Below are 56,362 nucleotides of genomic sequence, written 5' to 3'. Positions count from 1 at the left end.
CGCATCCTGGCCGCCGACGCGGTCCAGAAGGTGGGTAACGGCCACCCCGGCACGGCGATGAGTCTGGCCCCCGCCGCGTACACCCTCTTCCAGAAGGTGATGCGGCACGACCCGGCGGACCCCGAGTGGGTCGGCCGGGACCGTTTCGTGCTTTCCGCGGGGCACTCGTCCCTCACTCTTTACACCCAGCTCTACCTCGGCGGCTTCGGCCTGGAGCTCGCCGACCTCGAAGCCTTCCGCACCTGGGGCTCCAAGACCCCCGGCCACCCGGAGTACGGCCACACGGCCGGCGTCGAGACCACCACCGGCCCGCTGGGCCAGGGCGTCGCCAACGCGGTGGGCATGGCCATGGCCGCCCGCTACGAGCGCGGCCTGTTCGACCCCGAGGCCCCCCAGGGCGCCTCTCCGTTCGACCACATGGTCTACGCGATCGCGGGCGACGGCTGCCTCCAGGAGGGCATCTCCCACGAGGCCTCCGCCCTGGCCGGCCACCAGAAGCTCGGCAACCTGGTGCTGCTGTGGGACGACAACCACATCTCCATCGAGGGCGACACCGAGACCGCCGTCTCCGAGGACACCCTGGGGCGCTACGAGGCGTACGGCTGGCACGTCCAGCGCGTCGAGCAGCAGCCGAACGGCGACCTCGACCCGAAGGCGCTGTTCGCCGCCCTGGCCGCGGCCAAGGCCGAGACCGAGCGCCCGTCCTTCATCGCGATGCGCTCGATCATCGCCTGGCCGGCCCCGCACGCCCAGGGCACCGAGGCCGCGCACGGCTCGGCCCTCGGTGACGACGAGGTCGCCGCCACCAAGCGCGTCCTCGGCTTCGACCCGGAGAAGAGCTTCGACGTCTCCGACGAGGTCCTCGCGCACACCCGCAAGGCACTGGACCGCGGCCGCGAGGCCAAGGCCGCCTGGGAGAAGGACTTCTCCGCCTGGCGCACCGCCAACCCGGAGCGCGCCGCCGAGTTCGACCGCATCAACGCCAACGAGCTGCCCGCCGGCTGGGAGGAGAAGCTCCCCGCCTTCGAGACCGGCAAGGGCGTCGCCACCCGCGCGGCCTCCGGCAAGGTCCTCGAAGCGCTCGGCTCGGTCATCCCGGAGCTGTGGGGCGGCTCGGCCGACCTGGCCGGCTCCAACAACACCACGATCGACAAGCACTCGTCCTTCCTCCCGAAGGGCAACCCGCTGCCCGAAGCGGACCCGTACGGCCGTACGGTCCACTTCGGCATCCGCGAGCACGCCATGGCCGCGACCATGAACGGCATCACGCTGCACGGCCACACCCGCGTCTACGGCGGCACCTTCCTGGTGTTCTCCGACTACATGCGCAACGCCGTCCGCCTGTCCGCGCTGATGCACCTGCCGGTGACGTACGTGTGGACGCATGACTCCATCGGCCTCGGTGAGGACGGCCCGACGCACCAGCCGGTCGAGCACCTCGCCTCGCTGCGCGCCATCCCGGGCCTGAACGTGGTCCGCCCGGCCGACGCGAACGAGACCGTCACCGCCTGGCGCGAGATCCTTCGCCGCCACACCAAGGTGTACGGCAAGGGCGCCCCCCACGGTCTGGCGCTGACCCGCCAGGGCGTGCCGACCTACGAGCGCAACGAGGACGCCGCCAAGGGCGGGTACGTGCTCTTCGAGGCGACGGGCCCCGAGGGGCAGAGCGCAGCGCCCCAGGTCCTCCTGATCGGCACCGGTTCCGAGGTCCAGCTCGCCGTCGCCGCGCGCGAGGCGCTCCAGGCCGAGGGCATCCCGGCCCGCGTGGTCTCGATGCCGTCCGTCGAGTGGTTCGAGGAGCAGGACCAGGCGTACAAGGACAGCGTCCTGCCGCCGTCCGTCAAGGCGCGCGTCGCGGTCGAGGCCGGCATCGGCCTGACCTGGCACCGCTACGTCGGCGACGCCGGCCGGATCGTGTCGCTGGAGCACTTCGGTGCCTCCGCCGACGCCAAGGTGCTGTTCCGCGAGTTCGGGTTCACCCCCGAGGCCGTCGCCGCCGCCGCCAAGGAATCCCTCACCGCCGCCGCGCGCTGACACCGGTACACGAACCAGTAGGAGATGCAATTCCCATGACAGACGCACTCAAGCGCCTCTCCGACGAGGGCGTGGCGATCTGGCTGGACGACCTGTCCCGCAAGCGCATCACGTCCGGCAACCTGGCCGAGCTCATCGACCAGTCCCACGTGGTCGGTGTCACCACCAACCCGTCGATCTTCCAGAAGGCGATCAGCAGCGGCGACGGCTACGAGCAGCAGCTCGCCGACCTCGCCGTCCGCAAGGTCACCGTCGACGAGGCCATCCGCATGATCACGACGGCGGACGTCCGCGACGCCGCCGACATCCTGCGCCCGGTCTTCGACCGCACCGACGGTCAGGACGGCCGGGTCTCCATCGAAGTCGACCCGCGCCTGGCCCACAACACCGCGGCGACGGTCGCCGAGGCCAAGCAGCTCGCCTGGCTGGTGGACCGCCCGAACACGCTCATCAAGATCCCGGCGACCAAGGCCGGCCTGCCGGCGATCACCGAGGTCATCGGCAAGGGCATCAGCGTCAACGTCACGCTGATCTTCTCGCTGGAGCGCTACCGCGAGGTCATGGACGCGTACCTGGCGGGTCTGGAGAAGGCCAAGGCCTCGGGCCTGGACCTCTCGCTGATCCACTCGGTCGCCTCCTTCTTCGTGTCCCGCGTGGACTCGGAGATCGACAAGCGCCTGGACGCGATCGGCACCGACGAGGCGAAGGCCCTCAAGGGCAAGGCGGCCCTCGCCAACGCCCGTCTGGCATACGAGGCCTACGAAGAGGTGTTCTCCTCCGACCGGTGGAACGCCCTGGAGAAGCACGGCGCCAACAAGCAGCGTCCGCTGTGGGCCTCGACGGGCGTCAAGGACCCGGCGTACAAGGACACCCTGTACGTGGTCGACCTGGTCGCCCCGAACACCGTGAACACCATGCCGGAGGCCACCCTGGAGGCCACCGCCGACCACGGCGAGATCACGGGTGACACCGTGCGCGGCACGTACGACCAGGCCCGCGCCGAGCTCGACGCGGTCGCGAAGCTGGGCATCTCGTACGACGATGTGGTGCAGCTGCTCGAGGACGAAGGCGTCGAGAAGTTCGAGGCGTCCTGGAACGACCTGCTGAAGTCCACCGAGGCGGAGCTCCAGCGCCTCGCCCCCACGGAGGCCTGAACACTTTGTCTGTGATCGGAGCGAACCCGCTTCGTGACGCACAGGACCGACGGCTCCCGCGCATCGCGGGGCCGTCCGGCCTGGTCATTTTCGGCGTTACGGGTGACCTGTCGCGCAAGAAGCTGATGCCCGCCATCTACGACCTGGCCAACCGGGGGCTGCTGCCGCCGGGGTTCTCGCTGATCGGCTTCGCCCGCCGTGAATGGGAGCACGAGGACTTCGCCCAGGTGGTGTACGAGGCCGTCAAGGAGCACTCGCGCACTCCCTTCCGGGAGGAGGTCTGGCAGCAGCTGGTGCAGGGCTGCCGCTTCGTGCAGGGCGATTTCGACGACGACGCCGCCTTCGAGACCCTCAAGTCCACGATCGACGACCTGGACAAGGCGCAGGGCACGGGAGGCAACTTCGCCTTCTACCTGTCGGTGCCTCCGAAGTTCTTCCCCAAGGTGGTCCAGCAGCTCAAGAACCACGGGCTGGCGCAGAAGGAGGGCTCCTGGCGGCGTGCCGTCATCGAGAAGCCCTTCGGACACGACCTGAAGAGCGCCGAGGAGCTCAACAAGGTCGTGCACGAGGTCTTCCCGCGGGACGAGGTCTTCCGGATCGACCACTACCTCGGCAAGGAGACCGTCCAGAACATCCTGGCGCTCCGCTTCGCCAACACGATGTTCGAGCCGATCTGGAACCGGTCGTACGTCGACCACGTGCAGATCACCATGGCCGAGGACATCGGCATCGGCGGCCGGGCCGGGTACTACGACGGCATCGGCGCGGCCCGTGACGTCATCCAGAACCACCTGCTCCAGCTGCTCGCGCTGACGGCGATGGAGGAGCCCGGCTCCTTCCACCCCAAGGCGCTGGTGGCGGAGAAGCTCAAGGTCCTCACGGCCGTCGAGCTCCCCGAGGACCTGGGCAAGCACACCGTGCGCGGCCAGTACTCGGCGGCGTGGCAGGGTGGCGAGAAGGTCGTCGGGTACCTCGAAGAGGACGGCATCGACCCCAAGTCGAAGACCGACACCTACGCGGCCATCCGCCTGGAGATCAACAACCGCCGCTGGGCGGGCGTCCCGTTCTACCTGCGCACGGGCAAGCGCCTGGGCCGCCGGGTGACCGAGATCGCCGTCGTCTTCAAGCGGGCCCCGTACCTGCCGTTCGAGTCGGGCGCGACCGAGGAGCTGGGGCAGAACGCCCTGGTCATCCGGGTCCAGCCGGACGAGGGCATCACGGTGCGCTTCGGCTCCAAGGTTCCGGGCACCTCCATGGAGGTGCGGGACGTCACGATGGACTTCGCGTACGGCGAGTCCTTCACGGAGTCGAGCCCCGAGGCGTACGAGCGGCTGATCCTCGACGTCCTGCTGGGTGACGCGAACCTCTTCCCGCGCCACCAGGAGGTCGAGCTGTCCTGGAACATCCTCGACCCGATCGAGGAGTACTGGGACAAGCACGGCAGGCCCGCGCAGTACCCGGCGGGGACCTGGGGGCCGGTCGAGGCGGACGAGATGCTCGCACGAGACGGACGGAGCTGGCGCCGGCCATGAAGATCGACCTCACGGAGACCACCTCCAGCAAGATCAACGCCGCATTGGTGCAGGCGCGCCGGGACATCGGCACGCCGGCCATCGGCATGGTCCTCACGCTGGTGATCGTGACCGACGAGGAGAACGCGTACGACGCGCTCAAGTCGGCGAACGACGCGGCCCACGAACACCCTTCGCGGATCCTCGTCGTCATCAAGCGGGTCAGCCGCTCGCCGCGCAGCCGCCGCGACGCCCGCCTCGACGCGGAAGTCCGCGTCGGGGCGGACGCCGGCAGCGGCGAGACGGTGGTGCTCCGCCTCCACGGTGAACTGGTCAACCACGCCCAGTCGGTGGTCCTCCCGCTCCTCCTGCCGGACGCGCCCGTCGTGGTCTGGTGGCCGGACGACGCCCCGCCGGACGTGGCGCGCGATCCGCTGGGTGCCCTCGGGCAGCGCCGGATCACGGACACGTACGCGAGCGAGAACCCGCAGGACGCCCTCACGCAGCGGGCCGCGGCCTACGCCCCGGGTGACACGGACCTGTCCTGGACCCGGATCACGCCGTGGCGCTCGATGCTGGCCGCCGCGCTGGACCAGCAGCCCGTCAAGGTCAGCTCGGTGGCCGTCGAGGGCGAGGCCGAGAACCCGAGCTGCGAGCTGCTGGCCATGTGGCTGGCGGACCGCCTCCAGGTGCCCGTCCGGCGCATGTCCTCGGACGGTCCGGGCCTGACCTCGGTCCGGCTGGAGACCAAGGACGGGGACATCGTCCTGGACCGGGCGGACGGCTCGCTGGCGACGCTGTGCATGCCGGGGCAGCCCGACCGTGCCGTGGCGCTCAAGCGCCGGGACACGGCCGAGCTCTTGGCGGAGGAGCTGCGCCGGCTCGATCCGGACAACATCTTCGAGGCCGCGCTGAAGTTCGGCGTGTCCAAGCTGGGGGCGGAGTCCCCGGCCGCCGCTCCGGCCAAGGCCGAGGCCAAGGCCGCGCCCGCGGACTCCCCGGAGACGGTGACCGGCCCCAAGGCCGACTCCGCGCCCGCGAAGCCCGCGGCGAAGCCGGCCAAGAAGGCCCCGGCCAAGTAGCACGCACCGGGCCCTGCCCCGGATCCCGGTCGCGGGATCCGGGGCAGGGCTCCGGCCAACCCACAAACGATAAGGCGGCAGCCATGGGCATGACGACTCCCCAGGTCGTCGTCCACCGGGACAAGGAGCTGATGGCCCAGGCCGCGGCGGCCCGGCTCATCACCAAGATCGTCGACGCGCAGGCCGCCCGCGGCAGTGCCTCCGTCGTCCTCACCGGCGGCCGCAACGGCAACGGCCTCCTGGCCGCGCTGGCCGCGGCCCCGGCCCGGGACGCCGTCGACTGGTCGCGGATCGACCTCTGGTGGGGCGACGAGCGCTACGTCCCCGCAGACGACCCCGAGCGCAACCACACCCAGGCCCGTGCGGCCCTCCTGGACTCCGTCCCGGTCGACCCGGCCCGCGTGCACGCGATGCCCGCCTCCGACGGCCCGTACGGGGCGGACGCGGACGCCGCGGCCGCCGCCTACGCGGCCGAGCTGGCCAAGGCCGCCGGCCCCGAGGACCACGGTCCGGTCCCCACCTTCGACGTCCTGATGCTGGGCGTCGGCCCCGACACCCACATCGCCTCGCTCTTCCCCGAGCACCCGGCCTCCCGCGAGACCGACCGCACGGTGGTCGGCGTGCACGGCGCGCCCAAGCCGCCGCCCACCCGGATCTCCCTGACCCTGCCGGCCATCCGGGCGGCCCGCGAGGTGTGGCTGCTCGCGGCGGGTGAGGACAAGGCCGGGGCGGTGGCCATCGCCCTCGGTGGCGCCGGCGGGGTCCAGGCCCCCGCCGCGCAGGCGTACGGCCGCTCCCGCACCCTGTGGCTGCTGGACCGCACGGCCGCGGCGAAGCTCCCGGCCGGGCTGTACCCGCCGCCCGCCTCCTGATCCCCGTACGGCCGAAGGGCCCGCCCCCCGAACGGGGGCGGGCCCTTCGTCATGCCGCGGCGCCGTGCCGTCAGCCGCGCCCGCGCAGCTTGCGGTACTCCGTCACGAGAGCCTTCGACGAGGCGTCCAGCCCCGGTACGTCCGCGCCCTCCGTCAGCGCCGGCTCGACCCGCTTCGCCAGGACCTTGCCGAGCTCCACGCCCCACTGGTCGAAGGAGTCGATGTTCCACACCGCGCCCTGGACGAACACCTTGTGCTCGTACAGCGCGATCAGCTGGCCCAGCACCGCCGGGGTGAGGTCCTGCGCCAGGATCGTCGTGGTCGGGTGGTTCCCCTGGAAGGTCTTGTGCGGGACCAGCGGCTCCGGCACGCCCTCCGCGCGGACCTCCTCGGCCGTCTTGCCGAAGGCCAGCGCCTGGGTCTGGGCGAAGAAGTTGGCCATGAGCAGGTCGTGCTGGCCCGCCAGCTTCGGCTCCAGCTCGCCGACCGGCCGGGCGAAGCCGATGAAGTCCGCCGGGATCAGCTTCGTGCCCTGGTGGATCAACTGGTAGTACGCGTGCTGCCCGTTGGTGCCGGGCGTGCCCCACACCACCGGACCGGTCTGCCAGTCCACCGGATTGCCGTCCCGGTCGACGGACTTGCCGTTGGACTCCATGTCCAGCTGCTGGAGGTACGCGGTGAAGCGGGAGAGGTAGTGGCTGTACGGGAGGACGGCGTGCGACTGCGCGTCGAAGAAGTCCCCGTACCAGATCCCCAACAGGCCCATCAGGAGCGGCACGTTCTGCTCGGGCGGGGCCGTGCGGAAATGCTCGTCCACCGTCCGGAATCCGCCCAGCATCTCCCGGAAGGCGTCCGGACCGATCGCGATCATCAGCGAGAGCCCGATCGCCGAGTCGAAGGAGTAGCGCCCGCCGACCCAGTCCCAGAACTCGAACATGTTGGCCGGATCGATGCCGAACGCGGTGACCTTCTCCTCGTTGGTCGACAGCGCCACGAAGTGCCGTGCCACGGCCGCCGTGTCACCGCCCAGACCCGCCAGCAGCCACTCCCGCGCCGACTCGGCGTTGGTGATGGTCTCGATGGTGGTGAAGGTCTTGGAGGCGATGATGAACAGCGTCTCGGCCGGGTCCAGGTCCCGTACGGCCTCGTGCAGGTCGGCGCCGTCCACGTTGGACACGAACCGCACCGTCAGGCCGCGGTCGGTGAAGGCGCGCAGCGCCTCGTACGCCATCGCCGGGCCCAGGTCGGAGCCGCCGATGCCGATGTTGACCACGTTCTTGATGCGCTTGCCGGTGAAGCCGGTCCACTCCCCCGACCGGACCTGCCCGGAGAAGGCGGCCATCTTGTCGAGGACCGCGTGCACCGCGGGCACCACGTTCTCGCCGTCCACCTCGATCACCGCGTCCCGCGGCGCGCGCAGGGCGGTGTGCAGGACCGCCCGGTCCTCCGTCGTGTTGATCTTCTCGCCGCGGAACATCGCCTCGCGCAGCTCGGCCACGCCCGTCGCCGCCGCCAGCTCGCGCAGCAGCTCCAGCGTCTCGTCGGTCACGAGGTGCTTCGAGTAGTCGACGTACAGGTCCCCGACCCGCAGCGCGTAGTCCGTTCCCCGGTTCGGATCCGCCGCGAACAGCTCGCGCAGGTGCTTGTGCCCCAGCTCTTCACGGTGCTTGCCGAGCGCCAGCCACTCGGGCATCCGGTTGAGCCTCATCCGTCCCGCCCGTCGCCCGCCACCACCATCGTTCGACGCGCTCCGCGCGGCGGCCTGGTTTGCGTTCATCTCGGACATCAACCCGTTTCTTCCTGTCCTGTCGTGCCCCGCCGATCACCAACTTAAGGGATCGAAGGGGGGTATGCCGGACAGCGCCTTCGGCGCGGGGGTACGCAAAGGGGCCCGGCCCGCTGGAGAAGACTCCTGCGGGCCGGGCCCGATGTCACACCGTCGCTCTCGCGTCCGTCAGATCTCGCCGCGCAGCTTGGCGAGCGCCTCGGCGAGGATCGCCTCGCCGTCGGCGTCCGACCGCCGCTCGCGCACGTACGCCAGGTGGGTCTTGTAGGGCTCGGTGCGCGGCGGAGCGGGCGGGTTGTCCCGGTCCTGGCCGGCCGGGAACCCGCAGCGCGGGCAGTCCCAGGTGTCCGGCACCTGCGCGTCGCTGGCGAAGCTCGGCTGCGTCTCGTGCCCGTTCGAGCACCAGAAGGAGATGCGCAGGCGGGGCGCGGACTCGCCGCGCTCGGCCTCACCCATCGGCCCCGCTCCGACCCGACTGCCACGGATCGCGTTGCCACTTGCCACGGTCGTAACTCCCTGCGTGATGGTGCCGCGGAGCGTGAGTGGAATTCCGCTGCGGGCGCCCCAGTCTACGTAAGGCCCAACGCACGTCCCTCACATGGAGTTACTCACTCCAGGGCGGGGACGCCGTCCTCATGATAGGCCGGGAGAAGGCGACCGGTCCGGCGGAATGGCCAGAACCGTTGGTTCCGCTACTTCAGCAGGATCCCGAGCGCCATGATGCAGGCGAACCAGAGCAGGCCGATCACGACGGTGATGCGGTCCAGGTTGCGCTCCGCGACCGAGGAGCCGCCGACGGAGGACTGCATGCCGCCGCCGAACATGTCGGAAAGGCCGCCGCCCTTGCCCTTGTGCATCAGCACGAGCAGCATCAGCAGGGCGCTGAAGACGATCAGGGCGATCGAGAACCCCATAATCACGGCTGATTCCTACTTTCTGGCTTTTCTGGCTGTCCGGCTCTGCTTGACGTGCGCGGGGGCCAGTGGCTGGTGGTCCAGCCTCCTGGCCCCCGCAAGGGTACGACGGATCCGCCCTACCGCATACTCACTGCGACGATCACGCAGGTCACTGGTCGCGGAAGCGGACGATCTTCACGAACTCCTCCGCGTCCAGCGCCGCGCCGCCGACCAGGGCGCCGTCGACGTCGGGCTGGGCCATGATCGCCGCGATGTTGCCGGACTTGACCGAGCCGCCGTACTGGATGCGGACCTTGTCGGCCAGCTCCTGCGAGTAGAGCTCGGCGAGGCGGGTGCGGATCGCCCCGCAGACCTCCTGCGCGTCCTCGGGGGTGGCGACCTCGCCGGTACCGATCGCCCAGACGGGCTCGTACGCGATCACGATGGACTCGGCCTGCTCGGCCGGGAGGTCCTTCAGGCCGCCCTCGACCTGGGCGAGGGTGTGCGGGACCTGCTGTCCGGCCTTGCGGACGTCCAGGCCCTCGCCGACGCAGAGGATCGGGGTGATCCCGTGGCGGTAGGCGGCCTTGACCTTGGCGTTGCAGAGCTCGTCGCTCTCGTTGTGGTACTGGCGGCGCTCGCTGTGGCCGACGGCCACGTACGTGCACTTCAGCTTCGCGAGCATCGAACCGGAGATCTCGCCGGTGTAGGCGCCGGAGTCGTGGGCCGAGACGTCCTGGGCGCCGTACTTGATCTTCAGCTTGTCGCCGTCGACCAGGGTCTGGACCGAGCGCAGGTCGACGAAGGGCGGCAGGACCGCGACCTCGACGGCGTCGTAGTCCTTGTCGGCGAGCGCGAAGGCGAGCTTCTGGACGTGGGCGATGGCCTCGAGGTGGTTGAGGTTCATCTTCCAGTTGCCCGCCATCAGCGGGGTACGCGTGGTCATACGGGTTCAGACCTCCAGTGCGGCGAGGCCGGGGAGCGTCTTGCCCTCGAGGTATTCGAGGGAGGCGCCGCCACCGGTCGAGATGTGGCCGAATGCGTTCTCGTCGAAGCCGAGCGTGCGCACGGCGGCGGCGGAGTCGCCGCCGCCGACCACGGTGAACGCGTTGCTGTCGACGAGGGCCTGCGCGATGGCGCGGGTGCCTCCGGCGTAGTCGGGGTGCTCGAAGACGCCCACGGGACCGTTCCAGAAGACGGTCTCCGCGTCGGCGATCTTCGACGCGTACAGCTCACGGGTCTTGGGACCGATGTCCAGACCCTCCTTGTCGGCGGGGATCTTGTCCGCGTCGACGGTCTCGAAGTCGGCCGGGGCCTTGGTCTTCAGGTCCGGGAACTCGGCGGAGACCAGCACGTCGACGGGGAGGACCAGCTCGACGCCGGTCTTCTCGGCGCGCGCCATGTACTCCTTGACGACGTCCACCTGGTCCTTCTGGAGCAGGGAGATGCCGACCTCGTGGCCCTTGGCGTAGAGGAAGGTGTACGCCATGCCGCCGCCGATGAGGATGCGGTCGGCCTTGCCGAGCAGTTCGTCGATGACGGCCAGCTTGTCGGAGACCTTGGCGCCGCCGAGGACGACCACGTACGGGCGCTTGACCTCGGCGGTGAGCTTCTTCAGCACGCCGACCTCGGTGGCGATCAGGTAGCCGGCCGCGTGCGGGAGGCGCGCGGGCAGGTCGAAGACCGAGGCGTGCTTGCGGTGGACGGCGCCGAAGCCGTCGCCGACGTAGACGTCGGCGAGCTCGGCGAGCTGGTCCGCGAAGGCGCCGCGCTCGGCGTCGTCCTTCGAGGTCTCACCGGCGTTGAAGCGCAGGTTCTCGATGACGGCGACCTGGCCGTCGGCGAGGGCGGCGACGGTCTCCTTGGCGGAGGAGCCGACGGTGTCGGTGGCGAACGCGACGTCCGCACCGAGCAGTTCACCGAGTCGCTTGGCGGCCGGAGCGAGTGAGAAGGCCGGGTCCGGGGCGCCCTTGGGGCGGCCCAGGTGCGAGGCGACGATCACGCGGGCGCCGGCTTCGGCGAGCTTCGCGATGGTCGGCTGCACGGCGCGGATGCGGCCGTCGTCGGTGATCGTGTCGCCCGAGAGCGGCACGTTGAGGTCGGCGCGGACGAAGACCCGCTTGCCGGTCACGCCGTCGGCGAGCAGTTCGTCGATCGTCTTCATGTGTTCCTACTCCTTATCCCCATACACGGGTTCTGCCGGTGCGGGGCCGGTCGGTGGAGGCAGACGACAGGGCCCGTGCAGCGCTCCATCGCGCTGACCGGACCCTGTCCTCACATCTTGGTGCCTGGCCCTGCTACCTGAGACTTAGAGCTGACCGCCGACGAAGACGGTCAGGTCGACGAGGCGGTTGGAGTAGCCCCACTCGTTGTCGTACCAGCCGACGACCTTGACCTGCGTACCGTCCTGAACCATGGTCAGGGAGGAGTCGAAGGTGCAGGAAGCCGGCCAGTTCACGATGTCGGAGGAGACGATCGCGTCCTCGGTGTAGTCGAGGATGCCCTTGAGCTGGCCCTCGGCGGCCTTCTGGAAGGCCGCGTTGATCTCTTCCTTGGTGGTCTCGCGGGAGAGCTCCAGGACGAGGTCGGTGACCGAGCCGGTCGGGACCGGGACGCGCATGGCGATGCCGTCCAGCTTGCCCTTGAGCTGCGGGAGGACCAGAGCGGTGGCCTTGGCGGCGCCCGTCGAGGTCGGGATGATGTTCTCGGCGGCGGCGCGGGCGCGGCGCAGGTCCGAGTGCGGGAAGTCCAGGATGCGCTGGTCGTTCGTGTACGCGTGGACCGTGGTCATCATGCCCTTGACGATGCCGAAGTTCTCGTCGAGGACCTTGGCCATCGGCGCCACGCAGTTGGTGGTGCAGGAGGCGTTGGAGATGACGTGGTGGTTGGCCGCGTCGTACTTGTCCTGGTTGACGCCCATCACGATCGTGATGTCCTCGTCCTTGGCCGGAGCCGAGATGAGGACCTTCTTGGCGCCCGCGGCGATGTGCTTGGCGGCGTCGGCCTTCTTCGTGAAGATGCCGGTCGACTCGATGACGATGTCCGCGCCGAGCTCGCCCCACGGCAGGTTCGCGGGGTCGCGCTCGGCGAACGTCTTGAAGGTGTTGCCGCCGACGGTGATGGTGTCGTCGGTGTGGGAGACCTCGGCCTTGAGGCGGCCCAGGATGGTGTCGTACTTGAGCAGGTGCACCAGGGTCGCGTTGTCAGTCAGGTCGTTGACACCGACGATCTCGATGTCCGCTCCCTGCTCAAGGAGCGCCCGGAAGTAGTTGCGGCCAATTCGGCCAAAACCATTGATGCCTACGCGGATCGTCACGAACCGATCTCCTCGTTGGTGCGCCGGCCTGTCCCGCCGGCGAGCTGTATGGGATGTCCCCGACCGCTTACGACCCTACCTCTCCGTGAGCTTGTGAGTGACATCGGCCGGGACCTGACACTCCCCCTGCCCCACGGGAGACCGCCTCCGGGGCCCGTACCTGGGCTCGGCACGGGACCCGGAGGACCTTGGCCCCCGTCACGCAGAGTGAGCGAAGGGGGCTCGAATGATCAGCGGTGCAGCGACTTGAGCGCCTTACCGACGAGTACGGCTCGGTCCGCCGCCGCCGGCAGGTGTTCGAGGCCGAAGCCGAGGAGCACCGTGTCACGCGTAGTGACCGAGGCGTAGGACTTGAACAGCTCGCCGGACCGGACCCACTCGCCCGGGATCACGGGACTTCCGGCAGGCGCTCCCTGGGCGGTCCAGGCACCCAGGGAGGTCTCGAACCCCTCCACGGCCTGGTCGGCTCCGCCGAGGGAGACGCGTGCGTCGTCGGCGAAGAGGCCGCGGCCCCCGGAGCCGCCGTCCGAGACGTAGGAGAGGGAGACCTCGACGGTCTTGCCCGCGTAGGCGCTGAGGTCGAAGGCGACCTGCTTCCAGCCGTCGGAGGACCCGGTGAAGCTGTTCCACCGGCCGCTGGTGCCACTGGCGGTGCAGGCGCCGCTGCCGACGGTCAGGTAGTGCTTCAGGAACGGGTGGCCGTTGACGTAGAACCCGGCTTCGCACTCCGTCGGGACGGTGGCGGAGGTCAGGCCGCCCGCCTCGGGCAGGGTGGTCCAGTCCTCGGCGCCCGTGGTGTGGGCCTCCAGGATCGCGTGGTCGTAGCCCGGCTCGGTGTTCCAGTTGAGGGCCGCCTTCAGTTGCGGGCGGTCGGCGGCCGTGACCTTGGTCAGGTCGATGGTGCGGGTCAGCCGCTTCCACTCGTCGTCGGCGTGGGTGGCCGCGGCCATGCCCGTTCCCGAGTAGGGGGCGTACGGATTCACGACCCCGGCGTACGAACCCGCCTGCGCGCTCTTGAACTGCGGGAACTGCGCCGCCGGCAGGGAGTCCGAGGTGACGGCGTAGGAGCCGGGAGCGTCGAACGGGTTGCCCGCCGCGTCGCCCAGGCCGCCCTTGGCTCCGGCGAGGGCACCCGCACCGGTGAACCCGGTCGCGCCGCCGGCACTCGTACGGGCGTAGGCGCCGAGGTAGTACTGGCTGAAGTCGTCCGTCACGGCGCGGCCCACCCGGGCGTTTCCGCCCGCGAGCTCGCCGGCCTCGATCAGCTTGCCGCCCTCGTTGAGGAAGTCCCGCACGGCGAGCTGCGTGTCGCCGCCGGGGGTCTTGGCGCCGGTGTAGTGGACGGCCGTACGGAAGTGGGAGAGCACGCCCAGGTGGTGCGGGGCGCCCTGTACGGCCACGTCCCAGACCGCCGCGGACCTGCCGTTGGCGCGCAGGGCGTCCACGTACTCCTGCGCGTGCTGCGCCTTGGCGCCCTCCTCGGCGATCACCAGCACGTCCGCGCGCGGCCGCGCGGCCACGGTGTACGTGAAGTGCTCGCTGGAGACCTGCTTGCCCGCGCCGTCGCGGCCGGTGAACCAGACCTCGACCTTGTCGCCCGGCTTGGCGCCGTCCACCGTGGCCCGGTACTCGTCGAACCAGTTGTTGTCCTCGCCGCCGTAGACCTCGCCGCCCTTCCAGGCGCGCAGCCCGTCGTCGTGCGTACGGCCGCCGTTGATGCGGAACTTGAGCTGCTTGTCCTTCAGCGCCTTGCGGGCGGTGACGGAGACCGTCTGGTCCTCGCCCTTGGCCGCGTAGGAGGTGGTGAAGGGGTCCGGGGTGAAGTCCGCGGCGCTCAGGCCCACGGAGGACTTCGGCTGGTCCGGGTGCGCGGCGCTCTCGCCGACGGCGAGGGCGAACGGGACGTTCTTCGCGAACTCCGCCTGGATGAGCTTCTCGTCGTCCGGGAAGTTGAAGCCGGACCGGCAGTCCTCCGGCCTCCACCGGTCGTTCGGGTCGCTCGCGGAGGCCGTCTGGCAGGTGGTCATCTCCGGGGTGAACATCATGACGCCGTTGACGTTCGCGGCGTGCCCGTCGGCCTCGCCGTTGGTGGTGTAGAGCTCGGAGGAGACCTGCGGGTAATAGCCCGGGATCGCGGAGTTCTCCGGGGTGCCGGCGAGCGCCTTGTAGGCGACGTCGTCGGGGGTGGGGGTGGCCACCTGCCAGCCCACGCCGTAGAGCAGCAGCTCGGCGGCGGAGTGGTAGTTGACGGCGTACTTGAAGCCGACGCGCTTCTCGAACCTGTCGAGGGCGACGGTCTCCGGCTCCGAGGAGGGCTTGGGACCGCGGTAGGTCTCGCTGGACTGGTTCGGTGAGGAACCCTCGTTGTCGTAGCCCCACTTGTAGGCGAAGTTCCGGTTGAGGTCGACGCCGTCGCCGGTGGTGATCTTTCCGTCGCCGTTGTTGTCGTGCAGGTTCTTGCGCCACAGCCGGTCGCCGTCGGGCGCGTGCGTGTAGTCGTACCCGTCCGGGTTGGCGGAGAGCAGGAACCACAGCTCGGTGGAGTCCACCAGCTTGGTGATCCGCTGGTCCTTGCCGTAGTTGTCGAGGGTGTGGTGCATCAGGCGCCGGGTCATCTCCGGGGTGATCCACTCACGGGCGTGCTGGTTCGACATGTAGAGCACGGACGGCTTGCCGCCGTCCTTGGTGGTGCGGGCGTTCTTGGTGACCTTCAGGGCCAGGATGTCCTTGCCCTGGACGGTCTTGCCGATGGAGACCACCTTGGCGAGCCCGGGGTTGGCCTGGGCCGTCTTGAGGATCTCCTCCTGGAGCCCGCCCTTGCCGCTGTACGGGCGGAAGACCCCGTCGCCGGCGGCCTGGGAACGGGCCGCGTCCGCCGGGACCCGGTGCTCGGCGAGCTTGACGCCCCGGCCGGCGAGCTCCTTGGCCTGGGCGGCGGTGAGGAACAGCTCCACCTTGGCGGTCCCGGTCTCCGGGGCGCGTTCGGTGAGCTCGTGGGCGTCCTGTCCCGCGGCGAGGAGCAGCGGTACCTGCTCCTTGGTGACGTCCGCGTCGTAGACCCGGACCTCGTCGGCGCCGGGTGCGGCGTCCGCGGCGGGGCGGGCGTGGGCCGCCGGGACGGCGGCCAGTGTGGTTCCGAAGACGAGTGCGCTTGCGGCGAGGATCGATCTCGCGCGGTGCCTCATGTGCCCCCCTGGGCGTCGTCTGCCACGAAAGCGTTCGGACGACAGGCTCACGATCAAGCGATGCTCATGTCAATGGGGCGTGTCTCAAAGGGGCCCGCACGTGTGATGTGCGGGCCCCTTTGAGACGTACGGCGCGAGGCGTACGGGGGACTCGGCCCGGCCGGGGGACGGGCGCGGCTAGCCGGCCATGTTGTCGGCCAGGTCCTCGCTCAGATTGGACTCGGTGCCCGGGATGCCCAGGTCCTGGGCCCGCTTGTCGGCCATCGCGAGCAGGCGGCGGATGCGGCCCGCGACCGCGTCCTTCGTCAGCGGCGGGTCGGCGAGCGCGCCCAGCTCCTCCAGGGAGGCCTGCTTGTGCTCCATGCGCAGCCGGCCGGCCGCCGCGAGGTGCTCGGGCACCTCCTCGCCGAGGATCTCCAGCGCGCGCTGGACCCGGGCTCCGGCGGCCACCGCGGCCCGCGCCGAGCGGCGCAGGTTGGCGTCGTCGAAGTTGGCGAGGCGGTTGGCGGTGGCACGCACCTCGCGCCGCATCCGCCGCTCCTCCCAGGCCAGTACCGACTCGTGCGCGCCGAGGCGGGTCAGCAGGGCGCCGATCGCGTCGCCGTCGCGGACCACGACGCGGTCCACCCCGCGCACCTCGCGCGCCTTGGCGGCGATGGAGAGCCTGCGGGCGGCGCCCACCAGGGCCAGGGCGGCCTCCGGACCGGGGCAGGTCACCTCCAGGGAGGAGGACCGGCCCGGCTCGGTGAGCGAGCCGTGGGCCAGGAAGGCGCCGCGCCAGGCCGCCTCGGCGTCGCAGGTGGCCCCGGAGACCACCTGCGGGGGAAGTCCCCGGATGGGGCGGCCGCGGCCGTCCACGAGGCCGGTCTGGCGCGCCAGCTGGTCACCGCCGGCCACGACCCGGACGACGTACCGGCTGCCGCGGCGCAGCCCGCCGGGGGCCATGACCACCAGGTCCGAGGAATGGCCGAAGATCTCCAGGATGTCCTTGCGCAGGCGCCGGGCCGCGATTCCGGTGTCCAGCTCCGCCTCGATCACGATCCGCCCGCTCACCAGGTGCAGCCCGCCCGCGAACCGAAGAATCGCCGAGACCTCCGCCTTCCTGCAGCAGGTCCGGGTGACGGGGAGCCGGGAGATCTCATCCTTCACCGCTGGCGTCATCGCCATGGGCCGATCCTTCCATGCATCCGAAAAATACGGTCGTACGCGGCGGCGAGCAGCTCCGGGTCATGCTTCGGAGAGCCGTCCTGTCTGGCCACCGGCGCCAGCTCGACCGCGGCACCGAACCGTTTTGCGGCATCGGCGAGGGACTCGCGGTCGGGCACGGCGGCCTCGTCGGCCAGCACCACGTCCAGGGCGAGTTTAGGGGCGTGTCGGGCCAAAACCTCCAAATGACGCTGCGGAGAGAAGCCCTCTGTTTCACCGGGCTGCGGCGCGAGGTTCAGCGAGAGGACCCTGCGGGCCTTGGTCTCGATCAGCGCGTCGAGCAGTTCCGGCACCAGCAGGTGCGGGATCACCGAGGAGAACCAGGACCCCGGACCGAGCACCACCCAGTCCGCGTCCAGGACCGCCGCGACGGCCTCGGGCACGGCCGGCGGGTCTCCGGGCACCACCTGTACGGAGAGCACCTCGCCGGGGGTGGTGGCCACCGTGGCCTGCCCCCGGACGGTGTCGACCTCGCCCGGGCGGGCCGGGTCGTGGCCGCGTACCAGCGCCTGGAGCTCCAGCGGCACCGCCGACATCGGCAGCACCCGGCCCTGCGCCCCCAGCAGCTTCCCGACCAGGTCGAGGGCCTGGACGGGGTCGCCGAGCTGCTCCCACAGCGCGACGATCAGCAGGTTGCCGACGGCGTGCTCATGCAGGGCGCCGGCCGACTGGAAGCGGTGCTGGATGACGCGGGCCCAGGTCTGGCCCCAGTCGTCGTCGCCGCACAGCGCGGCCAGGGCCTTGCGCAGGTCGCCGGGCGGCAGCACGCCGAGCTCCTCGCGGAGCCGGCCGCTGGAGCCGCCGTCGTCGGCGACGGTGACGACGGCGGTGAGCTCGCCGGTGATCCGGCGCAGGGCCGCCAGGGAGGCCGACAGGCCCATGCCGCCGCCGAGCGCGACGACCTTGGGGGCGACCACCTTGGGGGCCGCGCCGCGGCGCAGCCCGGTGCGGCCCGCGCCGTCCTCGTCCCGCCCCGAGGTGAGGCGGCGCAGGCGGCGCAGCCGCAGGGTCCGTCCGGTCACTCGCGCCCCATGTCCCTGTGGACCACGACGGTCTCGACTCCCTCGGAGGCGAGGCGGGCAGCGAGCTTCTCGGACATGGCCACGCTGCGGTGCTTGCCGCCGGTGCAGCCGACCGCGATGGTCACGTACCGCTTGCCCTCGCGGCGGTAGCCGGTGGCGATGAGCTGGAGCAGCTCGGTGTAGCGGTCGAGGAACTCCTTGGCGCCGGGCTGGCTGAAGACGTAGCCCGACACCTCCGGGTTGAGGCCGGTGAAGGGGCGCAGCTCGGGCACCCAGTGCGGGTTCGGGATGAAGCGGCAGTCGACGACGAGGTCGGCGTCGACGGGGAGGCCGTACTTGTAGCCGAAGGACATGACGGTCGCCCGCAGCTCGGGCTCCTCGTCGCCCGCGAACTGGGCGTCCATCTTCGCGCGCAGCTCGTGCACGTTCAGGCTGGAGGTGTCGATGACCAGGTCTGCGTCGCCGCGCAGCTCGCGCAGCAGGTCGCGCTCGGCGGCGATGCCGTCGGTGATGCGGCCGTCGCCCTGGAGGGGGTGGGGGCGGCGGACCGACTCGAAGCGGCGGACCAGCGCGTCGTCGGAGGACTCCAGGAAGACGATGCGCCGGGTGACGCCCTTGCTGTCGAGGTCCGAGAGGGACTCGCGCAGCGCGTCGAAGAACTGGCGGCCGCGCACGTCGACGACGACGGCGATGCGCGCCACGTTGCCCTGCGAGCGGGCGCCCAGCTCCACCATGGTGGGGATCAGTGCGGGCGGGAGGTTGTCGACGACGAACCAGCCGAGGTCCTCCAGACACTTGGCCGCGGTACTGCGGCCGGCCCCGGACATGCCGGAGATGATCACCAGCTCGGGGATGGCCGCCTCGGCGGTATCTCCGGGCTCCACTGTCGTGCCCGTACTCACCTGTGCTCCGTCTCGGTCGTGCTCGGTCGTGCGGTCGGTCATCTGCTCGGCGCCCTCGTGCTCGGTGCTCTCGCCGCTCGTCTGGCCGGTCTCGCGCTCGGTCATTGCTCGGTCCCCCGTTCGGACGATGTCCCCCGGCTGCCGCCGGGAGGTGCCCCCACCCGCGGGGGCGGGGTCTCATCCTCAATGATCTCTCCTGTCGCCGTGTTGACGGCAGGACCGGCGGGAACGGACCGGGCGAGCGCCGCGGCCACGGTCTCGGCCGTCTTGCGGCCTATGCCCGGGACCTCGCAGATCTGGTCGATTGTCGCCTGTCTCAGCTTCTTCACCGAACCGAAGTGCTTGACCAGGGCCTGCCTGCGGCTCTCGCCGAGACCGGGCACCTCGTCGAGCGGGCCCGCCTTGAGCCGCTTCCCGCGCTTGTTCCGCTGGTACTGGATCGCGAACCGGTGGGCTTCGTCACGCACGCGCTGGAGCAGGTAGAGCCCCTCGCTGCTACGGGGCAGCACGACGGGGTCGTCCTCGCCGGGCAGCCACACCTCCTCCAGCCGCTTCGCCAGACCGCAGACGGCGACGTCGTCGATGCCGAGCGCGTCCAGGGCCCGCTTCGCGGCGGCCACCTGGGGCTGCCCGCCGTCGACCACGACGAGCTGCGGCGGGTACGCGAAGCGCTTCGGCCGCCCGTCGTCCTCGGCGAGCGGGTTCTCCCCCTCCTCCCCGTCCTCCGGGGACCACTCGCCGGTCTTCAGCTTCTCCTGGAGGTAGCGGCGGAAGCGCCGCGAGACCACCTCGTGCATGGACCGGACGTCGTCCTGCCCCTCGAACGTCTTGATCTGGAAGCGCCGGTACTCGCTCTTCCTGGCCAGCCCGTCCTCGAAGACGACCATCGAGGCCACGACGTCCTCGCCCTGGAGGTGCGAGATGTCGAAGCACTCGATGCGCAGCGGCGCGCCGTCCAGGCCGAGGGCCTCGGAGATCTCCTCCAGGGCCCGGGAGCGGGTGGTGAGGTCGCTGGCGCGCTTGGTCTTGTGCAGGGCCAGGGACTGCTGCGCGTTGCGGTGGACGGTCTCCATCAGGGCCTTCTTGTCACCCCGCTGCGGGATGCGCAGGCTGACGCCCGACCCGCGCCGCCCGGCGAGCCACTCGCCCAGGGCGGCCGCGTCCTCCGGCAGCGCCGGTACCAGCACCTCCTTGGGGACGGCCTCGCCGCTCTCCTCCCCGTAGAGCTGCTGGAGGGCGTGCTCGACGAGCCCCGCGGTGTCGACGGCCTCGACCTTGTCGGTGACCCAGCCGCGCTGGCCGCGCACGCGGCCGCCGCGGACGTGGAAGATCTGCACGGCCGCTTCGAGCTCGTCCTCGGCGACGGCGATGAGGTCCGCGTCGGTGGCGTCGGTGAAGACGACGGCGTTCTTCTCCATGGCCCGGCGGAGCGCCCCGATGTCGTCGCGCAGCCGGGCGGCCTTCTCGTACTCCATCTCCTCGGCGGCCTCGTGCATCTGCTGTTCGAGACGGGAGAGGTAGGCGCCGGTCCGCCCGGCCATGAAGTCGCAGAAGTCCTCGGCGAGTTCGCGGTGCTCCTCGGGGGTGACCCGGCCGACGCAGGGCGCGGAGCACTTGCCGATGTAGCCGAGCAGGCAGGGCCGGCCGATCTGGGCGGAGCGCTTGAAGACCCCGGCGGAGCAGGTCCGCACGGGGAACACCCGCAGCATGAGGTCGACGGTCTCGCGGATGGCCCAGGCGTGCCCGTACGGTCCGAAGTACCGCACGCCCTTCTTCTTGGGCCCGCGCATGACCTGGACCCTCGGATACTCCTCGTTCATCGTCACGGCGAGGGAGGGGTAGCTCTTGTCGTCGCGGTACTTGACGTTGAACCGGGGGTCGTACTCCTTGATCCAGGAGTATTCGAGCTGGAGCGCCTCGACCTCGGTGGAGACGACGGTCCACTCGACGGAGGCGGCCGTGGTCACCATGGTGGCGGTACGCGGATGCAGCCCCGCGAGGTCCTGGAAGTAGCTGGCCAGGCGCTGGCGCAGGCTCTTGGCCTTCCCGACGTAGATCACCCGGCGGTGCTCGTCGCGGAATCGGTAGACCCCCGGGGAGTCGGGAATCTGCCCCGGCGCGGGACGGTAGCTGGAAGGGTCGGCCATGCCAACACCCTACTGGCGGGTGCCGACACCGTGCCCGTGCCACCGCCCGCGCCAGGGGCCGGGGCCCGGGGCCGGGGCCCGGGGCGAGCGCCCGGCTCCCGGCCCCGGCCCGGCCGGTCAGGCGGTGGCGCGGCGGCGCCGGGACCTGCGCGCCGCGACCAGGCCGGCCGCGCCGAGCGCGAGCCCGCCCGCCACGCCCCCGGCGACCGGGGCCGCCGCGGGTCCGGCGGGAGCGGGCTGAGCGGCGGGCCCGGCCCCGTACCCGCCGGCCTTGCCCGCCTTCGCGTACGCCGACCCCGGCAGCTTGTCCCCGTACGCCCGGGTCACGCGCGCCCGGTAGGCGGCGAGGCTGGTGCCCTGCGCCCCGACGGCCCGCTCCGCGTCCTCGTCCAGCGGCAGTACCCGGCCCCCTTCGGCCACGTACCACGCGTCGATCTGCGGTTCCCGGAAGACCGTGCCGCCCGGCAGCTTCGCGGCGCCCAGCTGCGCGTAGCGGAACTCGTCGTCGCCGGTGGCGATGTTCACGACCTGCCAGCCGGCCTCGGTCCGGGCGGTCCACAGGGCGGCCTGCTGCCCGTCGGAGGAGACGGCCCTGCTGGCGAGGAACTCCAGCCGGGCCACGGGCGCCCCCGCCTTGCCCGCCACGAAGTCCGGGGAGAGGTAGCTGACCGGTATCGCCTCGCCCTCGACCCGTGGGCGGGCCGCGTCCACGGCGACCTTCCCCTCCCGGGCGAAGAACCGCGACAGCGTGGTCAGCGTCTCGGGGGCGGCCGCGGCCCGCGCGGCGGCCGCCTTCGTCTCCGCGGTGACGGACTGCGGCTGCGGCACGGGCGCCGCCGAGGCCTGCGCGGCCGGTACGAGTACGGCGGAGGCCGCGAGGAGCACGGCGCAGAGGTGCTTCGGCGTCGAGGTCATGGCGCTCACGCCCCGATCCGGTAGAGGGAGTGGGTCCAGGAGAAGGTGCTGTTGTCCACGTACCAGGCGTGCGAGGCCCAGTTGTAGCGGTCGCTGGAGGGCCACGGATCGCCCCAGTAGACCCAGCTCTGGGACGTGTCGTAGCCGTAGACGACGTGCATGTGGCCGCCGCCGTTGGACCACTGGATCCGCGTCTCGACCGGCCGGTTGGCGTCGATCTCGCTCTGCACGGTGGTGTAGCGGAGCCAGCCGGTCACGTAAGAGCCCGAGTTGATGCCGGCCCAGTTCAGGGCGGTCTGGACGTTGCCGAGCGTGGCCTGGTTGTTGGGGCACTCGTAGCCCTGCTGGCGGTTGAAGGCGGCGTTGCAGAACTGGTTCTGCGTGTAGTTCCGGCCGAACCAGGTGGCGATGGTGTTGCCGCTCGCGGCCCAGCACCAGTTGCTCTTCGCTTGCGCTTGCATGGTGATGTTCAGGCGCTTGGACGCCAGGGCGGATCCGGCGCCGGCATCGCTCGTGGGGGCGGCGGTGGCGGCGGTGGTGGGCAGGGTGAAGAGCACGGCGGTGAGGACGGCGGCCAGGGACAGCCGCCGCTTGGGGTTGCGCATCGCGTTCCTCCCGTGTGGGGATCTCCCCGGTGGGGCCGGGGAGGGTGGGGGTTGGAGGAGCGCGTCCGGACGCTGCTGAGGAGCATCAGGGAGTTGTCGCGATCAGGTCAACAGGCTTCAATACGCCTTGACATTGCAGTGTGAACGGCGGGACCGCAGTGTGAACGGCTGCCTCCCTTCACCTGGTGCCCGGGTGCCACCGGCGAGCTCTCCCGCCCCACCGCGCGTGAATGTTCACAGGAGGAGCCGCCATGCGGTCGACCGGGGAAAGCACGCGGGAAAGCGCGCGGGAAGACACGCGGGAAGACACCCGGGAGTTCTTGCGGGAGAGCAGACGGACGAGCGCGCAGGAGCTGGGGCAGCTGCTGCGCGCCGGCCCCTTCCACCTCGCCCTGCGCGCCGCCCTCACCGCCCGCGGTCTGCCCCTGCACCGCGTGCAGCACCACCTCGCCGCCCGTGGCATCAAGCTCGGCGTGACCAGCCTCAGCTACTGGCAGCAGGGCGCCCGCCGGCCGCGCCGCCCCGAGTCGCTGAAGGCCGTTGGGGCCCTGGAGGAGATCCTGGAACTGCCCGAGGGGACCCTGCTGCGGCTGCTGGCCGCCCCGGAGGGCGCCGGTGCCGGGGCGGCCCGGCCGCCGGCCCGCTCCTACCGGGCGCTGATCAGCGTGGGCGCGGCCGTGGAGGGGCTGCTGGCCGGCATGGAGCTGCCCGCCGACGGCGGCCTGCACACCGTCGGCCACCACGAGCGGGTACGGATCGGGGCCGCCGGCGAGCTGCTGGGCCGCGAGTCGCAGCACGTCGTACGGGCCCACCGCGACGGCGTCGACCGCTACCTCGCCGTCCACCACGGCGACCCCGGCTGCGACCCCGCCCGGGTCCGGGTACGGGCGGACGAGAACTGCCGGACCGGACGCGTCCGCTGGCACCCGGAAGCCGGGGTCCTGGTCGCCGAGCTGCTCTTCGACGCCCGGCTGCGCGCCGGGGACACGTACGTCTTCGGCTACGGCTTCGAGGACGGGACCGGCGGCCGCGCCGCCGAGTACGTGCGCGGGTTCAGCTACAGCGGCGGGCAGTACGTGCTCCAGGTCCGCTTCGACGAGGCGGCGCTGCCGGTGCGCTGCCGGCGGTTCAGCCGGTCCGGGCCGGGGGCGCCGCGCAGCGGGCTGGCGGACCTGACGCCGAGCGGGCGCCACCGTGCCGTGCACCTGGTGGAGCCGGGTGTACGGCGCGGGCTGCTGGGCATCGCCTGGGACTGGGCGTAGGGCCCGTCGCAGGGGCGGGTCAGCCGGCGATGAGCTTGCCGCCCTCGGCCTTGACCGGGACGGCGGGCAGCGGGTCGGTGGCCGGGCCGCGCAGCACCTTGCCGGTGGTCACGTCGAAGCGGCTGCCGTGGCAGGGGCAGTTGCCCTGGCCGTCGTCGATCTTGTCCAGGACGCAGCCGGCGTGGGTGCACCGGGCGCTGAACGCCTTGTACTGGCCCTCCGCCGGGCAGCTGACGACCAGCCTCTCCTCCCGGAACAGCTTCGACCCGCCGACCGGGACCTCGGACGCGGCGCCGAGCTCCACGGGGCCCGCCGGGACGGCCGCGGAGCCGGAGCCGCCGTCGCCCCCGGTGGAGCAGGCGGTGAGCACCGCCCCGGCACCGACCGCCCCGGCGATCGCGGCTGCGCCCTTGAGCACGGTACGGCGGGCGGCGGGCTGCGACGCGGACATGCGGATCTCCTGGCCTGGGGGTGGGTGCGGGCGGTTCGGACGGGTCCGCCGGGCCCCCCGACGATACCGCCGCCCGCTCGCGCCGCCCGATGGGATACCTTCCCCCGCGTGATCGTCGTCGGTGGAGAAGCCCTGATCGACCTCGTGCCCGTGGCGCAGCCGCCGGGCGCGCTCGTGCCGCGGCCGGGCGGGGGGCCGTACAACACCGCGCTGGCGCTGGGCCGCCTCGGTGCGCGGGCCGCCTTCTGCTCCCGCGTCTCCACGGACGGCTTCGGCGAGGGCCTGCTCGCCGGACTGCGCGCGGCCGGGGTGGACCTCTCGCTGGTGCAGCGCGGGCCGGAGCCCACCACCCTCGCCGTGCCCTCGCTGGCCCCGGACGGCTCGGCGGCGTACGGGTTCTACGTGGAGGGCACGGCCGACCGGCTGTTCACGCTGCCGCGGGCGCTCCCTGAGGGCGCCCGGGCCCTGGCGCTCGGCACCTGCTCCCTCGCCCTGGAGCCGGGCGCGAGCGCGTACGAGGCCCTGCTGCGCCGGGAGTCCGGGCGCGGGCTGCTGACGCTGCTGGACCCCAACATCCGCCCGGCGCTGATCGCGGACCCGGCCGCGTACCGGGCCCGGTTCCTGGGCTGGCTCCCGTACGTGTCCGTCCTCAAGCTGTCGGAGGAGGACGCCCGGTGGCTGGGCGGGAGCGTCTCGGACTGGCTGGCGGCCGGGCCCTCGGCGGTGGTGCTCACCCGCGGCGGGCGGGGGCTGGCGGCCTGGACCCGGGAGGGCGCGGAGTACGAGGTACCGGCCCGCCGGGTCGCTGTGGCGGACACCATCGGGGCGGGCGACACGGTCAACGCCGCCCTGCTGCACCGCCTGTCGGGTCAGGCGGCCGGCGGCCTGGTGGACGCGGACTGGCCGGGGGTCCTGGCGTACGCGGCCCACGCGGCGGCGCTGACCTGCACGCGGGCGGGCGCGGAGCCGCCGTACGCCGCCGAGCTCAGCGGATAGCCGCCCACAGCGTCCGGGCCACGGCGGGGGCGAACTCCTCGACCGGCTGGACCACGTGCGGGCCGGAGAAGTGCAGGAAGAAGGCCCGCTGGAAGCAGGCGCCGAGCAGCAGGGCGGCGGCCGCCCCGGGGTCGGCGTCGGGGCGCAGCCGCCCCCGCTCCAGCTCGCGGCGGAGCCGGCCGGTGAGCGCGTCGCGTACGACGTGGGGGCCGGTGCCGATCTCCTGGACGCCCTCCCGGTGGCGGGTCAGCAGGGCGGGCTCCGCGAAGAGCGAGGCGGCCATGGGCACGGCGTCGGCGTAGAAGAGCGAGGCGTGGCGGGCGATGGCGGCGAGGCCCTCCTCGACGGAGCGCTCGGCGTGGTCGCGGTCGAGCTCGGCCATGAGCGGCTCGGCGTTGGGGGTGCGCTCCATGAGGACGCGCACGAAGAGCTCCTCCTTGTTGGCGTAGTGCTTGTAGAGCGCCGCCTCGGAGCAGCCGGCCTCGCGGGCGATGGCCTTGGTGGTGGTGTTCGCGAGGCCGATGGTGCGCATGAGCTTCTCGGCGGCGTCGAGGAGCCGCTCGGGAGTGGGCCGGCTTGACTTCGGGGTGAGCATTCACTCACCCTAGCGGAAGCAGGGGTGAGTAAATACTCACCCACCCTTGGACGGGAGCCGGCGATGAAACTGACGGTGTTCGGAGCCACGGGCGGCGTCGGCCGCGAAGTGGTACGGCAGGCCCTCGCCGCGGGCCACGAGGTGACGGCGGTGGTGCGCGACCCCGCCCGGCTGGACCACGCGCCGCACGAGCGGCTGGAGGTGGCCGTCGTCCGCGACCTGACGGACGAGGACGCCCTGGTGCCGCTCCTGACCGGCCGGGCCGCCGCGATCTCGGCGCTGGGCGCGGCGAGCAACAAGCAGGCCCGGCTCGCACCGGTCACCGGACCGGCGCTGCGGGCCATCGTCTCGGCGATGGACCGGGCGGGCGTGGGGCGCCTGGCGGCGGTGAGCGCCGCCCCGGTCGGACCGGACGTGGCCACCGACGGGTTCGTGGCCCGCAGGGTCTTCCTCCCCCTGCTGCGCCGGGCCCTGCGCGACCTGTACGCGGACCTCGCGGTGATGGAGGCGACGATCCGCGCGAGCGGCACCGAGTGGACGGTGATCCGCCCGCCGCGCCTGCTGAACGGGCCGCGCACCGGCACCTACCGCCGGGTCGTCGGCGCGGGCGTCCCGAACGCCCGCACGATCTCCCGCGCCGACGTGGCCGACGCCCTCCTGACCTCCCTGACGGACCCCTCGACGGCCCGCCGGGCGGTGGGAGTGGCGGCCTGAGCCGCCGGGCCCTGCCGTGGTGCGGCCCCCACGGGGGTGGCGCCGCACCACGGCGGGAGGGCCCCGGCAGCCCATGGCTGCCGGGGCCCTCCCGGTACGGCTCCGCGCGCTCAGGCCTTGCGGGCGCGCGCCGTCTTCTTCGCGGCCGCGGCGGTCTTCTTCACGGCCGCGGTCTTCTTCGCCGGGGCCGCCGCCTTCTTCGCCGCCGTCCGCTTGGCCGCGGCCTTCTTGGCCGGGGCCGGGCCGGAGCCGAGCGCAGCGTCGGAGACCCGCTCCGCCCCCAGGATGTCCCGCAGGAACTTGCCGGTGTGGCTCGCGCCGACCGAGGCGACCTGCTCGGGCGTGCCCTCGGCCACCACCAGGCCGCCGCCGTAACCGCCTTCGGGGCCCATGTCGATCACCCAGTCCGCGGTCTTGACGACGTCCAGGTTGTGCTCGATGACGATCACCGAGTTCCCCTTGTCGACCAGCCCGGAGAGGACCTTGATGAGCTTGCTGATGTCCTCGAAGTGCAGGCCCGTCGTCGGCTCGTCCAGCACGTACACCGTCCGCCCCGTCGAGCGCTTCTGCAGCTCCGAGGCGAGCTTCACGCGCTGCGCCTCACCGCCCGAAAGCGTCGGCGCCGACTGGCCGAGCCGCACGTAACCGAGGCCCACCTCGGTCAGCGTCTTCAGGTGCCGCGCGATCGTCGGCACCGCCTCGAAGAAGTGCAGCGCCTCCTCGATCGGCATGTTCAGGACTTCGGCGATCGACTTGCCCTTGTAGTGGACCTCCAGCGTCTCCCGGTTGTACCGGTCGCCGTGGCAGACCTCGCACGGGACGTACACGTCCGGCAGGAAGTTCATCTCGATCTTGATCGTGCCGTCGCCGGAGCAGTTCTCGCACCGGCCGCCCTTCACGTTGAAGGAGAAGCGGCCCGGCAGATAGCCGCGCACCTTCGCCTCCATGGTCTCCGCGAAGAGCCTGCGGACGTGGTCGAAGACGCCCGTGTACGTCGCCGGGTTGGACCGGGGGGTCCGGCCGATCGGCGACTGGTCGACATGCACCACCTTGTCGACGAGGTCGTCCCCGTCCACCCGGGTGTGCCGTCCCGGCACCGAGCGGGCGCCGTTGAGCTCGCGCGCCAGGTGCGTGTACAGGATGTCGTTGACCAGCGTCGACTTGCCCGACCCGGACACGCCCGTGACCGCCGTGAGCACGCCCAGCGGGAAGGACACGTCGATGTCCCGCAGGTTGTTCTCCTTGGCGCCGTGCACGGTCAGCTTGCGCCCCCCGTTCACGGGGCGGCGGATATCCGGCACCGGGATGGACCGCTTGCCCGACAGGTACTGCCCGGTCATCGACTCGGAGTTCTTCAGCAGCTCCTTCAGCGAGCCGCTGTGCACGACCTTGCCGCCGTGCTCACCGGCGCCCGGGCCGATGTCCACGACCCAGTCGGCCACCTTGATGGTGTCCTCGTCGTGCTCGACGACGATGAGCGTGTTGCCCATGTCCCGCAGCCGCACCAGCGTCTCGATCAGCCGGTGGTTGTCGCGCTGGTGCAGGCCGATGGACGGCTCGTCCAGCACGTACAACACGCCCACCAGGCCGGAGCCGATCTGCGTGGCGAGGCGGATGCGCTGGGCCTCGCCGCCCGACAGGGTGCCGGCGGCGCGGTTCAGCGAGAGGTAGTCCAGGCCGACGTCGACGAGGAAGCGCAGCCGCTCGTTGACCTCCTTCAGGACCCGCTCGGCGATCTTCTTGTCGCGGGCGTCGAGCCGCAGCCGGCCCAGGAAGTCCGCGCACTCGCTGATCGACATGGCGGCGACGTCGGCGATGGACTTGTCCATCACCGTCACCGCCAGCACGATCGGCTTCAGACGCGTGCCCTGACAGGTCGGACAGGGCACCTCGCGCATGTAGCCCTCGAAGCGCTCGCGGCTGGCGTCGCTCTCCGACTCCGCGTGCCGGCGCTTGACGAACGGCACGGCGCCCTCGAAGGCCGTCGTGTACGCCCGCTCCCGGCCGTACCGGTTGCGGTAGCGGACCTCGATCTGCGTCTTGTGCCCGTACAGCAGGGCCTTCTTCGCCCGCTGCGGCAGCCCGGCCCACGGGATGTCCGTACGGAAGCCCAGCTCCCCGGCGAGCGCGCCGACCAGCCGCTGGAAGTAGTCCCTGGTGTGGCCGAGGGACCACGGGGAGACCGCGCCCTCGTCCAGGGACTTGTCCTCGTCGGGGACGATCAGCTCCGGGTCCACCTCCATGCGCGTGCCGATGCCGGTGCACTCGGGGCAGGCGCCGAAGGGCGAGTTGAAGGAGAAGGAGCGCGGCTCCAGCTCCTCGAAGGACAGGTCGTCGTACGGGCAGTAGAGGTGCTCGGAGTACATCCGCTCACGCTCGGGGTCGTCCTCGGGGAGGTCGACGAAGTCCAGGATGACCATGCCGCCGGAGAGCCCGAGGGCGGTCTCCACGGAGTCGGTGAGGCGGCGCTTGGCGCTCTCCTTGACCGTGAGGCGGTCGATGACCACCTCGATCGTGTGCTTCTCCTGCTTCTTCAGCGTCGGCGGCTCGGAGAGCTGGATGGTCTCCCCGTCCACCCGCGCCCGGCTGTAGCCCTTGGTCTGGAGGTCGGCGAAGAGGTCGACGAACTCGCCCTTGCGCTCACGCACCAGCGGCGAGAGCACCTGGAAGCGGCTGCCCTCGGGGAGGGCCAGCACCTTGTCGACGATCGCCTGCGGCGACTGGCGCGAGATGGGGCGGCCGCACTCGGGGCAGTGGGGCTTGCCGATGCGCGCGAAGAGCAGGCGGAGGTAGTCGTAGACCTCCGTGATGGTGCCGACCGTCGAGCGCGGATTGCGCGAGGTCGACTTCTGGTCGATCGAGACGGCCGGCGAGAGCCCCTCGATGAAGTCCACGTCGGGCTTGTCCATCTGCCCGAGGAACTGGCGGGCGTACGACGAGAGCGACTCGACGTAGCGGCGCTGGCCCTCGGCGAAGATCGTGTCGAAGGCCAGGGAGGACTTGCCCGAGCCGGAGAGTCCGGTGAAGACGATGAGCGAGTCGCGGGGCAGGTCGAGCGAGACGTTCTTGAGGTTGTGCTCGCGAGCGCCACGAACGATGAGACGGTCGGTCACGCCGGTCCGCACCTTTCTTGAGAGAGCGGGGGCACGGGGCCCCCGACTGTCCAGCGTACGGGTGGCTGGGCGGGCGCCTCTGCGATGGAGAAGAACTTGGACTTCGAGCGTATAGCACGCGCATTCGATTTACGGCACTCGGCAGACGGGTTCACCCGTTCGTGTGGGCACGGCCGCGCGGCACTAGGCTCGGATCCATGACTGATCATGTGCACGACCTGCACTCTGTACGTGAAGCCACGGACCGAATGCTGACCGCTGTCGCGAAACTGGACAACGCAGCCCTGCGCGAAGAGTCACATCTGCCCGGTTGGAGCCGCGGCCACGTGCTCGCCCACCTGGCGCGCAACGCGGACGCCCTCGTCAACGTCTTCACCGGCCGCCCGATGTACGAGAGCGCCGAGGCGCGCGACTCGGACATCGAGCGCGACGCCCCGCGCCCGCTGGAGGACCAGCTCGCGGACCTGCGCGCCACCCACGCGGGCTTCCTCGCCCAGACGGAGCGCGACCAGGACTGGTCGCGCACCGTCGAGCTGCGCAACGGGGTCACCGACCTCGCCTCGAACGTGCCGTTCCGCCGCCTCGTCGAGGTCGAGCTGCACCACGTCGACCTGAACATCGGCTACGAGCTCTCCGACCTGCCGGCGGAGTTCACCGCCCGCGAGATCGCCTTCCTCGCGGACCGCTGGTCCGGACGCCCGGACGTACCCCCGGTGACCCTCCAGATCGCGGGCGACGGCGACGGCGCCACCTGGCACACCGGCGGCTCCGAGGGCGGACCGGTCACCCTCCTGGGCACCGGCGCCGAGCTCCTCGGCTGGCTGGCCGGCCGCGGGGACCGGGGCGCGCACCTCACCGTCGTCGGCGGCCCCCTGCCGGCCCTTCCCCCGCTCTAGGATCAGGACATGACGTACAGCGGAGCAGTCAAGGTCGGCGGTCCGGCCGACGTGCACGAACTCCCGGACCTGATGATTTCCAAGGTCGCGGTGGGCCCCATGAACAACAACGCGTACCTGCTGCGCTGCCGGGCCACCGACGAGCAGCTGCTGATCGACGCGGCGGCCGATGCGGCGACCCTGCTGAACCTGATCGGTGACGACGGCATCGCCTCCGTCGTCACCACCCACCGGCACGGCGACCACTGGGGCGCCCTCGCCGAGGTCGTCGAGGCGACCGGGGCCCGTACGTACGCGGGCGTCCACGACGCCGAGGGCATCCCGGTGGCCACCGACGTCCTGGTCGCTGACGGGGACACGGTCACGGTCGGCCGGGTCACACTGACCGCCCGCCACCTGGTCGGCCACACCCCCGGCTCGATCGCCCTCATCTACGACGACCCGCACGGGCACGCGCACGTCTTCACCGGCGACTGCCTCTTCCCGGGCGGCGTCGGCAACACGTGGGGCGACCCGAAGGCCTTCGAGCAGCTGATCGACGACGTCCAGCACAAGATCTTCGAGCAGCTGCCGGACGAGACCTGGGTCTACCCGGGCCACGGCAACGACACCACGCTCGGCGCCGAGCGGCCGCATCTGGCCGAATGGCGCGAGCGCGGCTGGTAGCGAGCGCTCCCGCGCGCGGTCCCGGTCAACACCGCGACAGGAAGCACTCCTTCCGGTCGAAGATGCCCGAACGCACGTCCTGGGGGTGCGGGGAGGGGTAGTTGCTGCACCATGCAACAAGACCCCTCCCCCGCCCTCCCCCGGCGAGCGGTTCCCCGGCCGCCCTCGATGCTGCGGCTGGCGATGGCCTCGCTCGCCGGGACCGCCATCGAGTTCTACGACTTCTTCGTCTACGGCACGGCCGCGGCCCTCGTGCTCGGCCCGCTGTTCTTCCCGTCCTTCTCCCCGCTCGCCGGGACCCTCGCCGCCTTCGGCACCTTCGGCGTCGGCTTCCTCGCCCGCCCGCTGGGCTCGGTCGTCTTCGGCCACATCGGCGACCGCTACGGCCGCCGCCCGGTCCTGCTCGGCTCCCTGCTGCTCACCGGCCTCGCCACGGTCGCCGTGGGCTGCGTGCCCACGTACGCGACGATCGGCGCGGCGGCGCCCCTGCTGCTGCTCGTCCTGCGCTTCCTCCAGGGGCTCGGCCTCGGCGGCGAATGGGGCGGAGCGGCCCTGCTGACCGCCGAGCACGCCCCCGAGCAGCGGCGCGGGCTGTGGGCCAGCTTCCCGCAGGTGGGCCCGCCGCTGGGATTCCTGCTGGCCAACGGCATGATCCTGACCCTGTCCGCGGCGCTGACCGACGCGCAGTTCACGTCCTGGGGCTGGCGCGTGCCGTTCTGGGCGGCCGGGGTACTGGCCCTCGCCGGGCTCTGGCTGCGCCGCTCCGTGGAGGAGACCCCGCAGTTCCGCGCCCTCGCGGAGACCGGCAGGCGCTCCGACGCCCCGCTGACCGAGGTCGTACGCGGGCACTGGCGGCTGGTCCTGCTGACCGGCGGGGCGCTGTCCGCCGGGTACGCGGTCTTCTACTCGGTCACCACCTGGTCCCTCGCGTACGCCACGGAGCACCTCAAGGTCGACCGCACGGTGATGCTGGCCTGCATCATGGCGGCCGTCGCCCTCAAGGGCACGCTGACCCCGGTGGTGGCGGTGCTCGGCGACCGGTACGGGCGGCGGCCGCTGTGCCTGATCGGCAGTGCGATGTGCCTGGTGTGGATGTTCCCGTTCGTCGCGCTGCTGCGGACGGCGGACCCGCTGCTGATGACGCTGGGCTGCCTCGGCGGGCTGCTGGGGATGGTGACGATGTTCGCCGTGGTCGGCGCGTACGTGCCGGAGCTGTACGCCCCGCGGATCCGCTGCACGGGCGCCGCCGTCGGCTACAACCTGGGCGGGGTGCTGGGCGGGGCGCTGACCCCGGTCGTGGCGACGGCGCTGGCAGCCGGCTCCGGGCCGCCGTGGGGCGTCGCCCTGTACCTGAGCGGGATCGCCCTGCTGAGCCTGGTCTGCTTCGCGCTGCTGCCGGAGACGAACCCGGCGGTCGTACGGGCGCGGACGGGCACGGGTACGGGAAAGGGGGCGGCCGAAGCGGCCGCCCCCGCGTAGGCCCCGGGGGCCCGTGGCCCCCACCGGGGTCGGTCCCTAGGCGTCGATGCTCTCCGGGCGGGCGGCGGCCTCGGCGGCCGCCTGCTTCTTCGAGGCGATCAGGCTGGTGATCGTGGTGATCACGAGGACACCGCAGATGACGCCGAGGGAGACCGGGATCGAGACGACCGGGACGTGCAGTCCGGACTCGTGCAGGGCGTGCAGCACCAGCTTGACGCCGATGAAGCCGAGGATGATGGACAGACCGTAGCTGAGGTGGACCAGCTTCTTGAGCAGGCCGCCGATGAGGAAGTACAGCTGGCGCAGCCCCATCAGGGCGAAGGCGTTGGCCGTGAAGACGATGTACGGGTCCTGCGTGAGACCGAAGATCGCGGGGATCGAGTCCAGGGCGAACAGCACGTCGGTGGTGCCGATGGCGAGCATGACGACCATCAGGGGGGTCAGGACGCGCTTGCCGTTGCTCTCGATGAAGAGCTTGGTGCCGTGGTACTTGTCGGCGACGCCGAACCTCTTCTCGACGCTCTTGAGGAGGCGGTTCTCCTCGAACTCCTCCTCGTCCTCGTCCTTGCGCGCCTCCTGGATCAGCTTCCAGGCGGTGTAGATCAAGAACGCGCCGAAGATGTAGAAGACCCACGAGAAGCTGGCGATGATGGCCGCGCCGGCGGCGATGAAGATCGCGCGCAGCACGAGGGCGATCAGCACGCCCACCAGCAGAACGCGCTGCTGGAGGTGGGAGGGCACCGCGAACTTCGCCATGATCAGGACGAAGACGAAGAGGTTGTCGACGCTCAGGGACTTCTCGGTGATGAAGCCCGCGAAGAACTCCTGCGAGGCCTGGCCGTTGCCGAAGAACCACAGGCCGAGGCCGAAGAGCGCGGCGAGGACGATCCAGACGACCGTCCAGGTGCCCGCTTCCTTGATCGATACGTCATGGGGTTTGCGGCCGATGAAGAAATCGGCGCCGATGAGGAGGCACAGACCGAGGATGGTCAGCGCCCAGAGGGTCCACGAAACGTCCACTGTTCAATCGCCTCCGGCAGATGGCTCAGCACACATGTCAGCGTCATCGCTGCCGGAGGTCTCTTCCACCCGGGCGGCCTGGAGGCCGTGGGCCGGCGCCCCGGGACCGGCTGCGTTGCACACAGCCGAAGTGGTCCGTATTGACGGGTACGCCGTAGCAGGAAAGCAGGAATACTCCCCTCCGCGTGCTCAGGGTACCCGTCGGAGCGGCCAAAGGTAAAGGAAAGACCAAGGAAAGGTCATGGGCGGGCATCGCGCCGGGCGGCGGCGATCCGGTCGATGGTCTGCTCCAGGACCCGGCTGCCCCGCGGCGGCAGGTCGGGCTCGAAGGTCCAGGCGTGGCCCACCCACGGGTCGGCGAGGTGGTTGTCCGGCACCGGCGACAGGCGCATCAGCGAGCGCCACAGCGGATCCAGCAGCGGCCCGTACGCCGAGGCCTCGTCGCGGTCCGCCACCATCAGCAGGTGCACGCCGACCGCCGGACCCTCGTCGGCCAGGTAGCGCAGCCGGGTGACGGCCCGGTCGTCGAACCCGTGCGGGAAGTCGTGCACGATCAGCAGCTGGTCGGCGACGTCCACGTCGGGCGGCAGCTCCTCGGGCGCCCCGGCCCGCACGGCCATCTGTACGAGGTCCACCCGGCGGGTCAGCACCTCCAGGGTCCGGGTGACCCCGGCGGCCCCGGCGGCGGGCGGCCCGGCCAGCACCCCGGCCGCGACGAGCGGCGCCAGCGAGGCGGCTCCCGCCCCGGCCGCGTCGATGACGTGCACGGAGAACCGGTCGCCGGGGTGGACGGCGAGCAGCCGGACCGCGTGGGCGACCGCCATGTCCATGGCGGCCCGGCGCAACCGGTCGGTGTCCATGGTCATCGCGGCCTCGGAGCCGGTGCGGCCGTTGTCGATCCACAGCCCGCGCTCCAGCGGGGCCCGCACCAGCATCGGGATGCGCAGGTCGGGCCGCTCGGGCAGGTGCAGGTCGCCGAGGCGCAGGGCCAGCGGGGCCTCCTCGGGGACCCCGTGCCCGTGCCAGACGGGGTTGGCCCAGCGGGCGTACGCGGCCGGCAGCGCGGGTTCGACCACCTCGGACTCGGCGATCAGCTGGGCGAGGTCCCGGTCGAGCACGGCCTTGGCCTGGGCGACGAGCTCGTCGTGGCGGGCGCGGGCCGCGTCGCGGGCGGCGTTGGCGGTGCCCGCGAGACGCAGCCGGGGGTCGGACAGCGCGTCGTCGAGCTCGCGGTCCATCCGGGACTCGGCGAAGTCGCAGGCGCTGCGGTAGGCCGCCACGGTCCGGGCGAGGTCCTCGAACATGCCCCAGACCTGGTTGTAGAGCCGCTCCTCCAGGGACCAGCCGCTCGCGTCGCCCGCGACGGGGGCGGGGGGCCGGTCCGCCTCCGGGGAGGGGACGGCGCGGGGGCCGGGCTCGGGGGGCTCCGTGGTCGTGCGGCGGCGGCGCGGGTGGGCGTAGTCGATGGTGGGCGGGCCGCCGACGGTGTCGGCGGACGAGGAACCGGGGGCGGCCGCGGGGCCGCCCGGGTACGGGGCACCGGCGGCGGGGAGCGGCTCCGGGGCCGGTGGGGGCGAGGGGGGCGACGGCGCGGCGGTCGCGGCCGCCGCGTCCTGCGGGGCCCTCAGGCCGTGCGGAACGGTCGGCGGGGCCGCCGTCGGCAGGGCGGCCAGGGTGATGTCGCCGGAGGGCACCAGCCCGGTGGCCACCGCTGCCAGGGCGGTGGCGGCGGGCCCGTCCAGCCCGGCGTCGGCGAGCAGCGCGCCGAGCCCGTCGGCGTACCCCTGGCCCACGGCGCGGACCTTCCAGCCGCCCTGGCGCCGGTAGAACTCCAGGGCCACCACGGCGGTCTCGGCGTCCAGGCCGGTCAGCGTGTACCCGGCGAGCTCGGCGCCCTCCGGGTCGGCGACCGCCACGTACGAGGCGGGGACCGCGCCGAAGCGGGCCGGTCCGCCGGGAGGCAGGACGAGGACCACCCCGAGCCGGTGCACGGCGGGCGCGACGGCGTCGAGGTCGACGGCGATGCGGTGCTCGCCCGCCACGGCCTCCGGCACCTGCACTCCGGGCAGGCCACTGGCGCCGGGGTGGGCCACCGCGTCGGGGGCGGCCAGCCGGCCCGCGTCGTCGCAGGCCGAGACCAGGGCCAGTACGGGCGTACCCGCCGAGACCCTGATCTCCACCCGCGCCTGGGACACGGGGTGGTTCTGCCCCCGGACCAACTCGGCCGTCATCCTGCAGCCCTCCCCCGTGCCCTTGCTCGTCCGCTCTGTTCTGTTCTGTTTTGCTCGGTTCTGCGCGGGCGCGCCGCTCGCGCGCCCGCGGCCGAGCCCGCTGCCGCTTACAGGTGCGGCAGGATCGCCGGCATCAGGTCCTGGAAGGTGCGGCCGTTGGCCGGGTTGCCGAGGGCCGTCATCTGCCAGCCGCCGCCCACGCGCGACACCTTCGCCATGATCTGCGCGGTGTACTGGCCCCCGCCGTCCAGCGTGTAGCGCGCCAGCTCCTGGCCGTTGGTCTCGTCGACGATGCGGCAGAACGCGTTCTGCACCTCCTGGAACGTCTGGCCGGTGAACGAGTTCACCGTGAAGACGATCTGGTCGATGTGGACCGGCACGCGCTGGAGGTCGACGAGGATCGACTCGTCGTCCCCGCCCTGGCCGGCGCCGCCGACGAGGTTGTCACCGGTGTGCCGGACCGAGCCGTCGTCGCTCTGCAGGTGGCGGAAGAACACCACGTCCACCGGCTGCTTGTCGGCGAAGAGCACCGCCGACGCGTCCAGGTCGATCTCCCGGGTCCGCGAGCCGAACAGTCCGCGGCGCTTGGCGGCCTGCCAGCCGAGGCCCATCCGGACCGCGGTCAGCGTGCCCCCGTCCTGCTTCTGCAGACTGATGGCCTGACCCTTGGTCATGTTGACCGTCACGCGCTGTCCCCTCTCCCTAGCCCGCCCCCGATGTGGGTGCGCATGTGTACCTGCGGCTGCGGCCAACCCTACTGACCGGCTCCGGGTCAGGCGAGGCCCGCTTCCCTCATCTGTCGCAGCTCCTTCTTCAGCTCGCCCACCTCGTCGCGGATCCGGGCCGCGACCTCGAACTGGAGCTCGGCGGCGGCCCCCCGCATCCGCTCGGTCATCTGCTCGATGAGCGCGGCCAGTTCCTCGGCCGGACGGTCCGTCAGCACCGCGGCGTCCTTGGCCGCCCTGGCCGCCTTGGCGCCCTTGACCTGCTTGCCGCCCACGGTGACCTGGCCCGCCTTGACCACGCCGAGCGACGGCACGGGAGCCTTGGCGGCCTTGCCGTCCTTCGCCTGGCGGTACCCGGTGCCGAGCAGCTGTTCGGTGTCCAGCTCCTCGCGGGCGATGGTGGCGACGATGTCGTTGATCTTCTTGCGCAGCGGCTGCGGGTCGATCCCGTTCGCCGTGTTGTACGCGATCTGCTTCTCCCGGCGCCGGTTGGTCTCCTCGATGGCCTTCTCCATCGCCGGGGTCATCTTGTCCGCGTACATGTGGACCTGGCCGGAGACGTTGCGCGCCGCGCGGCCGATGGTCTGGATCAGGGAGGTCCCGGAGCGCAGGAAGCCCTCCTTGTCGGCGTCGAGGATCGCCACCAGCGAGACCTCGGGCAGGTCGAGGCCCTCGCGCAGCAGGTTGATGCCGACCAGGACGTCGTACTCGCCGGCGCGCAGCTCGCGCAGCAGCTCGATGCGGCGCAGCGTGTCGACGTCGCTGTGCAGGTAGCGCACCTGGATGCCGAGCTCCAGGAAGTAGTCCGTGAGGTCCTCGGCCATCTTCTTGGTGAGGGTGGTGACCAGGACGCGCTCGTCCTTCTCCACCCGCTGGCGGATCTCGTGGACGAGGTCGTCGATCTGTCCCTCGGTGGGCTTGACCACGACCTCGGGGTCGATGAGGCCGGTGGGGCGGATGATCTGCTCGACGAAGCCGTCGCCCCGGGAGAGCTCGTACTTGCCGGGGGTTGCCGACAGGTAGACCGTCTGGCCGATGCGCTCCTGGAACTCTTCCCACTTCAGCGGCCGGTTGTCGAGGGCGGAGGGCAGCCGGAAACCGTGGTCGACCAGGGTCCGCTTGCGCGAGGCGTCACCCTCGTACATGGCGCCGATCTGGGGCACGGTGACGTGCGACTCGTCGATGACGAGGAGGAAGTCCTCGGGGAAGTAGTCGATGAGGGTGTTGGGCGCGGAGCCGGGCTCGCGGTCGTCCATGTGCAGCGAGTAGTTCTCGATGCCGGAGCAGGAGCCGATCTGGCGCATCATCTCCAGGTCGTACGTGGTGCGCATGCGCAGCCGCTGGGCCTCCAGCATCTTGCCCTGCTTCTCCAGCTCGGCGAGGCGCTCGGTCAGCTCCGCCTCGATGCCGCGGACCGCCTTTTCCATGCGCTCGGGGCCGGCGACGTAGTGGCTGGCGGGGAAGACGTACAGCTCGCGGTCCTCGCTGATGACCTCGCCGGTCAGCGGGTGCAGGGTGGAGAGGGCCTCGATCTCGTCGCCGAACATCTCGATGCGGACGGCCAGTTCCTCGTAGACCGGGAAGATCTCGATGGTGTCCCCGCGCACGCGGAAGGTGCCGCGGGTGAAGGCCACGTCGTTGCGCGTGTACTGGATGTCGACGAAGCGGCGCAGCAGCTGGTCCCGGTCCATCTCCTCGCCGACCTTGAGGGGGACCATCCGGTCGACGTACTCCTGCGGGGTGCCGAGGCCGTAGATGCAGGACACGGAGGCGACGACGATCACGTCGCGCCGGGTGAGGAGCGAGTTGGTCGCGGAGTGGCGCAGCCGCTCCACCTCCTCGTTGATCGAGGAGTCCTTCTCGATGTAAGTGTCCGACTGCGGTACGTAAGCCTCGGGCTGGTAGTAGTCGTAGTACGACACGAAGTACTCGACGGCGTTGTTCGGAAGGAGCTCGCGGAACTCGTTCGCCAGCTGGGCGGCGAGCGTCTTGTTCGGCGCCATCACGAGCGTGGGGCGCTGGAGCTTCTCGATCATCCAGGCAGTGGTCGCCGACTTGCCGGTGCCGGTCGCGCCCAGCAGGACGACATCCTTCTCACCTGCACGGATGCGCTTTTCCAGCTCGGCGATGGCCGCCGGCTGGTCGCCGCTGGGCTGGTAGGGGCTGACGACCTCGAAAGGCGCCACCGTGCGTTCGATCTTCGATACGGGCCGCATGAGTCCACCGTACGACCCCCCACCGACACTCACGCAGCCGCGCGGCTCGCGGGCGCTCCGGCGGGCTGCGGCCCGGCGCGTCCGGCGGGCGGTGCGGACGTCCCCCGTTCTGGTCCGTTTGTCGTAGTTCGGTGGCGGCGCGGTGATCTTCGACCGCATGATCGCCGTAAAGGTCACCCGTGTAGTGCATCGCCGCAACGTCTGCCAGTCCGCACGCGTCTGACGCAGGAACAGGGCTCCCGAAACGAGGAGAACGCACATGTACGTCCGACCCGCCGCCGCGGCCGCCGCCGCATTCCTGGGATTCACCCTGACCCTGCTGGGCGGGACGGCCGCCTCCGCCGCCACCGGTCCCTCCGTCCCCTCCTCCCCCTCCGGCTCCGGCCCCGGCGCCCCCGCAGGCACTGCAGGCCCCGCCGGCACCGCAGGCCCCGCAGGCGCTCCGGGACTGCTGGGTCCCGTCGTGTACGCCCACCGCGGCGCCTCGGCGTACGCCCCGGAGAACACCCTCGCCGCGATCGACCTCGCGAGGCGGCTGGGCTTCGACTGGGTCGAGAACGACGTCCAGCGCACCAAGGACGGCGAGCTGGTCGTGGTCCACGACGACACCCTGGCCCGCACCACCGACGTCGAGCAGGCCTTCCCCGACCGCAAGCCCTGGCGGGTCAAGGACTTCACGGCGGCGGAGATCGCCACCCTCGACGCGGGCAGCTGGTTCGGCGAGGAGTTCGCGGGCGAGCGCGTGCCCACCCTGCGCCAGTACCTCGACCGGGTGGACCACAACCGCCAGCGGCTGCTCCTGGAGACCAAGAAGCCCGAGCTCTACCCCGGCGTCGAGAAGCAGACGCTCCAGGTGCTGGACGACGCCGGCTGGCTCGACGCGGACCACGTGCAGCGCCGGCTGGTCGTCCAGAGCTTCAGCGCCGACTCCGTCCGCATCGTGCACGACCTGCGCCCGGACCTCGTGACGGCCTTCCTGGGCACCCCGACCGTCGCCGACCTGCCGAAGTACGCCCGGTTCACGGACCGGATCAACCCGTGGCACACCACCATCTCGGCCGACTGGGTGGCGGCGGTGCACGACCTGCGGGGCGCCCACGGCAAGGCGATGGAGGTGGACACCTGGATCGTCGACGACGCGGCGACGGCCCGGAAGGTGCAGGGGATGGGCGTGGACGGGATCATCACCAACGCCCCGGACGTGGTGCGGCACGCGGTGCTGGGGGCCTTCGCCCGCCAGGGGCGGTCCGCGAAGTAGCGCCGTCGGCCCGCAGGCCGGGTTGTCGGACCCTCCCCTTACCGTGGAGGGGTGGACAGCACCGAGCGGCCCCGCGGGCCGCACCTGGAATGGACCGTCGTCCCCAGCGACATCGGCCCCCTGCTCCTGGCCGCGACCCCGGAGGGGCTGGTCCGGGTCGAGTTCCATGCCGCGCCGGACCGGATCGACAAGATGATCGACTCCCTCGTCTCGCGGCTCGGCGCCGACGCCCGGCGCCCGGCGCCGGGGCAGGAGGTGCTGCTCGCCGAGCCGATACGCCAACTGAAGGCGTACTTCGCGGGCTCGCTCAAACGCTTCGAGCTGCCGCTGGACTGGCGGCTCAGCTCCGGCTTCAACCGGCAGGTGCTCCAGGAGCTGGACCGCTCGGTGCCGTACGGGGCGGTCGTCGGGTACGGGGAGCTCGCGGCCCGGGTCGGCCAGCCGGGCGCGGCCCAGGCCGTGGGCAACGCCATGGGGTCGAACCCGCTGCCGCTGGTGGTGGCCTGCCACCGGGTCGTGGAGAACGACGGCGGGATCGGCGGCTTCGGCGGCGGGGTGGAGACCAAGCGCAGCCTGCTGGCCCTGGAGGGCGTCCTGCCGCAGCCGCTGTTCTGACGGGTGGGGGCCGGGGGCGCGGGCCCGGGGATCGCAGGGGGGCGCGAGGCCGTTCCGTCCAGCCACCGGGGGTGGGAAACTGCCGCGGTGACCACTTCCACCGCCTCCGGCCGCACCGCGCCCGTCCACAGCCCTGCGCCGCCGCGACGGGGGTGTACGGCATGACCGCGATATCCGGCACCGCCCGCACCGCCCCGCCCGTGAGCCCCGCGGACCTGCCCCGGCTCCAGCGCCGCGTCTCCTCGGTACTGATCGCGAGCCAGATGCTGGGCGGCGTCGGCGTGCCCATCAGCATCGCCCTCGCCCCGGTCCTCGCCACGGAGGTCAGCGGCACCGAGGCGCTGTCCGGGTTCGCCTCCACGGCCGCCGTGATCGGCACCGCGGCGGTCTCGCTCCCGCTCGCCGCCCTGATGACGGCGCGCGGCCGGCGGCCGGGGCTGGTCCTCGGGTACGGGATCGGCGCGCTCGGCGCGGGCCTGGTGGTCCTGGCCGCCACGATCAAGAACTTCCCGCTGCTGATGCTCGGCATGGCCGCCTTCGGCGCCGCCTCCTCCGCCAACCTCCAGGCCCGCTTCGCGGCCGCCGACCTCGCCGCCCCCGACCGCCGGGCCCGGGCCGTCTCCCTCGTCGTCTGGGCGTCGACCCTGGGCGCGGTGCTCGGCCCCAACCTCTCCGCCCCGGCCGGCCGCAGCTTCGCCGGGACCTCGATACCCCAGACGGCGGGCCCCTTCGTGTGGGCCGGCGCCGTCTTCGTCCTCACCGGCACGGTGCTCGCACTGTTCCTGCGGCCCGACCCGCTGCTGACGGCCCGGGAGCTGGCCCCGCCCGCGGAGCAGGCCAAGGGCGGCCGCTCGCTGCGCGCCGGGTTCGCGGCCGTCAGGGCCTCGCCCCGGGCGCGCCTGGCCCTGGTCACCGTCGCGGTGTCCCACACCGCCATGGTCTCGATCATGGTGATGACCCCGGTCGACCTGGGCCACCACGGCGCCACGCTGGAGCTCGTCGGCCTGGTGATCAGCGGTCACATCGCGGGCATGTTCGCCTTCTCCCCGGTCATGGGCTGGCTCGCGGACCGGGTCGGCCGGCTGGCCGTGATCGGGCTGGCGGCCGGTCTGCTGTCGGTGGCCGCCCTGCTCGCCGGCACCGCCGGGCCGAGCCACGCGCAGAGCGCGGTCGGGCTGTTCCTGCTCGGCCTCGGCTGGTCCGCCGGGATGGTCTCCGGCTCGGCCCTGCTCACCGACTCGGTGCCGCAGTCCGCGCGGGCGGCCGTACAGGGTCTGAGCGACCTCACGATGAACACCTGCGCGGGCGTGGGCGGCGCCGCCGCCGGGCTGGTCATGTCGCACGCGGGCTACGGCTGGCTGAACGCGATCGGCGCGGCCCTGCTGCTGCCGATGGCGGCGCTGGCCCTGTTCACCGCGCGCCGCCACCCCGCCGCGCCCGCCCCCGCTGCTGCTGCCCCTAGCAGCTGATGTGGTAGGCCTTGCGCAGCGTCTCGTGGACGGTCCAGGTGGTCTTGTCGCCCTCCCGGAGCACGCAGGCGGAGCCGGGGCCCACCTCCAGGGTCGCGCCGCCCTCCACCTCGATGGTGGCGCGACCGCTGACCACGACGAACAGCTCGTCGGCCTCCGTGTCGGTGACCACGCCCGGGGTGATCTGCCAGATGCCGCGCACCTGCCTGCCGTCGGGGGACTCCCACAGCACCTTGCCCGTCACGACGGGCTCGCCGGAGAGGATCTGGCCGGGATCGAGGTCCTCGACCTCCAGTTCGGCGTCCGGTACGGATACGGCGAACGAGGCGGGACCGTGCTCACTGGTGCTCATGGCGAGTCACCCTAATCCGCTCGTCCGGCGCGCCGCGGTGACCACAACGTCCATGCTCCGCCCGCCGGAGCGGTCAACCTGTCCAGCCGGTCCCGGGGCCGCGTCCTGTGTGTGGTCCCGGCCGGCGGGCTCGCCGTAGCGGGCGCGCGGGTCCGGGAGTTCGGCGGGCACGCCACGCGGAGCGGTTCCGCACGGGTGCGGCGGCGGCGTTTGGCGGCCGGGATCGCGTGCCATGGATGGGACATGCACACATCATTCGAGGTCCCCGTCCTGTCCGAAGAGGTCCGCGAGGCGCTGGAGCGGCGCCGTCCCGTCGTGGCGCTGGAGTCGACGATCATCGCGCACGGCCTGCCGCGCCCCCGCAATCTCGCCGTGGGCGCGGAACTGGAGGCGCTGGTGCGCGCCGAGGGCGCGGTCCCCGCCACGATCGCCGTCGTCGACGGAGTGGCGTACGCCGGGCTCGACAAGGCGCAGCTGGAGCGGATCGCCGGCGGCGAGGGGGTGCGCAAGCTCGGCCACCGGGACCTGGCGCCCGCCCTCGCCACGGGCGCGACCGGTGCGACGACGGTGTCCGCGACGGCCTTCCTGGCCGCGCGGGCGGGGCTGCGAGTCTTCGCCACGGGCGGGCTGGGCGGCGTACACCGGGAGTACGCGCAGACCCAGGACGAGTCGGCGGACCTGGCGCTGCTGGCGCGCACGCGCATCACGGTGGTGTGCGCCGGGGTGAAGTCCATCCTGGACGTACCGGCGACGCTGCAGCGGCTGGAGACGCTCGGGGTGGGCGTCCTGGGGTACGGGACGGAACGTTTCCCCGGGTTCTACCTGGCCAGCTCCGGCGAGCCGGTGGAGTGGACCGTCCACCGGCCGCAGGAGGTGGCCGCGGTGATGGCCGCCCAGGACGCCCTCGGCGGGCCGGACGCGGCGCTGCTGGTCGCCAATCCGGTCGCGGAGGCGGAGCAGTTGGATCCACGCGTGCACGACCGGGTGCTGGCCGAGGCCCTGGAGGAGTGCCGCGCGCGCGGGATCACGGGACAGGCCGTGACCCCGTTCCTGCTGGAGTTCCTGGTACGGGCCACGGGCGGGGCCTCGCTGGAGGCCAACCTGGCGGCGGTACGGGGCAACGTCGCGCTCGGGGCCAGGATCGCGGGGGCCTGGGCGGCGCGTCCGTGACGGCGGCTGCCGACCGGGAGCCCGCCGGGGCGCCCGGGGCGCTGCTGGTCGTCGGGGACGTGGTCACGGACATCGTGGCGGTGCATCCGGAGCCTCTGACGCCGGCCACGGACACGGCCGCTCGGATCCGGACCCTGCCGGGCGGCGCCGGGGCCAACGCGGCCTGCTGGGCGGCCCACGCGGGGGTGGCGGACGTCCGCCTGCTCGCGCGGGTGGGCGCGGAATCGGCCCGGTGGCACGAGCGGTGCCTGCGGGACGCGGGGGTGCGGCCGCGGCTGGTGGTCGATCCGGCCGAGCCGACCGGGACGGTGGTGGCGCTGGTCGGCAAGGACGCGGAGCGCACCTTCCTCACGGACAGCGGCGCCGCGCTGCGGCTGAGCCGGCAGGACTGGGATCCGGCCCTGTTGGACGGCGCCGGCCATCTGCACCTGTCCGGCTACCTCTTCTTCGCCGACAGCAGCCGCGAACTGGCCCTGGTCGCGCTGCGGGCCGCCCGCGCCCGGGGCGTGCCGGTGAGCGTGGACCCGGCCTCGGCGGGGTTCCTGGCCGGGCTGGGTCCGGAGCGCTTCCTCGACGCGGTGGCGGGGATCGGCGTACTGCTGCCCAACGAGGACGAGGCGCGGCTGCTGGCCGGCCTGCCGGAGGGGGCCGGGGCGGCGCGGGCGGCGGCCGGGCTGAGCCGGCGGGTGCCGCTGGTGGTGGTCACCCGGGGTGCGGCCGGGGCGCTCGTGGCGGAGGGGGGCCGGGTGACCGCCGAGGTGTCGGCGGAGCCGGCCGAGGCCGTGGATTCGACGGGGGCCGGGGACGCGTTCACCGGCGGGTTCCTGGCGGCCCGGCTCGCGGGAGCGGGGCCCGCGGACGCGGCGCGGGCCGGGTGCCGGGCCGCCGCGCGTGCCGTGACCCGGCTGGGCGGGCGCCCGCAGGAGGTGTCTTCGGCCCCGGGCGTGGCTACGAGGTGTACTCCTCCTGGCCGAGGGTGACGATCACGCCCGCCTTGTTCACGTCGTAGTGGAAGACCAGGCCCTTGTTCGGGTGGGTCTCCAGCCAGGACGTGAGCTCATGCGTGGTGATCGGCTTGTTCGCGGAGCCGGAGAGGATGGGGGCGTGGACGCCGATCGCGGCGTCCTCGGCGATCGGGATCCAGGTCTCCTCGCCGACGGTCACGAAGGGGGTGGCGCCGCCGGCGACGGGGCAGCCCCAGTGGCCGCGCTTGACGATCAGGCTGTACTGGCCGCCCTCGGGGGTGTAGCGGTTGACGGCGATCTCGTTCGGCGAGACGGCGTCCTTGGAGGCGCAGGCGGGTCCGGGTGCGGGCGGCTTCGGCTTGTCCGGGGCGCTCGCGCTCGGGCTCGGCTTCTTCGGGGACGCCGGGGAGGCGGCCGGCGTCGCTCCGCCGGGCGCGGTGGGGGCGGGAGCGGGGGCCGTGGCCGAGGGGCTCGCCGTGCTCGCGCCGGGACCCGTGCCGGCGGCTCCCGCGTCGCCGCCGTCGTCGCCGTCGCAGGCCGTGAGGGTCAGGGCGCCGCACAGCGCGAGGGCGGCGGCCGCCTGCCGCCGCAGCCGTCTCGGGCCCTGAACCGCCGTACCGCTTGCGCCCATTGCCGTCTCCCCCTGCCAAGGCGCCACCGGGTGGGCGCCGTCGAAGCGTGGTGTCAACGTAGGCCGCGGCGGGGGGCGGGGGCGATGGCCGGATCCCGTTCGTCACCGGCCCGCGACGGCGTTGTCGCGGATCCCGTACGTCCGTGACGGACCGGGGGCGCGGCGGTCAGCCGGTGGGACCGGTGAGTCCCGTCCAGGCGGGGTGGCGGGGGTCGTCGGCCCGGACCACCGCGTCGGCCCGGGCCGCTGGGTCGGTCTCGGCCTCGTAGCGGGCGAAGGCGGGCAGGGTCCAGCGGGCGGACTCCTCGGTGCGGCGGGCCAGCGCCCCCGGGGAGAGGCGGATGTGGACGCTGAGGTCGAAGGGGAACCAGTGGCCCAGCAGCAGCGGGCCGTGCACGATCACGACGCCGCCCGGCGGGAGTTCGGCGTACGGGCTGCGGGTCGCCCGGTCGGTCGCCGGGTCCCACAGGTCGGGCAGCACGCGACCCGTGCCGCCGGGGTCGGTGGGGGCGAACACCTCGCGCCACAGGGCGGAGGTGTCGTACCAGGCGCCGAGGTAGGAGTCCACGTCCTCCCGGCCGAACTCGAAGCGGAGGGAGGCCGGGCGCAGGAACCCCTCGGCCGCCACCACCAGGGCCGGGCGGCTGCGCAGGCGCAGCGCGTCGGCGAGGTGGCCGGCGAGCACGCCGGTGTCGGCGGCGGGCGCTCCGTCGATGCCCACCCGCTGCCAGGTCTCCTCCCCCGCCGGGGAACCGTGTTCGTCGAGGTGGCCGGCGAGCCGCTCGGCCATCCGCTGCCATGTGATCGCTTCCAGCTGCACGGGCCCATTGTCAGTGCCGGGCCCTAACGTTTTTCACGAGGGATCACCGGCGGGAAAGAGCCGTTGGCCCGGCCTTGGGGAGGGGTCTGTCATGGCTCGCGAGACGACGTATCTGGAGCTGTCGCAGGAGGGCGGCGGTGCCCACAAGTTCTACGAGGTGACCGTGGACGGCACGGCCGTCTCGGTGCGGTACGGGCGCATCGGCGCGGACGGCCAGTCCCAGACCTCCTCGTTCCCGACCGTCGACAAGGCCCGGGCGGCCGCGGCCAAGAAGATCGGCGAGAAGGTCCGCAAGGGGTACGCGCCGGCCGTGGCCGGGGCGCGCGCGGCCCGGGCGGTCTCGCGCCGCCAGGTCACCTCGGCGCCGTCGACGGCGCGGGCGGTGGCCCCGGTGCTGTGGCGGTTCCGTACGGGCTCCTCGGCGTTCGGGATCCATGTGGACGAGGACCGCTGCTGGGTGGGGAACCAGGCGGGGGACGTCCACACGCTGAGCCACGGGGGCGAGGTCCTGGCCCGGTACTCGCTGCCGGACGGGGTGAAATGCCTGGTGGCAGACGATTTCTGGATATACGCGGGCTGTGACGACGGCACGGTGTACGACTTGTCCTCGAAGGTGCCGTTCGGGGCCTACGACATCGCTGCGGATGTGGACATCTTCTGGCTCGACATCCACGAGGGCGTGCTGAGCGTGTCCGACCGCAGCGGCGGGCTGACGGTCATCGACCACGAGGACGAGTTCCAGTGGTCGCGGCGGTCGTCGGGGGCGAACGCGTGGATGGTCCGGGCGGACGGGCGGGCGGTCTACCACGGGCACAACAAGGGCGTGACGGCGTACGCGGCCGACGGCGGGGCGCAGTTGTGGCACCGGCCGACCAACGGCAACGTGCTGTTCGGCTGGCAGGAGGACGACGCGGTCTACGCGGGCACCGGGCGCCACACCGTGCAGCGGCTGTCGAAGGCGACGGGCGCCGAGGAGGCCTCGTACCGCTGCGACGACGCGGTGTACGCGTGCGCCACCTCACCGGACGGGCGGCACGTCTTCGCCGCCGACAACGCCGCGTCGGTGTACTGCTTCGACGCCGACGGGCGGCGGGTGTGGAAGCTGGGGACGGGAGGCGGTTCCGCCCTGTCCATGCAGTACCTGGACGAGCGGCTGTACCTGGTCACCACGGACGGGTCCCTGATCTGCATGGACGCGAGCGAGGCGGCGATCCTGGCGGCCCAGGCGGGCTCGGTGCCGACGGCGGTGGATGTGAAGTCGGCGGCCGCGCTGCCGGTGTTCACCCCGGCGGCCTCCGCCTCGGCGGTGGCGACCGTCTCGGTGGCGGCGGCCCCGCCCGGCGGTGTGGTGGTGGAGTGCGTGCAGCAGGGCGGCCGGATGCGGGTGCAGGTGGTGTCGGGCGGCTTCGAGCCCTCGTGGAACGTGCAGTTCCCGCGCGGGATCCGGGAGCCGGGTGCCCGGTACGTGGTGGACGGGCTGCACGCGGCCTCGGGCGGTTTCTACCGGGTGCGCGGGGAGATACGCCGCCTGGTCTGAGCGGGGCGCGGGGCGACGCGTCCGGGGGGCGCGACCGGGGGTTCGTCCGCGGGGGGCGACCGGGGGGCGCGCGGGGCGGACCGGGTCAGGCAAGGCTCCCCGGGCACGCGCAGGGTGCGGCGCCGGGCGGGGCGTCCGCGGGTATGGAGAAGGCCTCGTCCTCGGCGAGCGTGCAGGTCACGTACAGCACGACCGGTACGGTGGCGAGGTTGCGGCCGAGGTGCAGGTGGTCGGGGCCGGGCGGTTCGACGAAGCTGGTGCCGGTGCGGTGCACGACGACCGAGTTGTCGTGCAGGATCCGCGTCAGCGTCCCGGACTTGACGAGTGCGATCAGCGGGACGCGGTGGAAGTGCCAGCCGGTGCAGCCGCCGGGTTCTATGACCACCTCCCGGCCCGCGAGGCCCTCCGCTCCGCCGTCCACGGCTCGCGCGAGCCGCGCCGTCGGCTGCCATCCGCCCATGCGATGCACCCCTTCCCCCTGGGCATCACGGCCCTACCGCAGCCCCAACGGCTCACGGTAGGGGGGCAATCGGCCATCCGGGAAAGTTGGCGAAACCACAACCGCCATTTTCGGCAAGGTGATAAGCAGACCGGACAGCGGTATCACATCGTCATGAGCCTCGTGGTCTTCGAGTCGCTGAAGCCGATCCACTGCGCGGAGTGCCGGCAGGGGCCGCTGCGGCATCTGGTCCGCGAGGTCGGCGTGCCCCGCTGCCTGGACTGCGCCGACCTCGGACACCTGGTCTACCTGCCGCGCGGGGACGCCGCCCTCACCCGGCGGGCCCGGGAGGCGAGTTCGCTCTCCGCCGTCGTCGTCCGCTTCAACAAGCGGCGACGCCGCTACGAGCGCCAGGGGCTCCTGGTCGAGGACCCCGCCCTGGCCCTCGCGGAGCGCGCCTGTCTCGCCGACGCCGAGGCGCGGGCCCGCCGCCGGGAGCGCGACCGGCTGCGCCGCGCGGTCGAGGACACCCGGTTCACGGCGGCCTTCGCGGCCGAGATCGTACGGCTGTTCCCGGGGTGCCCGGCCGATCGGGCGGTCGCGATGGCCACCCATGCCTCGCTGCGCGGCAGCGGCCGGGTGGGCCGTACGGCGGCGGGCCGGGCTCTGACCGAACAGGCCGTGTCGGTGGCGGTCCGGGCTGCGGTCAGGCACACCGACACCGAGTACGACGCCCTGCTCATGGCGGGCGTCCCGCGGTTCGCGGCCCGGGCCCGGCTGGCACCCCGGATCGACGCGATCCTCGACGCCTGGCGCAGGCTCCCGCCCGCCCCGGGCACCGAGCCCCGGGCCTGACTATCCGAGGCGGAAGCGGCGGTAGAGCAGCACCCCGCCCAGCAGCAGAGCGCCGCCGCCCGTCAGCAGGTAGCCGGCGCCGTCGGCGCCGGTGTGGGCGAGCGCCGGACCGTGCTGCGGCGGCGCGGGCGCGGTGACGGCCGGCGCCGTGACGGGGGGCGCCACGACGGGCGTCGGCGCCGGCTGCGGCGGCTTGCCGCCGCTGGGCCCCTCCCCGTTGACGGAGGTGTTGCCGGTGGAGCTGTTGCCGATCCCGACGACGTTCACCGAGTTGCCGCTGACGTTGAGCGGGACATCGACCGGGAGCTGGATCCCGTTGCCGGACAGCAGCCCCGGTGAATCCTTTCCTCCTCCCTCGGCACGGGCTCCCCCGCCCGTCTGGGAGCCGCCGGCCCCCGCCCGCGGTTTCCCGGGATGCGAGGACGCCGACCCCGGATGCCCGTCACCGCCACCGCCTTGCTGGGAACAGCGGTTGCCGGCGGCCGGGTTGAGCAGTCCGACCACGCTCACGGTGTTCCCGCACACGTTCACCGGGGTGTGCACCGGCAGTTGCACCAGGTTCCCCGACAGCAGCCCCGGCGAGCCCTCCGCCTTCCCGCCCGCGTCCGCATCGGCGTAGGCGAAACCGCCGACACCCGCGACCGCCAGTCCACCTCCCGCAACCACCGCCGCGATCACGCCATTCCGACGACTGTGACGCATGAGTTCCCTGCCTCCCGAAGAAGTTCACGGGCGCTGCACCCGTACCGGAAACAACGCGGTAAACCCGTTCGGGTTATAGAGCAGGTAGGCATTTCACCCCATCGTGTACTGGGTAATGCCTACTTCATGACTGAACGCCCGCTCCTGCTCCTCGACGTGGACGGCCCGCTGAACCCCTTCCGGTCCCGCATCGCGGGGCTGCGCGGATACACGACGCACCGGATGCACCCGGCGGACTGGATGGCCGGCCGGGACCCCCGATCGCGCGGCGCGCGGCGCGGACTGCGGGTCCGCCTGCACCCCGCGCACGGCGCCCGCCTGCTGGCCCTGCCGTTCGAACTCACCTGGGCCACCGCCTGGATGCACCAGGCCAACACGATGATCGCCCCGCACATCGGACTACCCGGCGATCTTCCCGTCATCGAATGGCCGGAACTCTTCGCCGCCGACCCCGACGGTCTCTTCTGGAAGACCCGCCCGCTCATCGACTGGGCCGCGGGCCGGCCCTTCGCCTGGGTCGACGACATGATCACCCCGCAGGACCGCGCCTGGATCGCGGCCCACCACCCGGCCCCGGCCCTCCTCCTCACCATCCACCCCCGCCACGGCCTGCGCGAGCGCGACTTCGCCACGTTGACGCGCTGGGCGGCGCAGATCAGCGGCGCAGCGCGGTGAGCGGGTCGGCCGCCGGGGTGCCCGTCGGCCACCAGTCCTCGGTGTCCGGGCGGGACTCGTAGGCGTACCAGAGGCCGTCGCGGCCCAGACGGAGCTGGCGGGTGCGCGCGGTCAGACGGTTGCGCTCGGGGCGGAAGGCGCCCTGGGAGGCGGCGATGAGGGCCGGACGCGCCCGGTCGAAGGGGCCGGCCGGAGGGTCCCAGGGCTCTTCGAGCGCGGCCAAGGCGGCCCGCCCGCCCTGGCGCCAGGCCGCGGCGGCGCGGGCCAGGTCGGTGGTGGTGCGGCCGGTGGCGCGGGCCAGGTCCCGGTAGAGGGCGCGGGCCGCGCCCGTCAGACCGGCCGTGTGGTGCGCGGAGGCCAGGCGGACGGCGTCCTGCCAGAGCGTGAGCCCGGCGATCGGGTCCTCGGCCGTGGTCAGGAGCGCGAAGGCGCGGGCCGCGGCGTCCGTGGCGAGCTGGTCCAGGGCCAGCGGATCGGGGGCCGCCGGGTCGGCCGGGTAGGCGGGCGGGAGGCCCACGGCGGCGGGCGCGGGCAGCGGGGCGGGCAGCGGCGCCAGGATCGTACGGGCCAGCGCGGCGCGGGCCGGGACCCCGGGGAAGTCCGGTGCGGTGTCCGGCTGTTCGCGGGCGGCGTGGGCGGCATTGCGCCGGGTCAGCTCGTCCAGGAGCTCCCGTTCGCCCCGGCCGCGCAGGAGCAGCAGGACGAACGGGTCCTCGTCGAGGAGGCGGGCCGCCCGGTAGCAGAGGGCCGCGGCGTGCTTGCACGGCGGGCGGGCGGTGTCCGGACAGGAGCAGCGCGCGACGAGCTCACGCACGCCGGGCAGGACCGACCCCGCCAGGGACCGCGGAACCTCGCGCTCCAGCAGGCCGGCGAGAGCCGTGGGGTCCGCGGCGACCTCCTCCAGGAGCTCGCTCCACTCGGTGTCCGTGAAGGGGCTCAGGGCCAGTTCGGTGCGGTACGGGCGGACGCGGCTGCCCCGCACGTACGCCACGATCCGGCCGGGGGTGACCGTGACCGCGTCGACATGGCCCTCCACCGCGTACGTGCGGCCCCGGGCCAGGCGCGCCGGGTCTCCGGACGCCCCTTCGAGCGCGGCCACCCAGGCCCGGCCCCACCAGCTCGCGGCCTCCACCCCGGGCGGCACCGTCTCGAAGGTGCGGCGGCGGTCGTCCCTCGCGGTGATCATGAGGACCTCCCCGGCGAAATCATGCGGACCTCCACGCCCTGGTCATGCGGGCCTGCGCAGGGAGACGAGGTCGGCCAGCTCCCGGTCGGTCAGCTCCGTCAGCGCCGACTCGCCCGAGCCGAGCACGGCATCGGCCAGAGCTCGCTTCGCCTCCAGCATCTCGGCGATCCGGTCCTCCACGGTGCCCTCGGCAATGATCCGGTGGACCTGGACGGGCTGCGTCTGGCCGATCCGGTACGCGCGGTCGGTGGCCTGCTCCTCCACCGCCGGGTTCCACCAGCGGTCGAAGTGGATGACGTGGCCGGCCCGCGTGAGGTTCAGGCCGGTGCCCGCCGCCTTCAACGAGAGCAGGAAGACCGGGACTTCGCCGGACTGGAAGCGGTCCACGAGCTCCTCGCGGCGGGCCACCGGCGTCCCGCCGTGCAGGAGCTGGTGGGAGATCCCCCGGGCCGCCAGGTGCCGCTCGATGATCCGGGCCATCGTCACGTACTGGGTGAAGACCAGCACCGCGCCGTCCTCCGCGAGGATCGTGTCCAGCAGCTCGTCCAGCAGGGCCAGCTTGCCCGAACGGTGCGGGATCCGGGGCTGCTCCTCCTTCAGGTACTGCGCGGGGTGGTTGCAGATCTGCTTGAGCGAGGCCAGCAGCTTCATGATCATGCCGCGCCGCTCGATGCCCTCGCTCGCCTCGATCACGGCCATCGCCTCGTCCACCGCGGCCTGGTAGAGGGAGGCCTGCTCGCGCGTGAGCGAGACCGGATGATCGGTCTCCGTCTTCGGCGGGAGCTCGGGGGCGATCCCCGGGTCGGACTTCTTGCGCCGCAGCAGGAACGGCCGTACGAGCGCGGCCAGCCGGGCCACCGCCGCCTCGTTGCCCCCGTCCTCCTCCTGCTGGTGCTCCACCGGGCGGGCGTGCCGCGCCCGGAAGGAGGTCAGCGGGCCCAGCAGCCCGGGCGTCGTCCAGTCGAGCAGTGCCCACAGCTCGGAGAGGTTGTTCTCCACCGGGGTTCCGGTCAGCGCCACCCGGGCCGGCGCGGGGATGGTGCGCAGCGCCTTCGCGGTGGCCGAATGCGGGTTCTTCACGTGCTGCGCCTCATCGGCGACGACCATGCCCCAGGGCTGTTCGGCCAGTCGGGCCGCGCTCGCGCGCATCGTCCCGTACGTCGTGAGGACGAACCCGCCGGCCAGTCCGTCCAGGCTGCGGCTGCCCCCGTGGAAGCGACGCACGGCGACGCCGGGCGCGAACTTCTCGATCTCCCGCTGCCAGTTGCCCAGCAGCGAGGCCGGGCAGATCACGAGCGTCGGCGCGGGGCGGTCCCGGTGCAGGTGCAGGGCGATCAGCGTGACCGTCTTGCCCAGGCCCATGTCGTCGGCGAGGCAGCCGCCGAGCCCGAGCGAGGTCATCAGGTCCAGCCAGGCCAGGCCGCGCGCCTGGTAGTCGCGCAGGGCCGCCTTCAGCCCGACGGGCTGCGGCAGCGGGGCCAGCTCGCCGGTCAGCCGCTCCCGCAGGGCGGCCAGCGCGCCGACCGGAACCGCCTCCACCGGCTCCCCGTCCACCTCGGCCGTCCCCGTCAGTACGGTGGCCAGCGCGTCCACCGGGTCCAGCAGGCCCAGCTCCCGCTTGCGCGCCTTGCGCACCAGCTCGGGGTCGACCCGCACCCACTGGTCCCGCAGCCGCACCACGGGCCGGTGCGCCTGCGCCAGCGCGTCCATCTCCCCAGGGGTGAGCCGGTCGCCGCCCAGCGCGAGTTCCCAGGAGAAGGCGAAGAGGTGGCCGGCGTCGAAGAAGGCGGTGCCGTCGGTGGCGGAGCCGGGCGCGGTGGACCGTACGACCGCGGTCGCCGACAGCGTACGGGCCAGGTCGCGCGGCCAGTGGACCAGGACTCCGGCGGCCGCCAGCCGGTTCGCGGCCCTGCCGAGGAGGTCTTCGAGCTCCGGATCGGAGAGGGCGAGGACATCGGGGACCGGCTGGTCCAGCAGCCGCAGCAGCGGCGGCCAGACCCGGGCGGCCCGGCGCAGCGCCAGTACGGCGTCGATCCGGGCGCGCGGTCCGAACCCGGCGGCGGCGGCGCCGGCCCACAGCAGAGCGGCGTCGGTGACGAGGGTGGGGTCGGCGAGGCTGTGCACCTGGACCACGGCGGCGCCTGCGCGGCGGACCTCCTGCGCCTGCGGCCGCTCGCCGTCCGGCTGCCCGGCGTCCTCGGCGCCCCCGGTGTCGTCCGGCCGGTCGAAGAGGCTGAACGAGGACAGGTCGAGCCGCAGCGAGATCCCGACGCCGGCATCGGCGCCGGCCGCGACCTGCGCGGCCCACTCCTGTATCCCCGGCACCCGCTGGGGCTCCCGCGCCGCGAAAGGCCGCCCCGCGGCCAGCGGCGCCGCCGGGGTGCGGGGCAGGCTGTCGGCGACGGCATCGAGGAAGGCCCGGACCAGCGCCTCCGGGTCGGGCAGCTGGAGGGGGCGGCGGCCGGTCAGGGGCGTCGCGTACCCCTCGTACGGGAGGGCGGCGGCCACCGCCCGGAGGTGGCCGACGTCCTCGGCGTCGAGCGGGCCGGCCCGCCAGGCGTCGATCCCGTCGGGGGTGACGCCGGGGAGGAGCCGGCCGCGGGCGGCGAGCGCGAGGGCGTGCAGGGCGGCGGCGCCCCAGGCGCGGGTGGCGGGGTGCACGGCGGGGCCGCGGGGGCCACGGGGGGCGCGGGCGAGGAGCGGCAGTGCGTCGGCGACGGAGAGGGTGCGGGAGGGGACGGTACGGGTGCGGATCCCCTGGCCGTGGGGGCGCACGACGGTGAGCGGGGCCGGGGTTCCGGCGCCGTCCTCCGGGAGGGCGTCACCGCCGGGGGCCCAGAAAGCGAAGCGCGCCTCGCGGGGGACGGCGGCGGGGAGGAAGACGGCGGGATGGCGCAGGAGCGCGGACGCGGGCGGCGCGGTCGCGGGCGGCTGCGCGCGCGGGTGCGCGTTCGGTGTCACGGTGTCGTCTCCTCTCCCTCTCGGTGCGGTCGCTCTCGGCATGGTCGGATGCGGAGGGGCCGGTTACGGGCGGGTCACCTCTGCCGTCGAGTCTAGGCGGCGACACCGACAACGCCGCCGGCCTGCGCAGATGCCGGTTCGACGACCCGGACGGCACGACCGGCTCCAAGCGGCGGCCACCACCGCCGTGAACCGCCTCGTCCTGGGATGAGTGGGACCATGGAACCGAGGCGATGCTCATGCGATCCGGAAACGAGCCGGTCACCGCCCGCAGTCCGCTGCGGCTGCGGTTCTGGCTGAGTCTGTGGGGGTTCATCTGGGCTGCCGCCGGGACCGCCGCGTTCGCGCTGGTCGGCCGTCCCGGGTGGGCGGCCGCCTGCGGGGTGGTCGCGGTGCTCGCCCTCGTGGACCTGGGCGTGGTCCTGCACCACATCCACCAGGGCCCGCACTACCAGCCGGGCCCGGACATCCCCCCGTACGAGCCTCCGCGCCGGCGGTGATCCCGGCCGGCCCCGCTACTCCTCGAAGCGGGCCGCCGCCAGATAGTCGGGCTGCGGGTCCAGGGCTGCCGCCAGCCGGAAGTGCTTGCGTGCCTGTTCGGGGCGGCCGGAGCGCTCGTGCGTACGGGCCAGCGCGAAGTGCGCGAAGGCGTTGTCCGGCTCCCGCTCCAGCACCAGCTCGAACTCCAGCGCCGCCGGACGCAGTTGGGCGGCGGCGAAGAAGGCGCGGGCCCGCAGCAGCCGGGCCGCCGTGTTCTCCGGGTGCGCGGCGATGACCGAGTCGAGCAGCTTCACGGCGCCCCGCGGGTCCCGCGCGGCCAGCAGCTGCTCGGCGGCCCGGTAATCGATGACGTGGGTCTCGGGGGACGAGCCGGACGGCGAAGGCGGCTGCGCCGGTATGGGCGGCGGCGTGGTGTCGGACACGGTCTGATCCTTCCCTCTGCGGGCCCGTTCAACGCCCCGCACCCCGCCCGCTATTCCATGTGCCCGTCACGCACCGGCAGCACCGGGGGCACCGTGACCGCCTGAGGCCCCGGCCGCCGCTTCCCGCTCTTTGAGCTCCGCCCACACCTTGCGCACCTGCGGCTCCAGTGCCTCCAGCGGCCCGTCGTTGTCGATCACGAGCGTGGCCACCGCCAGTCTCTGCTCCCGCGTCGCCTGCGCGGCCATCCTGGCCCGGGCCTCGTCCTCGGCCATCCCGCGCAGCCCGGTCAGCCGGGCCAGCTGGGTCTGCGGGGCGGCGTCCACCACGACCACCAGGTCGTACAGCGGCGCCAGGCCGTTCTCCGCGAGCAGCGGTACGTCGTGCACCACGATCGCGCCGGCCCCCGCGGCCGCCTCCAGCTCGGCCGACCGGGCCCCGACCAGCGGGTGCACGATCGCGTTGAGGGTCTGCAGCTTCGCCGGGTCCGCGAAGACGATCGAGCCCAGCTTCGGCCGGTCCAGCCTCCCCTCGGAGGTCAGTACGGACTCCCCGAAAGCCGCCACGACGGCCGCCAGTCCCGGCGTGCCGGGCTCCACGACCTCGCGCGCGATGCGGTCGGCGTCCACGACGACCGCCCCGTACCCCGCCAGCAGCCGCGAGACCTCGCTCTTGCCGGCACCGATTCCGCCTGTCAGGCCCACCTTCAGCATGTCCAGCAGACTAGACGAGTAAGTCCGAAGTCCTTGGGCGCATGAAGCGAGGGTCTCGTTGGTTTGTGTGTGACGACAAACCTGGAGACCCTCGCG

The 56,362-nt window shown here is 72.7% G+C and carries 49 protein-coding genes (1 of these 49 cut by a window edge); 20 read left to right on the top strand and 29 right to left on the bottom strand.

What is annotated here, in order from left to right; all coding sequences use genetic code 11:
• The 5 genes from tkt to pgl form a co-directional block, all read left to right on the top strand.
• Positions 1-2,034: the 3' portion of a transketolase gene (gene tkt / locus ACS04_RS12835; protein WP_048476694.1), read on the top strand. Its footprint begins 69 nt before the window's first position; the window shows 2,034 of its 2,103 coding nt (coding positions 70-2,103); its start codon lies off the left edge, out of view; its stop codon occupies positions 2,032-2,034.
• 35 nt (positions 2,035-2,069) lie between these two features.
• Positions 2,070-3,188, top strand: coding sequence for a transaldolase (tal, locus tag ACS04_RS12830; protein ID WP_048476693.1), 1,119 nt, complete (start codon positions 2,070-2,072; stop codon positions 3,186-3,188).
• Positions 3,189-3,193: 5 nt separating this feature from the next.
• Positions 3,194-4,720 carry a glucose-6-phosphate dehydrogenase gene (gene zwf / locus ACS04_RS12825; protein ID WP_048476692.1) on the top strand — a complete coding sequence of 509 codons (1,527 nt, stop codon included), beginning with the start codon at positions 3,194-3,196 and terminating at the stop codon, positions 4,718-4,720.
• Positions 4,717-5,781 (top strand): glucose-6-phosphate dehydrogenase assembly protein OpcA, encoded by a 1,065-nt coding sequence (opcA, locus tag ACS04_RS12820; protein WP_048476691.1) that lies wholly within the window; start codon positions 4,717-4,719, stop codon positions 5,779-5,781. The genes zwf and opcA overlap by 4 nt, the downstream gene beginning before the upstream one ends.
• Positions 5,782-5,870: 89 nt before the next feature.
• Positions 5,871-6,653: a 6-phosphogluconolactonase gene (gene pgl / locus ACS04_RS12815; protein ID WP_048476772.1), complete on the top strand. Its 783-nt coding sequence runs from the start codon at positions 5,871-5,873 to the stop codon at positions 6,651-6,653.
• 70 nt (positions 6,654-6,723) lie between these two features.
• Here the strand turns inward: pgl and pgi are convergent, their stop codons facing one another.
• The 13 genes from pgi to ACS04_RS12750 all read right to left on the bottom strand — a co-directional run bounded on the left by pgi (position 6,724) and on the right by ACS04_RS12750 (position 22,633).
• Complete coding sequence (pgi, locus tag ACS04_RS12810; protein ID WP_048476690.1) at positions 6,724-8,361, bottom strand: glucose-6-phosphate isomerase; 1,638 nt, start codon at positions 8,359-8,361, stop codon at positions 6,724-6,726.
• A gap of 246 nt (positions 8,362-8,607) precedes the next feature.
• A complete protein-coding gene (locus ACS04_RS12805; protein ID WP_010352468.1) occupies positions 8,608-8,943 on the bottom strand; it encodes an RNA polymerase-binding protein RbpA in 336 nt (111 codons plus the stop codon).
• A 188-nt stretch (positions 8,944-9,131) separates the two neighbouring features.
• Positions 9,132-9,353: a preprotein translocase subunit SecG gene (gene secG, locus ACS04_RS12800; protein WP_030858951.1), complete on the bottom strand. Its 222-nt coding sequence runs from the start codon at positions 9,351-9,353 to the stop codon at positions 9,132-9,134.
• A gap of 151 nt (positions 9,354-9,504) precedes the next feature.
• Positions 9,505-10,281: a triose-phosphate isomerase gene (tpiA, locus tag ACS04_RS12795; RefSeq protein WP_048476689.1), complete on the bottom strand. Its 777-nt coding sequence runs from the start codon at positions 10,279-10,281 to the stop codon at positions 9,505-9,507.
• 6 nt (positions 10,282-10,287) lie between these two features.
• On the bottom strand, positions 10,288-11,499 hold the full coding sequence (locus ACS04_RS12790; RefSeq protein WP_048476688.1) for a phosphoglycerate kinase: 1,212 nt from the start codon (positions 11,497-11,499) through the stop codon (positions 10,288-10,290).
• A 144-nt stretch (positions 11,500-11,643) separates the two neighbouring features.
• A complete protein-coding gene (gap, locus tag ACS04_RS12785; protein WP_030160344.1) occupies positions 11,644-12,651 on the bottom strand; it encodes a type I glyceraldehyde-3-phosphate dehydrogenase in 1,008 nt (335 codons plus the stop codon).
• A gap of 230 nt (positions 12,652-12,881) precedes the next feature.
• Positions 12,882-15,836, bottom strand: coding sequence for a M14 family metallopeptidase (locus ACS04_RS12780; protein ID WP_048476687.1), 2,955 nt, complete (start codon positions 15,834-15,836; stop codon positions 12,882-12,884).
• Between the two features lie 177 nt (positions 15,837-16,013).
• Entirely contained in the window at positions 16,014-17,003 is a 990-nt protein-coding gene (gene whiA / locus ACS04_RS12775; protein ID WP_030160342.1) for a DNA-binding protein WhiA, read from the bottom strand.
• Entirely contained in the window at positions 16,994-18,064 is a 1,071-nt protein-coding gene (locus tag ACS04_RS12770; protein WP_048476686.1) for a gluconeogenesis factor YvcK family protein, read from the bottom strand. Before ACS04_RS12770 ends, whiA begins: the two co-directional genes overlap by 10 nt.
• The gene (rapZ, locus tag ACS04_RS12765) at positions 18,061-19,008 is read right to left on the bottom strand and encodes an RNase adapter RapZ (protein ID WP_048476771.1); all 948 of its coding nucleotides are present in this window, start codon (positions 19,006-19,008) and stop codon (positions 18,061-18,063) included. Before rapZ ends, ACS04_RS12770 begins: the two co-directional genes overlap by 4 nt.
• Positions 19,009-19,067: 59 nt before the next feature.
• The gene (gene uvrC / locus ACS04_RS12760; RefSeq protein WP_048476685.1) at positions 19,068-21,113 is read right to left on the bottom strand and encodes an excinuclease ABC subunit UvrC; all 2,046 of its coding nucleotides are present in this window, start codon (positions 21,111-21,113) and stop codon (positions 19,068-19,070) included.
• A 117-nt stretch (positions 21,114-21,230) separates the two neighbouring features.
• Complete coding sequence (locus tag ACS04_RS12755; protein WP_048476770.1) at positions 21,231-22,028, bottom strand: hypothetical protein; 798 nt, start codon at positions 22,026-22,028, stop codon at positions 21,231-21,233.
• Between the two features lie 5 nt (positions 22,029-22,033).
• Positions 22,034-22,633 carry a papain-like cysteine protease family protein gene (locus ACS04_RS12750; RefSeq protein ID WP_048476684.1) on the bottom strand — a complete coding sequence of 200 codons (600 nt, stop codon included), beginning with the start codon at positions 22,631-22,633 and terminating at the stop codon, positions 22,034-22,036.
• Between the two features lie 320 nt (positions 22,634-22,953).
• Between ACS04_RS12750 and ACS04_RS12745 the strand changes: the two genes are divergently transcribed.
• Positions 22,954-23,895, top strand: a complete 942-nt coding sequence (locus ACS04_RS12745; RefSeq protein WP_048476769.1) for a hypothetical protein — start codon at positions 22,954-22,956, stop codon at positions 23,893-23,895.
• A 19-nt stretch (positions 23,896-23,914) separates the two neighbouring features.
• Here ACS04_RS12745 and ACS04_RS12740 read toward each other — a convergent pair whose 3' ends face one another.
• The gene (locus tag ACS04_RS12740; protein ID WP_048476683.1) at positions 23,915-24,346 is read right to left on the bottom strand and encodes a Rieske (2Fe-2S) protein; all 432 of its coding nucleotides are present in this window, start codon (positions 24,344-24,346) and stop codon (positions 23,915-23,917) included.
• Positions 24,347-24,454: 108 nt separating this feature from the next.
• Here ACS04_RS12740 and ACS04_RS12735 point away from each other — a divergent pair, with 108 nt between their 5' ends.
• Positions 24,455-25,342 carry a carbohydrate kinase family protein gene (locus ACS04_RS12735; RefSeq protein ID WP_048476682.1) on the top strand — a complete coding sequence of 296 codons (888 nt, stop codon included), beginning with the start codon at positions 24,455-24,457 and terminating at the stop codon, positions 25,340-25,342.
• On the opposite strand, the gene ACS04_RS12730 is transcribed toward ACS04_RS12735, so the two are convergent.
• On the bottom strand, positions 25,332-25,937 hold the full coding sequence (locus ACS04_RS12730) for a TetR/AcrR family transcriptional regulator (RefSeq protein WP_048476681.1): 606 nt from the start codon (positions 25,935-25,937) through the stop codon (positions 25,332-25,334). The genes ACS04_RS12735 and ACS04_RS12730 overlap by 11 nt on opposite strands.
• Before the next feature lie 63 nt (positions 25,938-26,000).
• Here ACS04_RS12730 and ACS04_RS12725 point away from each other — a divergent pair, with 63 nt between their 5' ends.
• On the top strand, positions 26,001-26,651 hold the full coding sequence (locus ACS04_RS12725; protein WP_048476680.1) for an NAD(P)-dependent oxidoreductase: 651 nt from the start codon (positions 26,001-26,003) through the stop codon (positions 26,649-26,651).
• A 110-nt stretch (positions 26,652-26,761) separates the two neighbouring features.
• Here the strand turns inward: ACS04_RS12725 and uvrA are convergent, their stop codons facing one another.
• Complete coding sequence (gene uvrA, locus ACS04_RS12720; RefSeq protein WP_048476679.1) at positions 26,762-29,764, bottom strand: excinuclease ABC subunit UvrA; 3,003 nt, start codon at positions 29,762-29,764, stop codon at positions 26,762-26,764.
• A gap of 197 nt (positions 29,765-29,961) precedes the next feature.
• On the opposite strand from uvrA, the gene ACS04_RS12715 reads away from it, so the two are divergent.
• The 3 genes from ACS04_RS12715 to ACS04_RS12705 all read left to right on the top strand — a co-directional run bounded on the left by ACS04_RS12715 (position 29,962) and on the right by ACS04_RS12705 (position 32,805).
• Positions 29,962-30,660, top strand: coding sequence for a maleylpyruvate isomerase family mycothiol-dependent enzyme (locus ACS04_RS12715; protein ID WP_048476678.1), 699 nt, complete (start codon positions 29,962-29,964; stop codon positions 30,658-30,660).
• Positions 30,661-30,669: 9 nt separating this feature from the next.
• Positions 30,670-31,326: an MBL fold metallo-hydrolase gene (locus tag ACS04_RS12710; RefSeq protein WP_048476677.1), complete on the top strand. Its 657-nt coding sequence runs from the start codon at positions 30,670-30,672 to the stop codon at positions 31,324-31,326.
• 111 nt (positions 31,327-31,437) lie between these two features.
• On the top strand, positions 31,438-32,805 hold the full coding sequence (locus ACS04_RS12705; protein WP_425337815.1) for an MFS transporter: 1,368 nt from the start codon (positions 31,438-31,440) through the stop codon (positions 32,803-32,805).
• Between the two features lie 36 nt (positions 32,806-32,841).
• Here ACS04_RS12705 and ACS04_RS12700 read toward each other — a convergent pair whose 3' ends face one another.
• From ACS04_RS12700 to uvrB, 4 genes are all read right to left on the bottom strand, one after another.
• The gene (locus ACS04_RS12700) at positions 32,842-33,825 is read right to left on the bottom strand and encodes a TerC family protein (RefSeq protein WP_048476675.1); all 984 of its coding nucleotides are present in this window, start codon (positions 33,823-33,825) and stop codon (positions 32,842-32,844) included.
• 239 nt (positions 33,826-34,064) lie between these two features.
• On the bottom strand, positions 34,065-36,056 hold the full coding sequence (locus tag ACS04_RS12695) for a TerD family protein (protein ID WP_048476674.1): 1,992 nt from the start codon (positions 36,054-36,056) through the stop codon (positions 34,065-34,067).
• Between the two features lie 107 nt (positions 36,057-36,163).
• Positions 36,164-36,742 carry a TerD family protein gene (locus ACS04_RS12690; protein WP_048476673.1) on the bottom strand — a complete coding sequence of 193 codons (579 nt, stop codon included), beginning with the start codon at positions 36,740-36,742 and terminating at the stop codon, positions 36,164-36,166.
• A gap of 86 nt (positions 36,743-36,828) precedes the next feature.
• Positions 36,829-38,997, bottom strand: coding sequence for an excinuclease ABC subunit UvrB (gene uvrB, locus ACS04_RS12685; protein WP_048476672.1), 2,169 nt, complete (start codon positions 38,995-38,997; stop codon positions 36,829-36,831).
• 259 nt (positions 38,998-39,256) lie between these two features.
• Between uvrB and ACS04_RS12680 the strand changes: the two genes are divergently transcribed.
• From ACS04_RS12680 to ACS04_RS12670, 3 genes are all read left to right on the top strand, one after another.
• Positions 39,257-40,255: a glycerophosphodiester phosphodiesterase gene (locus ACS04_RS12680; RefSeq protein ID WP_048476671.1), complete on the top strand. Its 999-nt coding sequence runs from the start codon at positions 39,257-39,259 to the stop codon at positions 40,253-40,255.
• Positions 40,256-40,306: 51 nt separating this feature from the next.
• Positions 40,307-40,870, top strand: a complete 564-nt coding sequence (locus ACS04_RS12675; RefSeq protein ID WP_048476670.1) for a methylated-DNA--[protein]-cysteine S-methyltransferase — start codon at positions 40,307-40,309, stop codon at positions 40,868-40,870.
• A gap of 161 nt (positions 40,871-41,031) precedes the next feature.
• Complete coding sequence (locus ACS04_RS12670) at positions 41,032-42,339, top strand: MFS transporter (protein WP_048476768.1); 1,308 nt, start codon at positions 41,032-41,034, stop codon at positions 42,337-42,339.
• Here the strand turns inward: ACS04_RS12670 and ACS04_RS12665 are convergent.
• Positions 42,329-42,691: a cupin domain-containing protein gene (locus ACS04_RS12665; protein WP_048476669.1), complete on the bottom strand. Its 363-nt coding sequence runs from the start codon at positions 42,689-42,691 to the stop codon at positions 42,329-42,331. The genes ACS04_RS12670 and ACS04_RS12665 overlap by 11 nt on opposite strands.
• 243 nt (positions 42,692-42,934) lie before the next feature.
• On the opposite strand from ACS04_RS12665, the gene ACS04_RS12660 reads away from it, so the two are divergent.
• A complete protein-coding gene (locus ACS04_RS12660; RefSeq protein WP_048476668.1) occupies positions 42,935-43,861 on the top strand; it encodes a pseudouridine-5'-phosphate glycosidase in 927 nt (308 codons plus the stop codon).
• Positions 43,858-44,841, top strand: coding sequence for a carbohydrate kinase family protein (locus ACS04_RS12655; protein WP_048476667.1), 984 nt, complete (start codon positions 43,858-43,860; stop codon positions 44,839-44,841). The genes ACS04_RS12660 and ACS04_RS12655 overlap by 4 nt, the downstream gene beginning before the upstream one ends.
• Here the strand turns inward: ACS04_RS12655 and ACS04_RS12650 are convergent.
• Both ACS04_RS12650 and ACS04_RS12645 read right to left on the bottom strand, forming a co-directional pair.
• Positions 44,810-45,457, bottom strand: a complete 648-nt coding sequence (locus ACS04_RS12650; protein WP_053080757.1) for a hypothetical protein — start codon at positions 45,455-45,457, stop codon at positions 44,810-44,812. The genes ACS04_RS12655 and ACS04_RS12650 overlap by 32 nt on opposite strands.
• Positions 45,458-45,623: 166 nt before the next feature.
• Positions 45,624-46,277, bottom strand: a complete 654-nt coding sequence (locus ACS04_RS12645) for a nucleoside/nucleotide kinase family protein (protein ID WP_048476666.1) — start codon at positions 46,275-46,277, stop codon at positions 45,624-45,626.
• Between the two features lie 91 nt (positions 46,278-46,368).
• On the opposite strand from ACS04_RS12645, the gene ACS04_RS12640 reads away from it, so the two are divergent.
• Positions 46,369-47,814, top strand: coding sequence for a WGR domain-containing protein (locus ACS04_RS12640; protein ID WP_048476665.1), 1,446 nt, complete (start codon positions 46,369-46,371; stop codon positions 47,812-47,814).
• An 85-nt stretch (positions 47,815-47,899) separates the two neighbouring features.
• Here ACS04_RS12640 and ACS04_RS12635 read toward each other — a convergent pair whose 3' ends face one another.
• Positions 47,900-48,274, bottom strand: a complete 375-nt coding sequence (locus tag ACS04_RS12635; protein ID WP_053080756.1) for a cupin domain-containing protein — start codon at positions 48,272-48,274, stop codon at positions 47,900-47,902.
• Positions 48,275-48,427: 153 nt separating this feature from the next.
• Here ACS04_RS12635 and ACS04_RS12630 point away from each other — a divergent pair, with 153 nt between their 5' ends.
• Positions 48,428-49,108, top strand: a complete 681-nt coding sequence (locus tag ACS04_RS12630; RefSeq protein ID WP_048476664.1) for a DUF2293 domain-containing protein — start codon at positions 48,428-48,430, stop codon at positions 49,106-49,108.
• Here the strand turns inward: ACS04_RS12630 and ACS04_RS12625 are convergent, their stop codons facing one another.
• Positions 49,109-49,810, bottom strand: a complete 702-nt coding sequence (locus ACS04_RS12625; RefSeq protein WP_107438594.1) for a chaplin — start codon at positions 49,808-49,810, stop codon at positions 49,109-49,111. It abuts the gene before it with no gap.
• 126 nt (positions 49,811-49,936) lie between these two features.
• Here ACS04_RS12625 and ACS04_RS12620 point away from each other — a divergent pair, with 126 nt between their 5' ends.
• Positions 49,937-50,485 (top strand): HAD domain-containing protein, encoded by a 549-nt coding sequence (locus ACS04_RS12620; protein ID WP_048476662.1) that lies wholly within the window; start codon positions 49,937-49,939, stop codon positions 50,483-50,485.
• Here ACS04_RS12620 and ACS04_RS12615 read toward each other — a convergent pair.
• Both ACS04_RS12615 and ACS04_RS12610 read right to left on the bottom strand, forming a co-directional pair.
• Complete coding sequence (locus ACS04_RS12615) at positions 50,466-51,671, bottom strand: SWIM zinc finger family protein (RefSeq protein WP_048476661.1); 1,206 nt, start codon at positions 51,669-51,671, stop codon at positions 50,466-50,468. The two genes, ACS04_RS12620 and ACS04_RS12615, sit on opposite strands and share 20 nt — an antisense overlap.
• Positions 51,672-51,713: 42 nt before the next feature.
• The gene (locus ACS04_RS12610) at positions 51,714-54,674 is read right to left on the bottom strand and encodes a DEAD/DEAH box helicase (protein WP_398024326.1); all 2,961 of its coding nucleotides are present in this window, start codon (positions 54,672-54,674) and stop codon (positions 51,714-51,716) included.
• A gap of 197 nt (positions 54,675-54,871) precedes the next feature.
• Here ACS04_RS12610 and ACS04_RS12605 point away from each other — a divergent pair, with 197 nt between their 5' ends.
• On the top strand, positions 54,872-55,132 hold the full coding sequence (locus tag ACS04_RS12605; protein ID WP_048476766.1) for a DUF6343 family protein: 261 nt from the start codon (positions 54,872-54,874) through the stop codon (positions 55,130-55,132).
• A gap of 15 nt (positions 55,133-55,147) precedes the next feature.
• Here ACS04_RS12605 and ACS04_RS12600 read toward each other — a convergent pair whose 3' ends face one another.
• Positions 55,148-55,555 carry a tetratricopeptide repeat protein gene (locus ACS04_RS12600; RefSeq protein ID WP_245236379.1) on the bottom strand — a complete coding sequence of 136 codons (408 nt, stop codon included), beginning with the start codon at positions 55,553-55,555 and terminating at the stop codon, positions 55,148-55,150.
• A gap of 66 nt (positions 55,556-55,621) precedes the next feature.
• Positions 55,622-56,266, bottom strand: a complete 645-nt coding sequence (gene coaE, locus ACS04_RS12595; RefSeq protein WP_048476659.1) for a dephospho-CoA kinase — start codon at positions 56,264-56,266, stop codon at positions 55,622-55,624.
• Positions 56,267-56,362: the final 96 nt, after the last annotated feature.

This window comes from Streptomyces roseus (genome assembly GCF_001044425.1).
Taxonomy (GTDB): domain Bacteria; phylum Actinomycetota; class Actinomycetes; order Streptomycetales; family Streptomycetaceae; genus Streptomyces; species Streptomyces roseus.
This window is presented reverse-complemented; position numbering and strand designations above follow the sequence as displayed.

Excerpts from the sequence above, each read along its gene's own strand:
- ACS04_RS12730 (WP_048476681.1), bottom strand. The coding sequence starts at position 25,937 with ATGCTCACCCCGAAGTCAAGCCGGCCCACTCCCGAGCGGCTCCTCGAC.
- pgl (WP_048476772.1), top strand. The coding sequence starts at position 5,871 with ATGACGACTCCCCAGGTCGTCGTCCACCGGGACAAGGAGCTGATGGCC.
- ACS04_RS12710 (WP_048476677.1), top strand. The coding sequence starts at position 30,670 with ATGACGTACAGCGGAGCAGTCAAGGTCGGCGGTCCGGCCGACGTGCAC.
- uvrB (WP_048476672.1), bottom strand. The coding sequence starts at position 38,997 with ATGCGGCCCGTATCGAAGATCGAACGCACGGTGGCGCCTTTCGAGGTC.
- ACS04_RS12740 (WP_048476683.1), bottom strand. The coding sequence starts at position 24,346 with ATGTCCGCGTCGCAGCCCGCCGCCCGCCGTACCGTGCTCAAGGGCGCA.
- opcA (WP_048476691.1), top strand. The coding sequence starts at position 4,717 with ATGAAGATCGACCTCACGGAGACCACCTCCAGCAAGATCAACGCCGCA.
- ACS04_RS12670 (WP_048476768.1), top strand. The coding sequence starts at position 41,032 with ATGACCGCGATATCCGGCACCGCCCGCACCGCCCCGCCCGTGAGCCCC.
- ACS04_RS12605 (WP_048476766.1), top strand. The coding sequence starts at position 54,872 with ATGCGATCCGGAAACGAGCCGGTCACCGCCCGCAGTCCGCTGCGGCTG.
- ACS04_RS12780 (WP_048476687.1), bottom strand. The coding sequence starts at position 15,836 with ATGAGGCACCGCGCGAGATCGATCCTCGCCGCAAGCGCACTCGTCTTC.
- ACS04_RS12790 (WP_048476688.1), bottom strand. The coding sequence starts at position 11,499 with ATGAAGACGATCGACGAACTGCTCGCCGACGGCGTGACCGGCAAGCGG.
- ACS04_RS12715 (WP_048476678.1), top strand. The coding sequence starts at position 29,962 with ATGACTGATCATGTGCACGACCTGCACTCTGTACGTGAAGCCACGGAC.
- whiA (WP_030160342.1), bottom strand. The coding sequence starts at position 17,003 with ATGGCGATGACGCCAGCGGTGAAGGATGAGATCTCCCGGCTCCCCGTC.
- ACS04_RS12615 (WP_048476661.1), bottom strand. The coding sequence starts at position 51,671 with ATGATCACCGCGAGGGACGACCGCCGCCGCACCTTCGAGACGGTGCCG.
- ACS04_RS12755 (WP_048476770.1), bottom strand. The coding sequence starts at position 22,028 with ATGACCTCGACGCCGAAGCACCTCTGCGCCGTGCTCCTCGCGGCCTCC.
- ACS04_RS12725 (WP_048476680.1), top strand. The coding sequence starts at position 26,001 with ATGAAACTGACGGTGTTCGGAGCCACGGGCGGCGTCGGCCGCGAAGTG.
- ACS04_RS12610 (WP_398024326.1), bottom strand. The coding sequence starts at position 54,674 with ATGCCGAGAGCGACCGCACCGAGAGGGAGAGGAGACGACACCGTGACA.
- ACS04_RS12625 (WP_107438594.1), bottom strand. The coding sequence starts at position 49,810 with ATGCGTCACAGTCGTCGGAATGGCGTGATCGCGGCGGTGGTTGCGGGA.
- ACS04_RS12620 (WP_048476662.1), top strand. The coding sequence starts at position 49,937 with ATGACTGAACGCCCGCTCCTGCTCCTCGACGTGGACGGCCCGCTGAAC.
- ACS04_RS12650 (WP_053080757.1), bottom strand. The coding sequence starts at position 45,457 with ATGGGCGCAAGCGGTACGGCGGTTCAGGGCCCGAGACGGCTGCGGCGG.
- ACS04_RS12705 (WP_425337815.1), top strand. The coding sequence starts at position 31,438 with ATGCAACAAGACCCCTCCCCCGCCCTCCCCCGGCGAGCGGTTCCCCGG.
- pgi (WP_048476690.1), bottom strand. The coding sequence starts at position 8,361 with ATGAGGCTCAACCGGATGCCCGAGTGGCTGGCGCTCGGCAAGCACCGT.
- ACS04_RS12640 (WP_048476665.1), top strand. The coding sequence starts at position 46,369 with ATGGCTCGCGAGACGACGTATCTGGAGCTGTCGCAGGAGGGCGGCGGT.
- ACS04_RS12680 (WP_048476671.1), top strand. The coding sequence starts at position 39,257 with ATGTACGTCCGACCCGCCGCCGCGGCCGCCGCCGCATTCCTGGGATTC.
- ACS04_RS12665 (WP_048476669.1), bottom strand. The coding sequence starts at position 42,691 with ATGAGCACCAGTGAGCACGGTCCCGCCTCGTTCGCCGTATCCGTACCG.
- uvrC (WP_048476685.1), bottom strand. The coding sequence starts at position 21,113 with ATGGCCGACCCTTCCAGCTACCGTCCCGCGCCGGGGCAGATTCCCGAC.
- ACS04_RS12630 (WP_048476664.1), top strand. The coding sequence starts at position 48,428 with ATGAGCCTCGTGGTCTTCGAGTCGCTGAAGCCGATCCACTGCGCGGAG.
- ACS04_RS12695 (WP_048476674.1), bottom strand. The coding sequence starts at position 36,056 with ATGACGGCCGAGTTGGTCCGGGGGCAGAACCACCCCGTGTCCCAGGCG.
- tal (WP_048476693.1), top strand. The coding sequence starts at position 2,070 with ATGACAGACGCACTCAAGCGCCTCTCCGACGAGGGCGTGGCGATCTGG.
- ACS04_RS12750 (WP_048476684.1), bottom strand. The coding sequence starts at position 22,633 with ATGCGCAACCCCAAGCGGCGGCTGTCCCTGGCCGCCGTCCTCACCGCC.
- ACS04_RS12660 (WP_048476668.1), top strand. The coding sequence starts at position 42,935 with ATGCACACATCATTCGAGGTCCCCGTCCTGTCCGAAGAGGTCCGCGAG.
- coaE (WP_048476659.1), bottom strand. The coding sequence starts at position 56,266 with ATGCTGAAGGTGGGCCTGACAGGCGGAATCGGTGCCGGCAAGAGCGAG.
- ACS04_RS12635 (WP_053080756.1), bottom strand. The coding sequence starts at position 48,274 with ATGGGCGGATGGCAGCCGACGGCGCGGCTCGCGCGAGCCGTGGACGGC.
- secG (WP_030858951.1), bottom strand. The coding sequence starts at position 9,353 with ATGGGGTTCTCGATCGCCCTGATCGTCTTCAGCGCCCTGCTGATGCTG.
- rapZ (WP_048476771.1), bottom strand. The coding sequence starts at position 19,008 with ATGACCGACCGCACGACCGAGCACGACCGAGACGGAGCACAGGTGAGT.
- tpiA (WP_048476689.1), bottom strand. The coding sequence starts at position 10,281 with ATGACCACGCGTACCCCGCTGATGGCGGGCAACTGGAAGATGAACCTC.